The 52,883-nt window shown below is 43.9% G+C and carries 50 protein-coding genes, 1 rRNA gene and 1 riboswitch; of the genes, 33 read left to right on the forward strand and 18 right to left on the reverse strand.

The genetic code is table 11. The features are described from left to right. Window positions 1-37 precede the first annotated feature (37 nt). Together AB6D80_RS10175 and AB6D80_RS10180 are read right to left on the reverse strand one after the other, a co-directional pair. On the reverse strand, window positions 38-754 hold the full coding sequence (locus AB6D80_RS10175; protein WP_372188431.1) for a DUF6933 domain-containing protein: 717 nt from the start codon (window positions 752-754) through the stop codon (window positions 38-40). Window positions 755-1,095: 341 nt separating this feature from the next. Continuing rightward, complete coding sequence (locus AB6D80_RS10180) at window positions 1,096-2,271, reverse strand: PD-(D/E)XK nuclease family protein (protein WP_102463399.1); 1,176 nt, start codon at window positions 2,269-2,271, stop codon at window positions 1,096-1,098. A 97-nt stretch (window positions 2,272-2,368) separates the two neighbouring features. Between AB6D80_RS10180 and AB6D80_RS10185 the strand changes: the two genes are divergently transcribed. The 4 genes from AB6D80_RS10185 (at window position 2,369) to AB6D80_RS10200 (ending at window position 5,019) form a co-directional block, all read left to right on the forward strand. After that, on the forward strand, window positions 2,369-3,604 hold the full coding sequence (locus tag AB6D80_RS10185) for a tyrosine-type recombinase/integrase (RefSeq protein ID WP_371708601.1): 1,236 nt from the start codon (window positions 2,369-2,371) through the stop codon (window positions 3,602-3,604). An 82-nt stretch (window positions 3,605-3,686) separates the two neighbouring features. Next, entirely contained in the window at window positions 3,687-4,070 is a 384-nt protein-coding gene (locus AB6D80_RS10190; RefSeq protein ID WP_371708600.1) for a hypothetical protein, read from the forward strand. Between the two features lie 12 nt (window positions 4,071-4,082). Beyond that, entirely contained in the window at window positions 4,083-4,439 is a 357-nt protein-coding gene (locus AB6D80_RS10195) for a hypothetical protein (RefSeq protein WP_372031827.1), read from the forward strand. Between the two features lie 139 nt (window positions 4,440-4,578). Beyond that, entirely contained in the window at window positions 4,579-5,019 is a 441-nt protein-coding gene (locus AB6D80_RS10200; RefSeq protein WP_371708598.1) for a DUF2787 family protein, read from the forward strand. A gap of 604 nt (window positions 5,020-5,623) precedes the next feature. Here AB6D80_RS10200 and AB6D80_RS10205 read toward each other — a convergent pair. After that, complete coding sequence (locus tag AB6D80_RS10205; RefSeq protein WP_371708597.1) at window positions 5,624-6,262, reverse strand: WYL domain-containing protein; 639 nt, start codon at window positions 6,260-6,262, stop codon at window positions 5,624-5,626. A gap of 3 nt (window positions 6,263-6,265) precedes the next feature. Continuing rightward, complete coding sequence (locus AB6D80_RS10210) at window positions 6,266-6,514, reverse strand: DeoR family transcriptional regulator (protein WP_371708596.1); 249 nt, start codon at window positions 6,512-6,514, stop codon at window positions 6,266-6,268. Between the two features lie 258 nt (window positions 6,515-6,772). On the opposite strand from AB6D80_RS10210, the gene AB6D80_RS10215 reads away from it, so the two are divergent. From AB6D80_RS10215 to AB6D80_RS10235, 5 genes are all read left to right on the forward strand, one after another. After that, window positions 6,773-7,039: a hypothetical protein gene (locus tag AB6D80_RS10215; RefSeq protein ID WP_371708595.1), complete on the forward strand. Its 267-nt coding sequence runs from the start codon at window positions 6,773-6,775 to the stop codon at window positions 7,037-7,039. A gap of 298 nt (window positions 7,040-7,337) precedes the next feature. Then, complete coding sequence (locus AB6D80_RS10220; RefSeq protein WP_371708603.1) at window positions 7,338-7,532, forward strand: hypothetical protein; 195 nt, start codon at window positions 7,338-7,340, stop codon at window positions 7,530-7,532. Window positions 7,533-8,160: 628 nt separating this feature from the next. Continuing rightward, a complete protein-coding gene (locus tag AB6D80_RS10225) occupies window positions 8,161-8,622 on the forward strand; it encodes a hypothetical protein (protein WP_371708594.1) in 462 nt (153 codons plus the stop codon). Window positions 8,623-8,641: 19 nt separating this feature from the next. Then, the gene (locus AB6D80_RS10230; protein ID WP_017099699.1) at window positions 8,642-8,914 is read left to right on the forward strand and encodes a hypothetical protein; all 273 of its coding nucleotides are present in this window, start codon (window positions 8,642-8,644) and stop codon (window positions 8,912-8,914) included. A gap of 195 nt (window positions 8,915-9,109) precedes the next feature. Beyond that, window positions 9,110-12,004, forward strand: coding sequence for a DNA polymerase (locus AB6D80_RS10235; protein ID WP_372031830.1), 2,895 nt, complete (start codon window positions 9,110-9,112; stop codon window positions 12,002-12,004). A gap of 238 nt (window positions 12,005-12,242) precedes the next feature. Here the strand turns inward: AB6D80_RS10235 and AB6D80_RS10240 are convergent, their stop codons facing one another. Further along, window positions 12,243-13,253 carry a hypothetical protein gene (locus AB6D80_RS10240; RefSeq protein WP_371995785.1) on the reverse strand — a complete coding sequence of 337 codons (1,011 nt, stop codon included), beginning with the start codon at window positions 13,251-13,253 and terminating at the stop codon, window positions 12,243-12,245. Window positions 13,254-13,918: 665 nt separating this feature from the next. On the opposite strand from AB6D80_RS10240, the gene AB6D80_RS10245 reads away from it, so the two are divergent. The 11 genes from AB6D80_RS10245 (at window position 13,919) to thiH (ending at window position 24,556) form a co-directional block, all read left to right on the forward strand. Beyond that, on the forward strand, window positions 13,919-14,410 hold the full coding sequence (locus AB6D80_RS10245; RefSeq protein ID WP_327785172.1) for a type II toxin-antitoxin system antitoxin SocA domain-containing protein: 492 nt from the start codon (window positions 13,919-13,921) through the stop codon (window positions 14,408-14,410). A gap of 62 nt (window positions 14,411-14,472) precedes the next feature. Next, window positions 14,473-15,051, forward strand: a complete 579-nt coding sequence (locus AB6D80_RS10250; protein WP_327785171.1) for a hypothetical protein — start codon at window positions 14,473-14,475, stop codon at window positions 15,049-15,051. Window positions 15,052-15,329: 278 nt separating this feature from the next. After that, the gene (locus AB6D80_RS10255; protein ID WP_371707672.1) at window positions 15,330-15,494 is read left to right on the forward strand and encodes a hypothetical protein; all 165 of its coding nucleotides are present in this window, start codon (window positions 15,330-15,332) and stop codon (window positions 15,492-15,494) included. Between the two features lie 783 nt (window positions 15,495-16,277). Next, window positions 16,278-17,660: a multicopper oxidase family protein gene (locus tag AB6D80_RS10260; protein ID WP_371695932.1), complete on the forward strand. Its 1,383-nt coding sequence runs from the start codon at window positions 16,278-16,280 to the stop codon at window positions 17,658-17,660. A 100-nt stretch (window positions 17,661-17,760) separates the two neighbouring features. Then, the gene (gene crcB, locus AB6D80_RS10265; protein WP_004736665.1) at window positions 17,761-18,144 is read left to right on the forward strand and encodes a fluoride efflux transporter CrcB; all 384 of its coding nucleotides are present in this window, start codon (window positions 17,761-17,763) and stop codon (window positions 18,142-18,144) included. Between the two features lie 62 nt (window positions 18,145-18,206). Continuing rightward, window positions 18,207-18,305, forward strand: a riboswitch (TPP riboswitch). A 129-nt stretch (window positions 18,306-18,434) separates the two neighbouring features. Next, the gene (gene thiC / locus AB6D80_RS10270) at window positions 18,435-20,384 is read left to right on the forward strand and encodes a phosphomethylpyrimidine synthase ThiC (RefSeq protein WP_017103336.1); all 1,950 of its coding nucleotides are present in this window, start codon (window positions 18,435-18,437) and stop codon (window positions 20,382-20,384) included. After that, window positions 20,384-21,676 (forward strand): thiamine phosphate synthase, encoded by a 1,293-nt coding sequence (locus AB6D80_RS10275; RefSeq protein ID WP_371695931.1) that lies wholly within the window; start codon window positions 20,384-20,386, stop codon window positions 21,674-21,676. Before thiC ends, AB6D80_RS10275 begins: the two co-directional genes overlap by 1 nt. Next, the gene (locus tag AB6D80_RS10280) at window positions 21,666-22,448 is read left to right on the forward strand and encodes a ThiF family adenylyltransferase (protein ID WP_371695930.1); all 783 of its coding nucleotides are present in this window, start codon (window positions 21,666-21,668) and stop codon (window positions 22,446-22,448) included. The genes AB6D80_RS10275 and AB6D80_RS10280 overlap by 11 nt, the downstream gene beginning before the upstream one ends. Then, on the forward strand, window positions 22,445-22,654 hold the full coding sequence (gene thiS / locus AB6D80_RS10285) for a sulfur carrier protein ThiS (protein ID WP_010440653.1): 210 nt from the start codon (window positions 22,445-22,447) through the stop codon (window positions 22,652-22,654). Before AB6D80_RS10280 ends, thiS begins: the two co-directional genes overlap by 4 nt. A 2-nt stretch (window positions 22,655-22,656) precedes the next feature. Beyond that, window positions 22,657-23,421: a thiazole synthase gene (locus tag AB6D80_RS10290; RefSeq protein ID WP_102249483.1), complete on the forward strand. Its 765-nt coding sequence runs from the start codon at window positions 22,657-22,659 to the stop codon at window positions 23,419-23,421. A gap of 7 nt (window positions 23,422-23,428) precedes the next feature. Beyond that, window positions 23,429-24,556 carry a 2-iminoacetate synthase ThiH gene (thiH, locus tag AB6D80_RS10295; RefSeq protein ID WP_371695929.1) on the forward strand — a complete coding sequence of 376 codons (1,128 nt, stop codon included), beginning with the start codon at window positions 23,429-23,431 and terminating at the stop codon, window positions 24,554-24,556. 151 nt (window positions 24,557-24,707) lie between these two features. Here the strand turns inward: thiH and AB6D80_RS10300 are convergent, their stop codons facing one another. After that, window positions 24,708-26,498, reverse strand: a complete 1,791-nt coding sequence (locus AB6D80_RS10300) for an aminopeptidase P family protein (RefSeq protein WP_371695928.1) — start codon at window positions 26,496-26,498, stop codon at window positions 24,708-24,710. Window positions 26,499-26,620: 122 nt separating this feature from the next. After that, window positions 26,621-27,562 carry a LysR family transcriptional regulator gene (locus AB6D80_RS10305; RefSeq protein ID WP_012605070.1) on the reverse strand — a complete coding sequence of 314 codons (942 nt, stop codon included), beginning with the start codon at window positions 27,560-27,562 and terminating at the stop codon, window positions 26,621-26,623. A 101-nt stretch (window positions 27,563-27,663) separates the two neighbouring features. Here AB6D80_RS10305 and AB6D80_RS10310 point away from each other — a divergent pair, with 101 nt between their 5' ends. Together AB6D80_RS10310 and AB6D80_RS10315 are read left to right on the forward strand one after the other, a co-directional pair. Continuing rightward, window positions 27,664-28,863, forward strand: a complete 1,200-nt coding sequence (locus AB6D80_RS10310) for a multidrug effflux MFS transporter (protein WP_371695927.1) — start codon at window positions 27,664-27,666, stop codon at window positions 28,861-28,863. Window positions 28,864-28,965: 102 nt separating this feature from the next. Beyond that, window positions 28,966-29,247 carry a hypothetical protein gene (locus AB6D80_RS10315; protein WP_004736654.1) on the forward strand — a complete coding sequence of 94 codons (282 nt, stop codon included), beginning with the start codon at window positions 28,966-28,968 and terminating at the stop codon, window positions 29,245-29,247. 86 nt (window positions 29,248-29,333) lie between these two features. Here AB6D80_RS10315 and AB6D80_RS10320 read toward each other — a convergent pair whose 3' ends face one another. From AB6D80_RS10320 to AB6D80_RS10335, 4 genes are all read right to left on the reverse strand, one after another. Continuing rightward, window positions 29,334-29,792, reverse strand: a complete 459-nt coding sequence (locus tag AB6D80_RS10320) for a DoxX family protein (RefSeq protein WP_108118447.1) — start codon at window positions 29,790-29,792, stop codon at window positions 29,334-29,336. 1 nt (window position 29,793) lies between these two features. Beyond that, the gene (locus tag AB6D80_RS10325) at window positions 29,794-30,561 is read right to left on the reverse strand and encodes a DNA-binding domain-containing protein (RefSeq protein ID WP_371995784.1); all 768 of its coding nucleotides are present in this window, start codon (window positions 30,559-30,561) and stop codon (window positions 29,794-29,796) included. Next, window positions 30,558-31,418 (reverse strand): DUF692 domain-containing protein, encoded by an 861-nt coding sequence (locus AB6D80_RS10330; protein ID WP_372188438.1) that lies wholly within the window; start codon window positions 31,416-31,418, stop codon window positions 30,558-30,560. The genes AB6D80_RS10325 and AB6D80_RS10330 overlap by 4 nt, the downstream gene beginning before the upstream one ends. A 64-nt stretch (window positions 31,419-31,482) precedes the next feature. Further along, window positions 31,483-31,743: a DUF2282 domain-containing protein gene (locus tag AB6D80_RS10335; RefSeq protein WP_004736650.1), complete on the reverse strand. Its 261-nt coding sequence runs from the start codon at window positions 31,741-31,743 to the stop codon at window positions 31,483-31,485. A gap of 264 nt (window positions 31,744-32,007) precedes the next feature. Between AB6D80_RS10335 and uvrD the strand changes: the two genes are divergently transcribed. Then, the gene (gene uvrD, locus AB6D80_RS10340) at window positions 32,008-34,182 is read left to right on the forward strand and encodes a DNA helicase II (RefSeq protein ID WP_371708170.1); all 2,175 of its coding nucleotides are present in this window, start codon (window positions 32,008-32,010) and stop codon (window positions 34,180-34,182) included. A 170-nt stretch (window positions 34,183-34,352) separates the two neighbouring features. On the opposite strand, the gene tpx is transcribed toward uvrD, so the two are convergent. From tpx to rarD, 5 genes are all read right to left on the reverse strand, one after another. Beyond that, complete coding sequence (gene tpx / locus AB6D80_RS10345; protein ID WP_050635162.1) at window positions 34,353-34,850, reverse strand: thiol peroxidase; 498 nt, start codon at window positions 34,848-34,850, stop codon at window positions 34,353-34,355. 784 nt (window positions 34,851-35,634) lie between these two features. After that, a complete protein-coding gene (gene ggt, locus AB6D80_RS10350; protein ID WP_371708173.1) occupies window positions 35,635-37,392 on the reverse strand; it encodes a gamma-glutamyltransferase in 1,758 nt (585 codons plus the stop codon). A 91-nt stretch (window positions 37,393-37,483) separates the two neighbouring features. Beyond that, the gene (locus AB6D80_RS10355) at window positions 37,484-38,146 is read right to left on the reverse strand and encodes a LysE family translocator (protein ID WP_004736644.1); all 663 of its coding nucleotides are present in this window, start codon (window positions 38,144-38,146) and stop codon (window positions 37,484-37,486) included. A 99-nt stretch (window positions 38,147-38,245) separates the two neighbouring features. Further along, entirely contained in the window at window positions 38,246-39,040 is a 795-nt protein-coding gene (locus AB6D80_RS10360) for an AraC family transcriptional regulator (protein WP_017081539.1), read from the reverse strand. An 86-nt stretch (window positions 39,041-39,126) separates the two neighbouring features. Continuing rightward, a complete protein-coding gene (rarD, locus tag AB6D80_RS10365; RefSeq protein WP_017103322.1) occupies window positions 39,127-40,035 on the reverse strand; it encodes an EamA family transporter RarD in 909 nt (302 codons plus the stop codon). A gap of 180 nt (window positions 40,036-40,215) precedes the next feature. On the opposite strand from rarD, the gene recQ reads away from it, so the two are divergent. The 3 genes from recQ to AB6D80_RS10380 all read left to right on the forward strand — a co-directional run bounded on the left by recQ (window position 40,216) and on the right by AB6D80_RS10380 (window position 43,388). Then, window positions 40,216-42,054 carry an ATP-dependent DNA helicase RecQ gene (recQ, locus tag AB6D80_RS10370; protein ID WP_009848191.1) on the forward strand — a complete coding sequence of 613 codons (1,839 nt, stop codon included), beginning with the start codon at window positions 40,216-40,218 and terminating at the stop codon, window positions 42,052-42,054. An 80-nt stretch (window positions 42,055-42,134) separates the two neighbouring features. Continuing rightward, window positions 42,135-42,446, forward strand: a complete 312-nt coding sequence (locus tag AB6D80_RS10375) for a DUF3630 family protein (protein WP_009848192.1) — start codon at window positions 42,135-42,137, stop codon at window positions 42,444-42,446. Window positions 42,447-42,716: 270 nt separating this feature from the next. Further along, on the forward strand, window positions 42,717-43,388 hold the full coding sequence (locus tag AB6D80_RS10380) for a 7-cyano-7-deazaguanine/7-aminomethyl-7-deazaguanine transporter (RefSeq protein WP_371708175.1): 672 nt from the start codon (window positions 42,717-42,719) through the stop codon (window positions 43,386-43,388). Between the two features lie 100 nt (window positions 43,389-43,488). On the opposite strand, the gene gppA is transcribed toward AB6D80_RS10380, so the two are convergent. Both gppA and rhlB read right to left on the reverse strand, forming a co-directional pair. Next, complete coding sequence (gene gppA / locus AB6D80_RS10385) at window positions 43,489-44,982, reverse strand: guanosine-5'-triphosphate,3'-diphosphate diphosphatase (protein ID WP_371708176.1); 1,494 nt, start codon at window positions 44,980-44,982, stop codon at window positions 43,489-43,491. A gap of 6 nt (window positions 44,983-44,988) precedes the next feature. Next, window positions 44,989-46,299: an ATP-dependent RNA helicase RhlB gene (rhlB, locus tag AB6D80_RS10390; RefSeq protein ID WP_009848195.1), complete on the reverse strand. Its 1,311-nt coding sequence runs from the start codon at window positions 46,297-46,299 to the stop codon at window positions 44,989-44,991. 111 nt (window positions 46,300-46,410) lie between these two features. Between rhlB and trxA the strand changes: the two genes are divergently transcribed. The 7 genes from trxA to AB6D80_RS10425 form a co-directional block, all read left to right on the forward strand. After that, complete coding sequence (gene trxA, locus AB6D80_RS10395; protein WP_009848196.1) at window positions 46,411-46,737, forward strand: thioredoxin TrxA; 327 nt, start codon at window positions 46,411-46,413, stop codon at window positions 46,735-46,737. 199 nt (window positions 46,738-46,936) lie between these two features. After that, entirely contained in the window at window positions 46,937-48,196 is a 1,260-nt protein-coding gene (rho, locus tag AB6D80_RS10400) for a transcription termination factor Rho (protein ID WP_009848197.1), read from the forward strand. 110 nt (window positions 48,197-48,306) lie between these two features. Continuing rightward, the gene (locus AB6D80_RS10405; RefSeq protein ID WP_102249493.1) at window positions 48,307-49,302 is read left to right on the forward strand and encodes a hypothetical protein; all 996 of its coding nucleotides are present in this window, start codon (window positions 48,307-48,309) and stop codon (window positions 49,300-49,302) included. 98 nt (window positions 49,303-49,400) lie between these two features. After that, window positions 49,401-51,242, forward strand: a complete 1,842-nt coding sequence (gene ubiD, locus AB6D80_RS10410) for a 4-hydroxy-3-polyprenylbenzoate decarboxylase (protein WP_017103319.1) — start codon at window positions 49,401-49,403, stop codon at window positions 51,240-51,242. Further along, a complete protein-coding gene (locus AB6D80_RS10415; protein ID WP_102249494.1) occupies window positions 51,239-51,508 on the forward strand; it encodes a 2Fe-2S iron-sulfur cluster-binding protein in 270 nt (89 codons plus the stop codon). The genes ubiD and AB6D80_RS10415 overlap by 4 nt, the downstream gene beginning before the upstream one ends. 20 nt (window positions 51,509-51,528) lie before the next feature. Further along, window positions 51,529-52,242, forward strand: a complete 714-nt coding sequence (fre, locus tag AB6D80_RS10420; protein ID WP_280613138.1) for an NAD(P)H-flavin reductase — start codon at window positions 51,529-51,531, stop codon at window positions 52,240-52,242. Window positions 52,243-52,806: 564 nt separating this feature from the next. After that, window positions 52,807-52,883, forward strand: a 16S ribosomal RNA gene (locus AB6D80_RS10425); the annotation flags it as partial.

The raw sequence follows: 52,883 nt of genomic DNA on the forward strand, positions 1-52,883 counted from the left end.
TTTATCGCCCAAACTGGTTAAATTTTAACAGTGACAACTACCCTGCCAGATAGGGGGTGGTGAGATCTCCCGACATAGATTGCTTAAGTTGTCGTATACGCTCAGAGATACTTCTAACTTGCTTTTCATCGTATTCACAGTAGTTTCGTAACCAATGAAACAACATCTGGTTCGCAGGATAGATCATGTCCTTAAGCCCTTTATATTGCTTAGGCATGCTATTCATATCCGCATCAAAGCACATAACTTGTTCAGTATCAGGCAAGCATCCGGAGTTCTCAGCTGTATCCTTAAAGAACCAAGTTATTTCGTTGAGATGTGACTGTAAACTTCTGTCCGAACGAGTAAAGAAGCGGTACTCGTTATTCAACCTTAAGAATTTCTTCAACATCGGGTCAAAAGTATCATCATTCATGATCATTAGATCTTCGCCAAAATACTGTACTAAGTTGGCTATACGTTCAATAAAGTCAGTGATAAATCGTTGGTGCTCACCTTTCTTCAGGTCTACGAAGGTCATTACATAGCGAGTATCCTTCTCTATAGCAAAGATAATAGGTTTACGCTGGACTCTGATCACATGTACTAACCATTCGCTGATTTCTTTGGGCGTATTGCCGTCGTTATCTTTTAGATGGTAGATATCATCTGATATCAATTTACAGGGAGTAGGATCGATTGGTGATATCTTTTCTCCTTTTCGAGTTACGGTGAAGAAATCACTAGCAGCTTTAGTACAGTTGAAAATCAGCATGGTATGTTTTTTCTAGTTGTTTAAGTTGTATCAGGTTAAAGGCTGTTTCAGTAAAAGCCAACCTGTAGATAGTACGTAAACGACCATGGAGTTATGATTTTCGTCATTAGTATATGCTGTAACCTTTGACTGTACTGATATCCAACGATAAATCTCAGTCCTTGTTATAGCAATGTAGGAGTGTTGCCGATGTTTGTTTATTGATGTTGTGGTGATGATTAGAAGTGAGATCACAACGCTAAGCCAATCGAGAATGACCGCAATATACTATTGCTAAAGACAGTATCTGAGATTTATCCCTAAGTCCTTCGATATTAACCGTCACAGTTGCTTGCTCTGAACTATGGGTGTTGGCTTAAAGTCTCTGTAATTTCTTTCAGTATATTAATGATAAAGTCAGCATAGTTTTGCCTGTTAGAATCTAATAATAGATAGCTGAGATCTTCAGATGTCAGGTTCTTAAAGTTGATTTGAGGCTCCGCGAAGATACCGATTGGCATTGAACCCCATTGGTATGAGTTTGTGAACTTTCCAGTTTTCTTCATGATATCTATGTACTCATGAGAATCAGAACCGTTTTCACAATATAAGCCGAAGTAAATACGATGATTTTGTTCTACGTAAATATATGTATCTTGGTAATCTTTTAGTTTCGCACTGACAGCAAGGTACTTAGAGTTCTTTCTGTTTTCGACATACCTATTGATTAAGCCTCTTGGGTTCTCCTGCATTGTGACAGTATCTTGATGTAATTCACCAAACTCACGTTTCACACCATCTGCAATTTTGTTCCATATATCGACTTGAATATCTGTTAGTACTTCCTGATACGCACTGAGAAGGTCAGGGACTCTAGCTAAGTTATTGTCAGTACGCAGCAATGTTTTCAATTCATCCATGTGATCTTTACTCTCAATTTTGTTGGTGATCTTACTTATGATGTCTAGATATTGAATACACGCTTCACGTAAAGGTGCGTCTCTGGCTGAAACTTCTGTACAACGGGCAATCCATTCGTAGATATGATTCTCATAACTAGCGAGAATGATATCTTCTTTAACTTTCTTAGGAAGATCTGCTGTGCTTTGCTCGCTAGGTTCATAGCCTGTTCGAGTTAAGTAGATGAGCTTGATATTCTTATATCCCTCATCTTTCATTTTTTGATAGTAGTTTGATAACTGCTTCTTTTGGTCGGAAGCGTAGATCTTGTTTTCAATTACAATTGCGGTGTCTCTACTGCGTATCAAGATGTCTATATTTTTGTATTCAATATCGACGGTAATACTTTGTCCCTGTTCGATATTTAATATGTCTTTAAAGTGTTGTAGAAATAGTTTAAGGAAGGTGTTGTGATGACTGTGGCTTCCATTAGGGTTAAGCATATCGGCTAGAAATCTTGAATGTAACCTGACTTCATCAGACTCTGAACGTAAAACCCTGAAAAGGTTGTATTCAGGTTTTTTAGTGTATTTTTCATGTAATAAGTGGACGTATTTGAAAAAGTGGTTATTCATCATATTGAAAGTTCTTCAGCTTAGGTCGTTTTTAACCGTAAAGTTAAATTGAGAAAACTTATATTAATTCATATGGTTATGATAATTATGTGAGTTGACCATGAAAAAACAGTTTTATTTTACAACCGCTACTATAAAGGCATTGAAGGGTAATTCAGCTGAGTCGAAAAGTAGTGATATTGAGTATTCGGATACTGGTGTAATTGGTTTAAAGGTGCTCGTTGGACGTACTGGAAATCGACGCTTCCACCTACGTTATGTATCACCAGTGAGCCGGAAGAAATCAAGCATCACCATTGCCAGGTGGCCAGATTTATCGGTAGAAGAAGCAAGAGCTAAAGCGCGTAAGCTCAAAGTACAAATCGCTGATGGTATTGATCCAAAGATTGAACGAGATTCTCGCTCTGCTGTTGTGATGCCTGATGTTTTCACCTTCTTCCACGAGACCTATTTGCCGTGGGCAAAGACGCGTAAAAAGTCATGGAGAGACGATGAAACACGCTTCTTGCGGTGTAAACCTATCTACAAATATCAGATGGATAGGCTTTCTACACACGCAATTATGAAGCTTCAATCCCACCTCGCCACTGAGACTTACAAAGGTAAACCTTACTCCGTAGCGACCAACAACAGGGTAATTGCGCTCGTTAAGGGATTTTGTTCTCTATCAGCTAAGGTTTTTGATCTGCCTAATCACGCTACGAAAGTTAGTTTGTTACCTGAAACGGGAGCAAGGGAGCGATTCTTAAATATTGAAGAGACGGCTTTACTGATAAAGGTTGCACGGACTTATTACTGTAAGGTGAAGGGTAATCTAATCGCCATGCTTTGGTTGAGTGGTTGTCGAATTTCTGAGTTACTTGAGAGGACTTGGACTGATGTGTCGTTTGAAGATCGTACGCTGTTTATTAAGACGACGAAGAACAAAAAGTCACATCAGATTTATCTTTCGGATTTGATGCTAGAACTACTTTCTGAACTTCGGGACTTAAAGCAGCCCGGCAATCCATATATATTCCCCAGTAGTCGAGAAGGGACGCATATCTCACCCCCTCGTAAAGCTTTGAAGTTGATATTGGATCGTGCTGGTATTAATCCTGGAGGCGTTGTATTTCACACTGCAAGACATTCAGCTTGCTCCAACCTTCTGAACCATAGTGGACTAGATGCCACATCCGTACAGCGTTTCCTTAACCACAGCGATATTTCAAGTACCTTACATTACAGGCATTTTGATCGAACAGCACTAGAACGTGGAGCTAATGCTTTGTCTGATATGGTTGAGAGAGCTAGTAAAAATCTAGCTCTACCCGAACCTAAGCCATCTGAAAATTAATATTAAATGAAATAGATAGCCCCTGAATAGTTAGTTCTATTCAGGGGCTTTTTTGTATCTGGAATTTAGATGGAGAGATTCAATGAAAGTCGTGAAAAGCCTTATTGATGCTGAACAGTTGGAGTTGCCCTTACCGATTAAAGAGCAATTGATGTATCAGCTATTGCTTCCTTGGTCTGGTGATCGTGATGAGGCTGAGAAATTTTGGGAGGAAGTTTCCACCTGCCTGATCTTGATTGAGCGAGGTGATACCGACCAAGACTTAGCTGACGTTAATGAAGATACCGAGGTCATTCTGTCATATGCGATAGAAAACCCTGAGTTTGTCATTTTGCTACCAGATGAGACTGAATCCTATGTCTTTGCATGCTGTGTCCATGCTGACGATGGGAGTGGCAGTTTTGTTATGGGTTCCACGAGTAACGCTACCCAAGCGATTAAAACGTTAATTGAACTGGCTGAATAAGGAGAAATTTGTATGAGCCAAAAGGTTGAAAAGGATAACGATGTTGATTTGTTCACCATTGTTAAAGAAGGTCAGAGTCCAAAGCTCAGTCCTAAATCTGAGAGCTTTCTAGAGTACCAGATTGCCTATAAAGAAGTTGATCAGGAATTCTATATACGTGTTTCTAAAAACTCGTCGTCAGGGTTGTTCTCGAACAGCTGGGTGCGTCTTGAAGCTATCTTTACACTGCTCGATGATCAAGTAGGTAAAACCCTCAAGTCGACAGCGTTGAAGCCAATAATAACAGGTGGAAGTAGTAATTCGTGTGGATTCTTAGCGGCTATCCTGCGAACTATCTCGATCCTCGATCCTCGATCCTGTACCCGATAATGTGTTCTTACATCAGGTGTCTGGACGCTATGAAGTGGTGAAGACTGAGCTTCGAGCACTAGCCTCTAACCCTGACTAATCTTTCATACCTAGCCTCGTCCTGAGGCGGTTTACTTAATTATTACAACGAGAATTTATTATGAACTTAACTCTTCAATTTGATGTTGAGCGATTTTTGCTACCGATTAGCATAGACCTTCCAAATGCTTTAAACCGTATTTGTAACGAGTCGGGAAAGGTGTCGTCCTCAACTCAAGCTGTAACCGTCAACTTTCGAGAGCGTGCTTACTGTCCTGAAAATGGAGGATACCACCCTGTCGAGGTTCGTATCACTAGGCTTAATGACCAATGGGTTTTCGATTACATCACTGACTTTAGTTACTGTGGATTGATGCCTGAACTTGAGAAAGAAATCGACTTTGATTTTGGTCATAGTGTGGCTTACATCCGATACATGGGTGAAGTTCCAATTATCGAATCCAGTGTCGCTGAGTTCTATTCGATGTGGGAGAGTAATTTTCTGTCGTATTTATCGATGGACTGCTTCGATGAAATTAAGGTAATGGCGGAAGAGGCATAGCGCTTATTAGTGGTGTGATGAACAGGAACTTGACCGGAGCGAGTAAAGGAAAAATGCTCTGTGGTTTTGTCCTGTTCATCAATTCATGCAGATGAATGTGTGATGTGGTATTAGCTCTTAATTGATAAACCTAACACAAGGATTGTACATCCGTTGTACCGTGTTGGAACGTTTATGTACTGATGGAAACTCCCATTGCGTCGGTGGCAATGGGAGGGAATTTGGTGGTGCTAATTTGAAAAGTGTTATCTAGCGGATAATGATTTGGTGAGATCTTATCGGAGCCTCAGCTATAAAATTACTGATAAATATGTTATTAATAGTACCCAGCCCGGTGGCAGGTTATTATTCTGTTTAGTTACGTTTGGCGAAAAACAGCATCGTTTTGAGTCTTCCCTTAGCTGGTATCGGTTCGAAGTTTGGTAAAACACCCCAGTTCCTATATCTAACATCGAAAGCTTAAAAAAGCGTTGCATAGTGGTTTCTTTATGGCATGGAGCGACTACAACAGAGAACAGAAACAACATTATGTCTTGGTGGTTGCATTTCATCTCAACGAACCATCAACAAACCCAACGACGTACTTCAATTCGCTCAGTGTCTTCTACTTGGTTGAGTCCAGATACGCTTGGAGCTCTTGCTTCAACAAGTAACGTATCCAATCAGGTGAGAGCACCTCTGCATGAGGTAGCCACGTTTTAAGTTGGCGTATTAACTCTGGAATGTTCTTGGTTTGGTGACTAATGAACACATCCCCCGAATCTAGTTCTTTCAACACTCTGAACTTATCGGCATTACCTTCATTTAAGAATGCTTCTACCCCCTTAACGCTCATCTGTATAACCACTTCAACGGGATTGAGTCGTTCATCTTCATATCCACAACCTGTCAGCTTCTGCTCAACGCTAGAGTCAGGAGAGTATTTATCCTCGTAACGCTCTAACTCACGAATCTTAGCCACTCTGAGAGACTCTAGGCGGTTTCTCTGTGTACCAGCTACGTACCAGTAGCCGGAGTCATTCACTAATCTGTAGCTGTGGAACTCCTCGTAGGTTTTCCCTTCATGGCTAAAGCTAATCACGTTTCGTCGCTGTATCGATTCGATAAGTTTCTCGAACACCGAAGCACATTCACTAATGTCCTCTACTTGTGGGTTCTTGAAGAGAAAGGGCGGTGTGGTTTTGTTGTTCAATACACCATTACTTAGATAGTGCTTACCCGAAAACAAAGTATCGAACCCCATGTTTTACAGCAGGAGAGATAGCTCGTTATTGGTCTGTCTGCCCAAGAACTTAGGGTCTAACGAGTAACAAGCACCGTCACGTTGTATCGGTAAGTAGTTTAACCGTTCATTGAAGTCACGATTTAACGTCCTTCTTGCAACTCCAAATTCACGACTTAAATCTTCTAGATGCAATTTCTCACCCGTATTCAAACGGGTAAGGATGATGCCAAGTCGTTTCGCTAGTTTGTCATGCTCTTTCATTCTACGCATTGTAGATAGGTCGCTCGTCAGGTGGTGTCGTGGTCGGAAAGAACCTGATTATTTCTAGCGAATTTTCATAAGGTTACTGATATTGCTATAGCTTTCATTAGTTATCTCAAGGTATGCCTTACAAGGCATTCATCAATCATTTCAATATTTCTACACCTGAGCGACACACCCTGTCGTTCACCCTCTTTAAACTAATCATCAATCACGTTAACGCCGTCTCTTATAAGCGGCGTCATTACGTATTTAAGGAAAACAAAAATGAAAACATCAATCATCCTGCTATGTCTAACTTCACTATTCGCATCTTCAGTATTTGCAGGTGGGACGTTCGGCGGTAATCCGGGCGATATATCTAAAATGAAAGAACTGCTAGAGCCACAATGGAATGGTAAAGCAGGTATTCAGAACACATCATCTTACGGTGTCATCGTGCAATGGAAAGCGGATGTCTGCGGAACCATGAACGGTCATGTCACTGATACGGCGAAATGCGGCCCTGATACCCCGAAAGGTAAAGCACAATAAGTTTTGTTGCGGAGCTTGGCTCTCGATATCTCAGTTTCGAAATTGGAACTCTCTAGGTTGAGATATCAATGAGCTCCGCAACACCCAATAAAGCCAACAAGAAGGAGCCTTTACATGGCGATTAAATCAATAACAACATTAGTTACAACCTGTCCTGCATGTGGTGAGCTTGCATATGATGATGGTAGCTGTCAGGTGTTTGGTCACTCTCACTAAAGCTGTATTGGTAAAAATCTAAGGGGTCATGTTCTTCATTGAGCATGGCCTTTTTTCATATCTATAGGAAAGGAGAATCATGATGAAAGCGTATGATCGAATCATGCCTCAACAACGATGGTTTAAGCCTAGCGTTTCAACTGGATTGAAGGGAGCACATTACGGGACGTCACTCGGAGCTAGGTTTGGTCCTCAAGGCGTTGTCCTCGGTGGGGCTTTGGGTTTTGTCGGTGGAGCTTTAATCGGTGGTGTTTTGGATGAGCTAGACGTTCTTTAATGATTGAAGAAGTGGGGGTATCTCTGCTTCTTTTTTCTTACGTTGATGATTCAGAGTTCGTATTGACGACGGCTTCGATAGGTCGAGTTTAGCTGACATTAGAGATAAATTTCACAACCAGTGTTAGCAATGTAGAAGTGTTGCTGATGTTCGTTTCTTTAACTAGTCACGATGATTCACTTTTTCATTGTTGTGCTCATTCTGTTCTAAATTCAGCACTGTCCCATTGCACTAAAAACAATGTTTGAAATTTAGTGTAGTAGGGTTGGGTTTTGTTGCTTCTAAGTAGTACAGCTTTACTTTGTTCAGACATATCCAGTCTATAAGAAGAGATTTGTTGGTCAACATTTGTTCGATCAAACAAGAAAGAAAAAATTATTTTAACAAGTGGCATCTTGATTATTCATTCAGAAAGACTTCGTATGTTTTTTGTTCGAAGAAGTTTTACGCCAAGAAGAGGGCGCAAACCGTCGTGATTAAAATTTGCTTATTCACTTTCTTGGTTTTTTTAGTCATCGTTGATGTTTTTGGTTGTTTTAAATCAAATGGTTATATCTTGTTGTGGTGTTGATTATATATTTTTGAAGGGTATGCTAAACGTTCTTTAAACACCCGAGAGGACTACAAAATGGCTCGTAAGACACAGAAAAAAGGTTTCATCCAGACACTAGATGGCAACACACTAGCTATGAAACTAATTGCCTCAATTATTCGATTAGAAGACTTAATTATTTTTCTCGAAGGTAAAGGACGACAAGTTTCCTACGCAAAGCTTTCAGATAAAGAGGGTAGAACTGTTGCCGATGCTGATGCTTGTACTGATGAGGTGATCAACTCAGATAGCTTTATCAACCTAGGCAAAGGTAATCACGTTCGTTGTTCTACTATCGAGGCGGTCGAGACCTGTAATGGTCGAGATCATAAAGGCATTCTGATTCGTGGTGAGGGTGATGCGATATTGAGCTTCCTGCCTATCTCCCAATTAGAAGCCCGTGAGAAGGTCGCTGACGCGTTACATGGTGCGCTGGTTTCTTATGAAGCTGGTAAGTTTGTACAACCTGATCTAACTAAAATCCTATTCACTCACTAATCGTACGAAGGTAAATGATATGAACACTCTAAAACTGAAAGACTTAATCGAAATGATCAAAAAATGTGGTCAAGATTGTCCGCAGGGTAACCGCAGAACAATGGGAGGACTACTCGCTCACTGTATCGAGAGTTGCGAAGATGAACATGGAACAATGCAGCAATCTGCTTATTTAATGAAGTATGTGCGTACCTGTATGAATAACAACGTTGAAAAGAAAGGTGTCGATAGCATTGGCTATTTGCAACTAATCAAGTTTGTTAAGTCATGGGCTCGCACAGCGAAGTTTTAGTAAGAATAATATCGCTGTAATACGGTCTAGCAAACCACTGCCTTCGTGCGCACCATTCTATACCAGCCTTTTCTAAACTAGTCTCATCTCCGAGCGCCTCTTTATTACCAATCTTTCTATATCCGGTAACCGACGAAGTGTGTCCGGTCATGGATGTACTTCGTCTTTTTTATTTTAACGAATGGATAAATAAAGATGAAAACGTTAGAAACAGCCCCAAAAACAACATATCAATTGATGCGCGAAACTGAGCACGAATTAGAAGACTTCCTGCAGTCCACATTCTTCGATACCAAATCATTGCTTTTGGATGATCAAGTTAGCAAGTTCGAAGCTGAGCTGCGAGGACGTGAGGAAGCTAAAAAGGAAATAGATAAACGTATTAATCGATACTTAGAGGGGATTAAATCTGCTCCATGGGCGGCAATGCGTGGTAAGGGTAAAGCTATCCATATATCGATAGACTCTGAGTGGGTCTTTAACCATGAGACGGGTAAGAACGATATTCTTTGCTACTCCTACAGTGTTCGCATTGGTGATAAGTCGTTTAGCGGCGTGAAACATACCGACATGGCGAAACTGATTAAGCAATGTCGTGATCAAGGTCTGTCGAAAGAAGATGAAATGGATAAGCGTAATCAGCTTACCAAGAAAGGTTACAAGATCGGCTTTGACAAATTCATCCAAGAATTACTGATAAAAGCTAAAGCACGTGGTTTCATCGAAGAATGGCCTGAGCAGACTTTTATCTATGCTCATTTTCTTCGTGCCGATATTGCTTCTTTCGAGGAGTTTTGGAACATCGGTAAAAATAACAAGAACCATAAAAACTCGCTAACAGTCGTTCAAGGTACAGTAACCTCTGGTCGCGGTGCTTACGGTATCGCTCTGGACTCCATCGGGCGCAGTAAATACAAAATAGAAAACACCAAGTTCTACTCTTCATCGAACAACGCTTTTGAAACTAAGCTTCGCTTCATCGATACAACTTTGTTGAGTAGCAAGGCATCACTTGAGGAGCTAGGATTGCAGTGCGGTTTCCCCAAAATGACGCTACCAGACAACATGATAGAGCGAATGGATGACCTGTATTGTAAGGATACTAGTCTGTTTAATCGGTATGCGGTTCGCGATGCGGATATTGCCTTGGAATATGGTTTACGGATGCAGAAGTTCGCATTGGTTGACCTTCGTGAAGATATTGGTCTGGAGCTGAATAGCTTGCCTTCGACATTAGGCAATCTTGGTGTGTCGTTGTTCCGACATACGTGTGGTAGTACAGCCGCAATGCATGACTTTTTAGGATATGAGACTCGTAAAAAGCAGTATTATCATGCAAAAAGTAATGCTATTCGCAACACATACGATATATCGAAAACGGTTAGTCGAGAGTACACCGATAACCTTGCAGTTTCAGCCTTGTTTGGTGGTTGTAATTTCGGAGCTTACTTTGGGGTATCTGAAAAAGGTGACTATTTTGATTATGATTTGAGTGGTGCGTACACGACCAGCTTAGTAAATTCCAAAAAAGCCGATTACCCTAATACCTTCGAATCTAAGAATATTGAAGACTATCTAGGTGATACCATGGGCTTTGCGTATGTTCGCTTTAAACACCCAGACGGTATCCGATTTCCTGTCATGCCTTGTCGAACCGATCTTCGTGGCATCTATTATCCGATGGAAGGGGAAACTTATGTAACGTCGCCAGAGCTTCAACTTGCACATGATATTGGGTGTGAAATTGAGATTTTGCATGGAATGGTAATCCCTTGGGTTGAAGGTTCTACATCTATGTATAAGGACTTCACTACTATCATTCGTAAGCAACGTTCCAAGTACAAGAAAGAAGGGAATGAGCTGTACAGCGGGCTATGGAAGTTGGTAGGTAACTCACTTTATGGAAAAACTTTACAAGGTTGTAACAATTCTAAAGGGTTCGATCTTGCTACAGGATTGAGTAAGAACATCCCATATTCACCTGTAACCAATGCACATTACGGAGCCTATTGTACGTCTTATGTTCGCGCTACGATGCTTGAGGTTATAGGCAAGCTTTGTGAGCGTTACGGAGATGACATTAAAATAATCTCAGCCACAACAGACGGCTGGCTTTGCAATGCTACAGAAGAGCAATTAGAGCAATGCCTAGATGGTCCACTAGCACAACGATTCCAGAAAATCTGTACCGAAGTCAGTGGCGAAGACATGATGCAACTAAAGCACCATGCTAAACAGATTATCTCTATGAAGACTCGTGGACAATTGACTGCTGAATTGGGTGATACAAAACCGGTATGTGCTAAAGCAGGGATAAAAGCACCGAAAGGCGTAGATGAAAATGAGTGGATGGTCGAGTTGTTCTTAGATCGTTATCCCGGTCAGAAGGTTGCACGTAAACACTTAGCATCAGCACGTGACCAATGGCTAAAAGAGCTCGACCTTATTTCTATCAATACTGAACAGACACTTAACCTCGAATATGACTTCAAGCGTCGTCCTGTAAATCCTCGTATGGTGGAAGTTCGCCACCCTAAAAGCGGTGAAATGGTAGAGCATTTATCGTTCGATACGGTTCCATGGAATACCGTTGATGAAGGTTTAGATGCTCGTACTTACTTCGACGAGTGGCGTGTAAACAACTGCCTAAAAACGATGGAAGATTGGGACAATTGGATGGACTTCTATAAGGTTCGTAGTTATCTCAAGGGAACTGGTGTTAAATACCTAGAAGATGGCTCAGAGGGCATTTTCAATGTACAGATGTTACGAGCTATCACTCAGGGTAAATGGGGTCTGCCAGAGGCTCCAAAACGCGCTCCACGAGGTCATTACGATAAGATGGTCGCTATGTTTGAAGCTGACGGTATTGAAGGTATCACTAAACAAGATTTAGCGAATTCGAAGGGACGTAAGCTACTGGAATCTAAACTACCTGTAACGCCACGTATGCTGCCACTCCTATCATGGTTAGTGCGTAAGTACCTAATGGTCGATATGACATTGATTTTCCATCCTGACGAGGTTGAGGAAGCAGTATTGATGCTGGAAGACTACAACCGAGAACATACTGAAAAACTAGTAGCGTAGTATCACAGAACACTTACAAAGCCAGATTCCGAAAGGGGTCTGGCTTTCTATTTCAGAACTAGTGGTAGCAGTGAGTGGAACGATTGCTGTCATTCTCTGGTGATATTTCGATGCTTTAGCCGTTTTGATTAGACTAGTGATACCGTTGTAATAACGACAGCAATATACATTGCTAAAGACTTAGTCTGAAATTTAGCTATAAGCTTATGTTTTTGATTAATAATATTAGATATTACATTTATGATCTGATATTGAAAATCTTAAGTAGTTCGTTTTTTATCGCCCTCATTTGATGCGCTGAAAGAGTATTTGGTTTATCGATAAAGTGGTAACCAGTTGACCAAGAACCACTTTCCTCTGCATGCAGAGTTTCGTAATGTTTGTAGATATCGCTTGAATAAGCTTCAAAAACATAGACACCAAATTTGGTCAGATCGTTAATGTCTTTTAAGCATTCCTCTTGATGTTCGCGATCCTTTCTTAATCCTTTGAACGATAAATCCAAATCGGCTTTCGATAACCATTGGTCAAGGCTGTAGTAATAGAAGTCAAAGTTGAAGTCTTGAGATATGCCAACGAGTAAACAAGCAACCAACGTTTTTTGATTCCCTTCTAACTTGTTTAAGAAACGAATGATGTTTCGAAGCGATGTATTAACATGATGTGTTGGGTTAGTTGGAGTTATGATCAGATCTATCTCGTACTTGCATATGTTTAAGTGCTCTTGATTTTTCTCTAGGTCGAAGAAGATAAAATCGTAATTCTTCTTTATTTGGCCTATAGACACATCTGCGTAAGGTCTGTTGTCCCAATCAATATCTTCAATAGCTAAGATCTTTGGGAAGGCTGTATTGGTAGCGATGAACCGCTTCTCTGCAAGTACAAGTTGTCCTGTTCGGTCGGTAACTATTAATACTTCATAGCCTTCTTGCGTAAGTAGTAGTGCCATATCTCTAGTTAATGTTGAACGCCCAATCCCACCAGGCCCACCTGCAAAACTGATGGTTTTTCCTAGTCGATAGGTATTCCCAAAGGCTGGTGGAAACGACAAGCCTGTTTTTAGACAGAATAACTCTAAAGTGGCATCTGGAATTCTAATATAGGTTGATGATGATTCTGACTCTTCGAATTTCTGCCATTGTCGCAATGATAGATGAACACTTGCTGCTGCTTGCTTCTGAGTTATCCCTACTTTTTGTCTTAATGCTTTGACTTGCTCTGGTGTGATTTGAATTGTCTTTCTAGCCATTTTTACGTCTTTTTGTTCGTAATTATGTATCTATTGTGAATCATAGTGCGCGTATTGACCACTATCCTGTAGAAAATGACGTCTGCCATTTTGGGAACAAACACTGAAAATAGAGCTCGGAGATTTAGTTTGTGTTTTGGAGTTGAAGATGTATAAGAAGTTATTGAAAAGGTTAATGGGTAAGATTGTTAGTAGGTTGGTGTGGGAAGTAATCAGTGAAGTGTTTTTCAGTTAGTTCGTGATGCTTGACAAATACAATCCTAATCATACTGAAAAACTGTTGTTTACTATATTGCAATACTTTCAAAGCCATGTTCTGTAAGGGTTCTGACTTTATACTTTAGAACTAGTGATAGCAATGTAGTGGAGCGGTTGGTGTTTAGGAGATAATTTACTCCTCTGAATACAGAAAACCACTGTAAGCACGTGACATGTAAGGGGGGAACTTCAATAGTAAGCGTGTTGTAAATGATGCGTAGAAACTTAAGTTAATCAATATAAACTTAAACTTTGAATAGTTTCTAATGTCTTAACCATAGTTGGTTGATTTTTGTCAAGTTCACATTATAATTAGGCGCCTCGAAAAATTGACACAGGCGTCAATTCGGGCGAATATGAAACTGTAAGGATGCTTACATTTCAGCCACTAAGGCTAAGGGGGTCGTATGTCATACAGTCCAATTACAGTTGCAAAGTTATTTACGTTATTTGCTAATGCAGATGGCGGAAAAATGCTTACACATATGCAATTACAAAAATTGACTTACATTGCCCACGGTTACAAGCTAGCTACCACCCAAGGGCAGCAGCCACTGATTTCTGATGATGTGAACGCTTGGAAGTTTGGTCCCGTTATCCCTAGCTTGTATCAAGAGCTAAAAAGCTACGGCAATGGAAAAGTTATCCCGTTGTTTTTCACTAGTAATGATTTACCTATATCTCCAAACGATCAGGCTTTAATTAAAGCTATCTATGATGCGTATGGTAATAAGGATGGTGTGGAATTGTCTGATTTAACGCATAGGCAAGGTACACCGTGGGATCAAGTTTGGCATGGTGCTAATGGGCGACATTATCACGGTGCAGTTATCCCTGACTCTCTTATTTGCCAGTATTACACGGAGTTTCTTAGATGCGGTCAAGCAGCCGGTTTGTAAAAGAGAATAGAATACAGGTATAATCCCTTCTTATCGTTATGGTTAAGAAGGGATTTTTCATTTTGGCTAAGAGTAAATTCTTTTCAACGTTATTTGGTGATGATACCAAGAGCGAGCCTAATCCCATAGATCCTAGCGTGAACTTTACTTCATCGGTTCTTTCCTCATCATTAGATGCTCTTATTTCAAGTGCAGCAGCTGCTGAAACTAAATCTAAGAAAAAAGCTGATAAGGCTGAAAAGGAGCAACATCAACCAGAAACTGTTTTGGCAGAGGAAGAGCAGAAGGCCTTTGAGAATGTAGTTATTGGTGATGAGGCAATGCGACAGGCTGAAACAGCGTGTAAGCGTGAAGAGGCTAACCACTTAAAGGCTAGAAGAGAATCCGTTGAGACAGACAATCAAATAAAAAAATGGATTGCTGAGAAGACTTTCAATTTTATGGCTTATTGGTGTAGTTTTGTTGCTCTGATGGTTTGGATGTACTTTGGCACTAAGCAAGGGCAGGTAGAAAAAGAAGTAATAATTGCTTTACTTGGAACAACTACTATCAGTGTTGTTGGACTGGTTGGTTTTATTGTTAAAGGGCTTTTCGGGGTGAAAGAGGAGAAAGCCCCAGTGAAGAGTGAAAAGCCTAAATAATAGTTAATATGGGTTTGTTTCTTCACCCTTGTATCTCAGGTATTGCTGACACTTTCATCGGTAATGTGTCTTAGATAGGATCAATTCAATCAGTTATGCGATACCTATCACTATATGCAACTTGGATTTTGGTCATTATTTGGCTTCCATAACTTCATCAAGCTCGGAAGAGAATAAAGGTGTCTGTATATAGCGTCAGTTACGATTTAAATTCACCCGGTCAGAAATATGAAAAGCTACACGCCACACTAAAGAACTTTGCAAAGTGGTACCATCTCATGGACTCAACGTGGCTAATTTCAACAAATTCCAATGCCGTCGATATTCGAGACAAGCTAAGTGCACATCTTGATACTACAGATAAGCTTATTGTTTCAAAGGTCGATGAGTACTCAGGATGGTTAACTGATGATGAATGGAAGTGGCTAGCTGAAAATACCTAATTTTTGTATTTATCGGGTTAACTTTGCATCTTGTGTAAGTAAAGATTAATGAATTTGTGGTGACGTTAAATTTTATCTATTAGCTTGCGAAGTTCCCATATGACACATGCCAACATAGTCAGGTCAGTCGTTTGATTATGTCTTTAATGCAGCGAAATTACGTGTTCCAAATCCGCGTGTTGGGAGTTCGAATCTCTCCACCCCTGCCATATTTAAGGCTCTAGCAGAAATGCTAGAGCCTTTTTGTTTTATGAATCTTATAATACACCATTAGCAGAGCAGCGGATTCCCCGACTTACCAAAACAGCGCGTGTTGGGAGTCTAAACCTCTACTCCTGCCATATTTGAAGCCTCAGCAGAAATGCTGGGGATTTTTTATACCTGTTACTTTTTACACCAGTCCGACCGAGTATTTTGAATGCCGGCTCAGTCCATGCTGCCAAATTTAAGGCTCCAGACTACGCGTCCCAGCAGAAATGTTGTAGCTTCTACTTATTAATGGTTTCACTTAATTCTTCTAGTTTGGATATGTTGATATTCGAACCTTCACGCTTCCGTAGTAGTTCGAAGATCTAGTCGAACAGGAAGGTCTTTTGGTTTTCTATATGTGGGATATTTAAGCTGTCACTTCTTGCCTTGGATGATATTTGACCATAGAAGGGTAAGTGCTTACTTATCCCTGCCTCTTTTATAAACAATCAACAGCACAATCCCCACTTCTTTATGAGAATTATTCTCAATATTTTGTTACATTTTGGTCGTTATTACTAAAAGGCAACAAATATGGATATCTCCCGTCGTAAGTTTATTCAATCATCTCTCGCTATATCAGCACTCACTGTTCTACCCGCTTGCTCAATTAACCGGTCAGTTGATGAGCAAGGTAAGTATGTTTATGACTTAACTGCTGAACCTTCAACAGCTGAGTTAGTCGCGGGATTTGATACCAATGTCTTAGCCTTTGATGGGCAGATCCCAGCTCCGACGATTCGATGTCGACAGGGTGAAAAGGTCACAATTCGTTTTACGAATAAGCTATCAGAGCCGACGACTATCCATTGGCATGGCTTAAGAATCCCTATCGAAATGGACGGTGTTCCCTTCTTAAGTCAGCCACCGATTATGCCAGGTGAAACATTCATTTATGAGTTTACGCCGCCAGATGCTGGCACATTTTGGTATCACCCACATATGAATAGCGTTAAACAACTTGGTATGGGTTTAGTTGGCCTAATTATCGTAGAAGAAAGCACTCCCGTGCTGTTTGACGAAGAACACGCATTGATGCTTAAACATTGGCATATCGACAAGCAGGGTCAATGGAAAGACTTAATGATTCCTCGACTCAGTGCTCGTATGGGCACTCCTGGTGAGTGGAGTAGTGTTAATGGAGTTCATGAACCCGTATATCAGTTGAAGCAGTATGCCGCGACTAGACTGCGTATTGCTAATGTCGATAATACGATCACTTATCCTATTGCTATCGAAGGGGCTGAGGCTTGGGTGATTGCCATCGATGGTAACCCTGTGAAAACGCCTTACAAACTGACTCAACATAAAATTGGTCCAGGGATGCGTGTTGATATCGGACTGATCGCTCCTAAAGCTGGTGAGCGAGTTAACGTTCTCCAAATGAAGGGGCGTTTCCCTCTTTCTTTGTGTGAACTTGAAGTCGTAGATTCAGCATTTTCTCAAGAGCGAGTGTTACCATTATTACCATTGAATCCAGTACCTAACCTAGATCTTGCTAATGCTGAAGAGATCGATTTCGTGTTCGAGTGGGAGGGTGCGGTTTCACCTGTATCTGAAGATGGTAAATCGATGCCTAAATTTTGGCTTACTAATAAACGAGCGTGGGAGGGGATGAGCAAAGACAATATCCCTGAGCCGTTGGCGACTTTAGAGCTAGGTAAGACTTACATATTCGATCTTAAGAACGTCACTCAATATCATCACCCGATTCATATTCATGGTCATACATTCACTGTATTGGAACTTGATGGTAAAAAAATTGAAGAACCTTTCCATACCGATACTGTGTTACTTGGAAAGAATGGTCGAGCTAAAGCTGCATTTGTTGCCGACAACCCAGGACGTTGGATGTATCACTGTCATGTTATAGAACACATGAAAACGGGTTTAATGGGATATATCGAAGTTAAGTGACACCTGTAACGTTTAATATTTGCGCATGCATTCTTAGTTTCTACCCTCGCTTTTATCGGCGTTAAAGCTAGAATATAGGGATTATTGTTTGGGAGGATTCATGGGTCAGTTATCTATTTTAGGTTTTATTGCCATTGGTGGCGCATTTGGTGCTTGTTCGCGCTATTTGATTTCAGAGTTATGTGTGGTGATGCTAGGGCGTGGTTTTCCTTATGGTACGCTAACTGTTAACGTGATTGGCTCTTTAATTATGGGCTTACTCATCGCAGCGTTTGAGAATGAGATGGTTGCGACAGAACCATGGAGACAAATTATCGGTCTTGGTTTCCTTGGAGCACTGACTACATTTTCTACATTTTCGATGGATAACGTGCTTCTTATGCAGCAGGGTGCTTTCTTTAAGATGGGACTCAATGTGTTACTCAACGTGGTTCTCAGCATCTCAGCAGCATGGATCGGCTTCCAACTTTTGATAAAGTCTTAAAACTTTCTTACGATTTGTTAACAACTCGGCTTGGTTTATCCAAGCCGTTTTTATATACTCGATCGAACTTGTCGGAGTGCCATATGGCTGAGACCGTTAACTCGGGATCCGTTGAACCTGATCAGGCTAATACCTGCGAAGGGAACAAGAGTAGATATCTAACTAGAATCCCTCTAGAGATCTATCTCCAGATCACAACTGTATTTCTTACCGTGATCCCTCTTGTAGCATCTAATCCGTCAAGCATTTTTATCCCTATAAATAATGGCTAAAAGCCAAGGAAAAATGCTATGTCGAGTCGTAAACAAGCAAGACTGGAAGCGAAGAATTTCATCGATTCTTTATCCGTACAACCTTATCCAAATTCAAAAAAAGCTTATATCCAAGGATCTCGAGAAGATATTCAAGTCCCTGTACGAGAAATATCACTCGCTGATAGCCTTGTCGGTGGTAGCAAAAAAGAGCCTGTATTCGAACCTAATGTACCCATTCAAGTTTACGATACCTCAGGTGTTTATACTGACCCGACACATCAAATAGACCTGTATAGTGGCCTTCCTAAGTTGCGTGAGCAATGGATTGATGAGCGTGGTGATACGGAACTGTTAGACGATGTAAGCTCTGTTTACACTAAAGAACGTTTAGAAGATGAAACTCTAGACGACCTTCGTTACGGCAACCTACCTAGAATTCGTCGCGCGACTGGCGATCAATGTGTTACTCAGCTGCACTATGCTCGTCAGGGGATTATCACTCCTGAGATGGAGTACATTGCTATACGTGAGAACATGGGACGTCAGAAGTTTGCTGATGAGCAGCTTAACCACCAACATCCTGGCCATAACTTTGGCGCAAACCTGCCGAAAGAAATTACTCCTGAGTTCGTGCGTAAAGAGGTTGCTGAAGGTCGAGCTATTATCCCTTCAAACATCAACCACCCAGAATCAGAACCGATGATTATTGGTCGTAACTTCTTAGTGAAGGTGAACGCTAATATCGGTAACTCTTCAGTAAGCTCTTCGATTGAAGAAGAAGTTGAGAAGTTAGTATGGTCAACTCGCTGGGGTGGCGATACCGTAATGGACCTTTCTACCGGCCGTAATATTCACGAGACTCGCGAATGGATCTTACGTAACAGCCCTGTACCAATCGGTACGGTTCCTATGTATCAAGCTCTTGAAAAAGTGAATGGCGTTGCGGAAGACCTTAACTGGGAAGTGATGCGCGATACTTTGATTGAACAAGCAGAGCAGGGTGTTGATTACTTCACTATCCACGCAGGTTTGTTGCTTCGCTACGTTCCGATGACGGCCAAACGAGTGACCGGCATTGTTTCTCGTGGTGGTTCTATTATCGCGAAATGGTGTCTTGCACATCACCAAGAGAGCTTCCTATATACACACTTCCGCGAGATCTGTGAGATCTGTGCGAAGTATGATGTGGCCCTGTCATTAGGTGATGGCTTGCGTCCAGGCTCTATTGCAGATGCCAATGATGAGGCTCAATTCTCGGAGTTACGTACTCTAGGTGAGTTGACTAAAGTCGCTTGGGAATACGACGTTCAGGTGATCATTGAAGGCCCAGGTCATGTGCCAATGCACCTAATCAAAGAGAATATGGATGAGCAGTTAGAACACTGCCATGAAGCGCCTTTCTATACGTTAGGTCCACTGACGACAGATATTGCTCCTGGTTACGACCATATTACCTCTGGTATTGGCGCGGCCATGATTGGTTGGTACGGCTGTGCGATGCTCTGTTATGTAACCCCTAAAGAGCATCTCGGCTTACCAAACAAAGAAGATGTGAAGACCGGCCTGATTACTTACAAGCTAGCTGCACACGCTGCTGACCTTGCGAAAGGGCACCCAGGCGCACAAATCCGAGATAATGCATTATCTAAAGCACGTTTTGAATTCCGTTGGGAAGACCAATTTAATCTAGCTTTAGACCCTGAAACAGCACGTTCTTTCCATGATGAAACTCTGCCACAAGAATCCGGTAAGGTTGCTCACTTCTGCTCAATGTGTGGACCTAAATTCTGCTCGATGAAGATCTCTCAGGAAGTCCGAGAGTATGCGAAAGACACCGAACAAGTGGCCGCGGATCAGGCTATCGAGATTAAGATGCTAGATAATCCGCTGGAAGGGATGCGTCAGAAATCACAAGAGTTCCGTGATACTGGCTCTGAACTTTACCACCCTGCAGTAGGTGCAAAAGAAGCTCAATTAGAGGAATAATGACAGTGAAGATACTCATCCCATCTCAAAATATTGAGTTAACGGGAGAGGTGCAGAACTGTCTATTGGTTGCTAAGCGACAAGGCTTGGCAACCGATGCAGTTGAGTTGGGTGTAAGCCCAACTCAATACTTCTCTATCGTTGACACTCAGCAGGCGTTATCTATTGGCTTTGCTCATGATGTTGATTCATTGGCGGAGTGTCAGCTAGCGAAACTGAACCACGTTGTTGATTACAGTAGTTCAGTCGCGCTAACTGACGTTTGTGATGCCTTTATACAAACTCCGAATACCATCTATGTCGGTGTCTCAGATGATTCAACTGTACTGGATATCTGGTCACACCGGGATGCTAATCGTGCTATCAAGAGTGAAACTACAGCTCATCAGGAGTTAGATAATCGCGGCCACTTTGCTTGGTTACTTACTTTGTTGGCTCTGGAATTCCCATTAGAGGACTCATTAGTTTTAGCTCGCGCATCGTCTAATGTTTCACGTGGAACATGGCCAGCACATTACCAAAACTTTCCAATTCCAGTTTTGGAAAATGAGCGACTGGATATTAGTGTTGGTTGGGCGCACCAAGGAACATCACTTTCGTTCCCTGAATTGAGCAAGAGTAGCCTAGGGCTATATCCTGTGGTTGATGATGTTGAGTGGATCGAAAGGTTGCTCAAGCTCGGAATCAACACTGTTCAACTACGTATTAAAAACCCTCAGCAAGTAGACTTAGAACAACAAGTTGCGCGATCAATCGAGCTTGGTCGAGAGCATAACGCTCAGGTTTTTATCAATGATTATTGGCAGCTTGCACTCAAGTATGACGCGTTTGGTGTTCATTTGGGGCAAGAGGATATTGAAGAATCAAACCTCTCACAGTTGAGCCAAGCAGGTATTAAGATCGGTCTCTCGACTCATGGCTATTACGAGTTGCTACGCATTGTTCAAATCAACCCTAGCTATATTGCGCTGGGACACATCTTCCCAACAACAACTAAACAGATGCCATCGAAACCTCAGGGTTTAATTCGTTTATCTCTGTATCAACAGCTGATTGATACTATCCCATACACAGAACAACTCATCGGTTATCCGACGGTTGCTATTGGCGGTATTGATCAATCGACAGCTGAGCAGGTGTGGGAGTGTGGGGTATCGAGCTTGGCGGTGGTACGTGCGATTACATTGGCGGAAGACCCACATAAAGTGATCGAATTTTTCGAAAAACTGATGGCACCTAAATCTCCAACTCTTAAGGAAGAGGTTATGCAGGAGCCTAGCTATGCTGAGTGACTTTGAATTCATTCGTTATCAACGACAAATTGCGTTACCTGAAGTGGGTGAGCAAGGGCAACGCAACCTACTAAATAGTCATGTGTTGATCATCGGTTGTGGTGGCTTAGGTAATGCTGCGGCTCTTTACCTGGCTGCTTCTGGTGTTGGAAAGATCGTGCTGGTCGATGATGATTGTGTCGATTCATCGAACCTGCAACGACAGGTCGCGTTCAGGGAAAATCAGTTAGGTTCGCCTAAGGTTGAAGCGTTGAAGCAACAATTGAGTGAGCTCAATGGTCGCAGCCAAGTAAGAACCATCAATCAAAGAATGAGTGAAAGTCAGCTTGAGCTTGAAGTGATGCTAGCTGACTTAGTGTTGGATTGTACTGACAACTTCGAGTCACGCCAGCAGGTTAACCAAGCATGTTTCAGCGCGAAGACCCCTTTGATTTCTGGTTCTGCAATTGGCTGGAAAGGCCAGTTTATTGTATTTGATTATCAGAATCAGAAAGGGTGCTATCACTGCTTGTTCCCGTTCAGACATCATCCACAAACGACTCGTTGTAGCGATAGCGGCATCATAGGCCCAGTTGTTGGCACCATAGGTAACCTTCAAGCTTTGGCTGCTATTCAACGTCTAACTCGTGGTGAGTTTCAGGTCGCAACACACCAACTCAAACTGTTCGATGGCCAGACGATGAATTGGCAAAACCTTATGGTCACTCAAGATAATGAATGTCCTGTGTGCAGTGCGTCTGTAGTTAAGCATTTAGAAGAAGAAATCCAATGAGCCATATAACGATCTCGATAAACGAACAATCAGAACAAGTAGCACACTCGTCGTCTCTAGCGGACATTATCCAAGTTCTAGCATTACCTGATCTAGGTTGTGTGTTTGCAATCAATAATGCGGTTGTCCCGCGTAGCCAGTGGCAACAAACAGTCGTTAATGAAGGCGACGCTATATCTCTTTTCCAAGCCATTGCAGGAGGCTAACCATGTTAACTATCGCTGATAAGACGTTTCAATCTCGACTCTTCACTGGAACGGGTAAGTTCGCCAATAAGCAATTGATGGCGAGTGCTATCGAGGCTTCAGGTTCGCAATTGGCAACTATGGCGCTTAAGAGAGTTGATATTCGCTCTGAGCAAGACGACATTTTACAACCAATCATTGATGCTGGCGTGAACTTGCTACCGAATACCTCTGGGGCGAAGAGTGCAAAAGATGCCGTCTTTGCTGCGCATTTGGCTCGTGAAGCGCTAGGCACAAACTGGCTTAAACTGGAAATTCACCCAGATCCAAAGTACTTGATGCCAGACCCAATTGAGACGCTTAAAGCCGCTGAGCAACTGGTTAAAGATGGTTTTGTTGTGTTGCCTTACTGCCATGCCGATCCAGTTTTGTGTAAGCGCTTGGAAGAGGTGGGTTGCGCTGCGGTTATGCCGTTAGGTGCGCCTATTGGTTCAAACAAAGGTATCGCTTCGGCAGACTTCTTAGAGATCATTATCGACCAAGCGAATGTCCCTGTGATTGTGGATGCAGGCATAGGCGCGCCATCGCATGCTGCTCGTGCAATGGAAATGGGCGCAGACGCTGTGTTAGTGAATACGGCTATAGCTGCATCTCAACAGCCTGTTGAGATGGCGATTGCTTTTAAGCTGGCGGTTGAGGCGGGTCGAATGGCTTACCTTGCTGGACTTGCAGGAAAAGTATCTCACGCGGTTGCTTCGAGCCCGTTAACTTCATTCCTAGACGAGTAGTATTGCTATGACGTTTGTTGATCAATTTAAACAGCTCAACTGGGATGACATTGGTATGTCTATCTTCAGTAAAACGGCAGCGGATGTTGAACGTGCTCTGAGTAAACCCAAACGCGACTTAGAAGACTTTAAGGCTTTGATCTCTCCGGCGGCAGAACCTTACTTAGAGCAGATGGCACAGCAATCGTTGGCGCAAACTCGTAAGCGATTTGGCAATACGATGTCGCTTTATATTCCTTTGTACCTATCTAACCTGTGCGCTAACGCATGTACGTATTGTGGTTTTTCAATGGAGAACCGCATTAAGCGTCGAACACTTACTTTGGATGAAATTGATGCCGAAAGTGCGGCCATCAAAAAGATGAAATTCGATAGTGTATTGTTGGTCACCGGTGAGCATGAAACTAAGGTCGGGATGAATTACTTTCGACAGGTGTTGCCGAATATCAAAAAGCAATTCAACTACCTTGCGATGGAAGTGCAGCCGCTTGACCAACAAGATTACGCAGAACTTAAAACGCTCGGTTTAGATGCGGTGATGGTTTATCAAGAGACCTATCAACCAAGGACCTACGCTGAGCATCATCTACGTGGTAATAAAATGGATTTTGAATATCGTCTTGAAACCCCTGATCGCTTGGCAAAGGCGGGGATCGATAAGATAGGTATTGGTGCCTTGATTGGTTTGGAAGATTGGCGAACCGACTGCTTCTTTGTTGCTGTTCACTTAGATTACCTAGAGCGTACTTATTGGCAGACTCGCTACTCAATTTCGTTCCCACGCCTTCGCCCGTGCGAGGGTGGAGATTCTAGTGGAGGCTTGCAGCCTAAGTCGATCATGAACGATAAACAGTTGGTTCAGCTTATCTGCGCATATCGTCTCTTGAATCCTGAGGTCGAGCTATCCCTTTCTACTCGCGAATCGGCAACCTTTCGCGATAATGTGTTGCCATTGGGGATCACGAGTATGTCTGCGGCTTCTAAAACCCAACCTGGTGGTTATGCTTCGGGTGAAGAAGAGCTTGAGCAGTTTGAGATCAGTGATGAGAGAAGTGCTGCTGATGTCGAGTCGATGATTCGTCAGCGTGGTTTCGACCCAGTATGGCGAGACTGGCACAGTGCCTATTCTGGTTAATCAACATATTGGTTGATGTTCCACGTGAAACATCGATGTAATGATACAGGCAAATAAAAACGGCTACCCAAGGGTAGCCGTTTTGCTATTTGCTATTTAACTTATTAACCTCGCAAGCTCGTGTTGGTTCAGTTAATAGCTTAGCGAAGCATTAAGCGTGAGCCAATGGAGTTGTCGATTGGCGTAACCATTCCAATGTATCACCTTCAACTAATGGGCTAACGTCGTTCCATACCTTCTGATGGTAGTCGTTCAGCCACGCCAGTTCAGGTCGTGTTAGCAAATCAACATTGATGTTGCGCTTATCGATAGGGCAACGAGTTAGCGACTCAAACGTTAGTACTGAAAAATCACCTTGAGTTGGAAGCTCAACTACCAATTCTAGGTTCTCGATACGGATACCAAACTCATCAGCACGGTAGTAACCCGGCTCGTTTGATAACACCATGCCTTCAACAAGAGGTACGTCGATAAGCTTCTTAGAGATGCTTTGTGGGCCTTCATGAACACTTAGGAAGTGACCAACACCGTGACCAGTACCATGATCGTAATCGAAGCCTTCTGCCCATAAGTGCTGACGCGCTAGGATATCAAGTTGGAAACCACGAGTACCTTGTGGGAAACGCGCACGTGCAATGCCAATGTGGCCTTTAAGCGCTAATGTGAACTGCTGGATCATTTCGTCGCTTGGCTGACCAATCGCGATAGTACGAGTGATGTCCGTTGTGCCATCTAAATACTGACCGCCTGAATCGACTAGGTATAGAGTATTCATCTCTAACTGACCTGGTTCAGGTTGATTCTCATGGTTGTAGTGACACATTGCAGCGTTGCCACCTGCTGCTGAAATTGTGTCAAAACTTAAGTCCATCAGCGTTAGGTCTTGCTCGCGGAATGATTGTACTTTGTCTGCTAGTACAGCTTCGTTGTGCAGGTTACCTTGCGCGACTTCTGCATCAATCCAAGACAGGAATTTCGCCATCGCCACGCCATCTCGAATGTGACACGCTTTCATACCTGCAATCTCAGTTGCGTTTTTAGCAGCTTTTGGCATTAGGCATGGGTCTGCTGCTTCAATGATGTGAGCGCCAGCGTTTTGTAGAACAAGCGTGTACCAAGCATTGCTCGTGCCTGAATCGACAGATACATTGTTACCTTCTAGAGACTGAAGGCGTGCTTCAAGCTCTGATGGGTGAGAAACTCGAATACCATTACCAACGTGTGCTTCAAAGCCTGCTGGGATGCGTGCTGGGTCTAGGAAGAAATCGACGCTTTCATCGGCGTGGATGATGGCATTAGATAACACGACAGGTAGGCGAGATACGTCCAAGCCACGAATGTTAAGCAACCAACAGATTGAGTCTAGCTCGGTAAGGATAGCGGCGTCCGCACCTTTTGCTTTTAGTAAACCAGCAATCTCCGCACGTTTGCTTTCACTTGATTGGCCAACTGCGTCTGTTGCCATTAGGCGAACATCAGACACTACAGGTTCAGGGCGATCAGACCAAAGTTCATCAATTGGATTAGAAGAGAGTGTCGTTAACTCAACTTTCTCTTCTAGTTTTACTTGTGCACCTTTCAACCAAGCGGCGGTGTGCATGCGTGGGTCGAATGCAACCTTGCTGCCTTGTGGCAATGAATTGATGATCCAATCTAAAGCCGGTTCTTCAATAAGGTGGCGATACTCAAATAACTCTGCTGGTACTTGCTTACGAACCTGAACGGTGTAGCGACCATCAACAAAAATAGCAGCAGTTTCACGAGTGATAACAGCGGCACCTGCAGAGCCAGTGAAACCTGTTAACCAGTGAAGTCGCTCGTTATGAGCGGGAACGTATTCACCTAGATATTCGTCTTCATGTGGAATGATAACGGCATCTAGGTTGCTTGTTTCAAGCCAAGCTCGAACCGCAGCAACGCGTTCAGCAGTGATATTGTGCATCTGTTTTTATCCTTATTGTTAGGGCCCTTGTTAACACTCACAGTCGATATACATGCGAGGGGACTTATTAGGTCAATAAGCTAGCGCTTTTGTTCGTTTGCTGCAAACGCTGTACGCCATTTTTATCTAAGGTGCAGAGTTTTTTCTTTGATGATATCTCGCAACCAAGTTAAGGCTGGGTCATTTTCTCTGTCACGGTGCCAAAACAGAGTGTATGCCATCGGTGGGAATTCCATTGGTAAAGGGACAACCACTAAGTCGAGTTGCTTGGCGACGAGGTAAGTAAAGTGGCTTGGTGCGGTAAACACAAAGTCGGTGTAAGTACACAGACTTGCGGCGCTATTGAAGTCTGGAACAGAAATAGCGATATCACGTTGATGGCCAAGATCAGCCAGTTTGTAGTCGAGCAGCCAGCGGTCGTTACCATCACACCTTACTTGTACATGACGCTGCGCAAGGTAGGTTTCCAGATCCCATTTACCACTCAGAGCAGGGTGGTTGCGTCTTAGTACACACATCTGTGCATCGCGGTAGATCTCTTGTTCGCAAATGTCGTCTGGCGGCAGCATAGTTAAACGCGCATCGTTGATGTCGATGTCTTTGCCAGTGAGTCCGATATCTAGTTCGCCAAGTTGCAGCTTCTTAAAGGTTTGTTCTGTCCACGCGTGGGTGTTGATATTGACCTTAGGTGCTTGTCGAAATATCGCCGGTAAGAAATGAGGAAGAATCAGTGGGTACACACTTTCAACGGCAGCAATGTGAAAGCTATGGTCACTGTTGTTGGGAATGAATGTCTCAGGCTGGGTAAGTACATCAAGTTGGTTGATCAACGTTTCTAACCGAGGCTTGAGGAACACAGCTTTCGGTGTTGGTCGTAGGCCATGAGCACTTCGCGTAAAAAGGGGGTCATTAAATTGTTCACGAAGCTTGGCTAGCGACTTACTTACCGCTGATTGGCTCAAGCATAATCGGTGTGCGGTGCGAGTGACACTCAGCTCTTCCATCAGCACCTGTAAGCAAACCAATAGATTGAGGTCGAGGCGTGATAGTTTCTCGATATTCATGTGAGTTTCCTATTTGGAATAATGCTAATGAGTATATGCCATTTTTGTTCATATCTTTAGTTGGTTATTATGCACCTAAATTAACTCATTCGGAGAATCTTGTGCCTTCTAACGCGCTTCCAACCCCTAGTAAACTGCAGGTTGCTTTATTGGCAATGCTGGTTCTATTTAGCCCTCTGGCTATAGATATTTATCTTCCAGCTCTGCCACAAATTTCAACAGCGTTTCACGTGGAACACGCACTAGCACAAGATACGATTACTTGGTTTTTATTCGCCATGGGTGTCGGGCAATTATTTGCAGGCCCTTTGGCTGATAAGCTAGGACGTCGAACCGTTGCATTGGGAGGTGTTAGTATCTATGCATTGAGTGCTTGCTTGGCGTGGGCAGCTCAATCGATTGATATGATGCTAATAGCTCGGCTGCTACAAGGCTTAGGAGCTTGTGCGACTTCTGTAGCAGCCTTTGCGACGGTTCGCGATCTATTTGGCCCTGAGAAGAGTGGCCGTATGATCAGTTACCTTAATGGTGCCATTTGCTTTATTCCTGCATTAGCACCGATTCTTGGTGCGTGGTTGACTCAACAGTTTGGCTGGCGCTCGAACTTCAGCTTCATGGCTGTGTTCGCTGTCGTGGTTGGCACCATTTTGTTTTTCCAAATGAAAGAGTCTAATCCAGCGACAGAAAAGGTCGCGGTGTTCAAACTTGAGCGTTACTGGTCGGTATTGAAAACACCATCATTCATCTTCCATGCGACATTGTGCTTGATGGCAATGGCAGTAATCCTGGCTTACGTTACCTCTGCACCTGTTGTGCTGATGGAAAACCTAGGCCTGACCATGAATGAGTTTACGTTCTGGTTTGGTATCAACGCGGTTATCAACATCACAGCTGCATTCACTGCGCCGAAGTTTATGGACCGTTTTGGTACTTACAAAGCATTGGTTGTCGGTATTTCAACGCTTGGCTTAGCGGGTGTGGTTATGTTGCTTCTTGCTGAGCATGCTAGCGCGATCGCATTCATGCTACCGATTTTCCTATCTTCAGTTGGCTTCGCTTGGATTCTTGGTGCCGCAGCCGGTAAGGCACTTGAACCTTTCGGTGACCGTGCGGGTACCGCAGCTGCATTGCTTGGTTTGTTCCAAATGAGTGGCTCAGGTTTACTGGTTGGTACCATGCAGCGCCTTGATTTAACATCACAAGTGATGATTGCGCTACAAATGTTCCTGATTGTTCCAGCATTGTTAGTGCTTGCGAGCAAAGCAGGTAAGTCGTGGCACACGACGTTTGCTAAGGCATAAGTCTCAAGGGTGACAAAATATACAAATGGCGGTTTGCGAAACGTTAAAACATGGTATATTTGTCACTCATTGAAACGTTAGTCCCCAACGGAAAATACTGTAATGTCATTAACAACCTACGAAATGGCGCGCATCTTAGAACAAATGGAAGATGCACCTGAAAAGGTCATGTTTGGTAAATTGCTTAAAGAGCTAGGAAACCAAAGTGAAGAGCGTATTCGCAGTGCGGCAAAACAAGTTCCAATCGATACTTTGCGAGACATCATTTACCAATTTCAGCGTGTGGTAGAGTCTCGTAAGGGTGAGCAGGTTCAGCTACTAGCAAAAGAGCTAGCCGAGCAAGGAATCTCTGCTGAAGAGCTACAAGCTTTTCTAAACAAGTAGTTTATTCCAGATAAAAAGAAACCACTCAATTGAGTGGTTTTTTGCGTTTTGGACCTATGTAAATTTAGAGACCATGGAAAAGAGGTTTAGCTTTTGAATTGCGCTTTTAAGATTCTATCAAGTGAGAATGGCCCGGCGCCCCACACGACAACGATAAGAATCATCAACCCCCACAACTGATGATCATAGAAGCCTTGCGCCCATAATACTGGGTAAGACACGACTGCAATGATATTGAACACGAACAGCACCGCTGCCATAGGTCGTGTTAATAAACCAAGCGCTAAGAATACCGGCAGAATCAATTCAGCTGCGGTGCCCATGTAGGCGGCTAACTCCCAAGGTAGCAGCGGCACTTGGTATTCCAACTCAAACAAGTAAAGGGTGCTATCCCAAGTCGCTATCTTGGTGAGGCCAGAATTAAAGAATACCCACGCCACCCATAGGCGACAAAATAGCAGTAGCACCGGAACAAAGAGTGCTTGTGATTTCTCAATCAAACTGTCGTATTGAGCCATCATGTTTGTGACTGTGTTGTTATCCATATTATGTCTCCAATTCGGCATTGATTGAAAAGCCTGAGATGACGTTAAGCGCCATGACAGTATTCAGATGTTGTAGTAATGAAGGGTTTATCGCTACGAGCGTTTGGCTTGATTGAAATTCGCGAAGTAGTTGATGGCATTCTTCACTCAAGTGATGACTCTCAATCTGAGAATTCTCCGCTCGAATTAACACCCCAAATTCAGGTTGGTTGATGTCTAACCCATCGAGTTGTTGCTGATAGATAGCGTGTTCAAGCGCGATAATCGTATAGTTAGAATTAATGAGCGTTATTGAATCTTTGAGATGAAAGACTAAAGCGCCTTGTTGCTCTGGTGGCACATCAGCTAAACCAGCAAGAGGACGTTGGCCGGCTTTTGATTCTGAAACGTACCTCATCAAGCTGTCTTTTTGCCATTCATACAAAGCCACTTCACAGAGGTAAGGTGCAGCCTCAATAACGGCAGGAAAGGCTTGTATGGTTTGTTCAAAGTGTTCACCGTAACCACTGACATCACCAGAGGTTGATGGATAACTTAAGACATGTTGACGAGCCATTTGTTGGAAGCACTCTTCACCAACCAGCATTTCAGTGAGTGGGTAGGTTGCAGCGAGTACCTCACTCAAGCTAATCACAAAGTTATTGCGATAAATCTGGATGCGCTGTTCATCAGTAAAATGGTCGCTCACTATGTCGCAATGCTCACCATTGTTTTGGTAGCGTAGGGCGTTAGCAAACTCCAACTGAACATCTGCTAGGGAGTGGCTCATGATGCGCGACTCCTTTGGTTGAACTTGTCGTATTGATACAAGATGTCACTGGCTTTGGTTGCTTCAGACAATAAAACTTGTGGCTCTGGGATATCTAGATCCCACTCAATCAAGGTATGGCGCGAACCGTGTTGCTGTATCCATTGGGTGTAAAGTTGCCACACTTCATCGCAGACTGGCTTACTATGGGTGTCTATCCAGATCTCACCTTGTTCGAGTTTCTTCTTAGTGAAACCTGCCAAGTGAATCTCTTCAACTTTGTCTACCGGTATTCCACTTAGATACTCTTCACAGCTGAAGCCATGATTGAAAGATGAGACAAAAATATTATTGAAATCGAGTAACAGTCGGCAATCAGTGCGCTTTTGTACCTCGGCTAAAAATTCCCACTCTGGGATGGTTGAATGCTTGAAGGCAAGGTAGCTCGATGGGTTCTCAATCAGCATAGGGCGTTGCAGGCTGTCTTGTACCTCGATGACATTGCGACAAAAGACCTCTAGCGCTTCTTCGGTATAAGGCAGCGGTAACAAGTCATTGAAGTAATGACCACCAGTCTGACTCCAGCTGAGATGATCAGAAACTAAGAAGGGTTCGATATCATCAATGAGCTCTTTTAATTGCACAAGATGATGTTGATTGATGCGCTCAACAGAACCTAATGACAACCCAACGCCGTGACAACTGATGTTGTGTGCGTGACGAATATCTCTGAGTTGTTGGCGTTGCGGTGATTGAGCTAAGAAGTAGTTCTCGCTGTGAACTTCTAACCAACTTACTAAGGCTGGATTTTGGCTAAAGAAGTCCAAGTGCGGTGTTCTAAGGCCAACCCCTGCGTTGGGGTGAAGAGTTTGAGTCACAACGATTCTCCTAACAAGAAGTGGAGGTGAGCTGAGTGTCAGCTCACCATACTAAGCAGCTCAATTATGATGATTGAGTGTTACCACCTGATAATTTGCCACATAGCCCTTTAGGAACGACCACGAATGCATCGGATTGGTTGTCTTCTTTTGCTGTACCCGCACATGAGCTTGTTTTAGTTGCACAATCATTTTGGCCAGCTTTTGCCACACCGTAGCATTTTTCTTTTGCCGCTGCTTCAGCAGGTGCTGATGTAAGAACGGCACCGCCGAACGCTAGTACACTTGTGATTGCAGCTGTAACAGCAAGATTAGAATTTTTCATAGTCATTCCCTCTAGGACTTAATAGTATTTTTATATCGCAGGTTAATGAATTGTTAACTTGCTTACTAAAAAGGATAGGAACAACCAGGAAATAATTTCACGGCATTATAAGAAATATCAATATTAATGATGAGTTATATTTTAAGTAACTGATTTTATGATGTTAATTTTTGATTATTTTTTCTTCTTATTATCCTAAACGCAGCCTAGTGTTTAGGTTATAATCGACTTTTATGTATAAATACCCAGTAGTGAGCATGTCCAATGATAGATCCTTCGCTTTTACTCGATGGCCTAAACGATAAACAACGTGAGGCGGTCGCGGCACCTTTAGAAAACCTACTTATTCTGGCAGGTGCAGGCAGTGGTAAAACGCGAGTGTTGGTGCATCGCATCGCTTGGCTGCAAAGTGTAGAGCAAGCATCGCCGTTCTCTATTATGTCGGTTACCTTCACCAACAAAGCGGCAGCAGAAATGCGTGGTCGTATTGAAGAGTTGATGATGGGTAGTTCGTCAGGCATGTGGAACGGCACCTTCCACGGTATTTGTCACCGCATCCTTCGTGCTCACTACCTAGATGCAAAACTGCCAGAAGATTTCCAGATCATAGATTCTGATGATCAGATTCGTTTGCTGCGTCGCTTAATCAAGGCGCAAAATCTTGATGAAAAGCAGTGGCCTGCCAAGCAAGCATCTTGGTGGATCAATGGCAAGAAAGACGAGGGATTACGCCCAAGTCACATTGACGCCTACCATGATCCAATAACTCAAACGTGGTTAAAGATCTATTCTGCTTACCAAGATGCATGTGACCGTGCTGGCTTGGTCGACTTTGCGGAAATCTTGCTGAGATCGCATGAGCTATTACGCGATAAGAAACATATCCGAGAGCACTACCAAGCACGCTTTAAGCATATCCTTGTCGACGAATTCCAAGATACCAACAACATCCAATACGCTTGGCTGCGCATGATGGCTGGCCCAGATTGTCGCGTGATGATCGTGGGTGATGATGACCAATCTATCTATGGCTGGCGCGGCGCGAAAATCGAAAATATTCAGAAGTTCTTGGATGAATTCCCAGGAGCTTCAACGGTTCGACTTGAACAAAACTACCGTTCAACCAAAACCATTCTGCAGGCGTCGAACGAGCTTATCTCGAACAACACCGAACGTATGGGTAAAGAGCTGTGGACCGATGGTAACGATGGCGAGCCAATCTCTGTGTACTCAGCTTATAACGAGTTAGATGAAGCACGTTTCACGGTTAGCAAAATCAAAGAGTGGCAAGAGAAAGGCGGTGCGTTAGAAGATACGGCAATGCTATATCGTAATAACGCCCAATCGCGTGTTCTTGAAGAAGCTTTGATCCAAGGTGGTCTCCCTTACCGAATCTACGGTGGCATGCGATTCTTCGAGCGTCAGGAAATCAGAGATGCTTTGAGTTACCTGCGCTTAATGAGTAACCGCAGCAATGATGCGGCATTCGAACGTGTCGTCAATACGCCGACTCGTGGCTTGGGTGATAAAACGTTAGAAACAATTCGTCTTGCAGCGCGTGATCGTGGTGCAACCATGTGGGAAGCCAGTGTTGCTCTGATAGAAGAGCAAGTACTACCCGGTCGTGCTGCGGGTGCATTGAGCCGCTTTATTGAGCTTATCAATGCACTTGAAGATGACACCATAGAACTGAGACTTCATGAGCAAACCGACCACGTGATCAAATCGTCGGGCTTGTTTGCGATGTACGAGCAAGAGAAAGGCGAAAAGTCGAAGGCTCGTATTGAGAACTTGGAAGAATTGGTAACGGCAACGCGTCAGTTTGAAAAACCAGAAGAAGCGGATGAAATGAGCATGCTAACGGCATTCTTGACTCATGCGGCTTTGGAAGCGGGTGAAGGTCAGGCTGATGAATTTGATGATGCGGTTCAGCTCATGACTCTGCACAGTGCCAAAGGCCTAGAGTTCCCAATGGTATTCATGGTTGGCGTTGAAGAAGGTATGTTTCCAAGCCAGATGTCGGCAGAAGAAGCGGGGCGTTTAGAAGAAGAACGTCGTCTGTGTTACGTCGGCATGACCCGTGCGATGGAGAAGCTCTACATCACTTACGCCGAGATGCGTCGTTTGTACGGTCAAGACAAGTATCACAAGCCATCTCGCTTTATTCGTGAGCTACCAGAGACCTGTCTAGATGAAGTGCGTATGAAGGCGCAAGTGAGTCGTCCTGCTAGCAGTGGCCGCTTTAGCCAAACCGCCGTGAAAGAGAACTTTAACGAAACAGGATTTAGTTTGGGTTCTCGCGTTAAGCACCCTAAGTTTGGTGAAGGCACTATCATCAACTTCGAGGGAAGTGGCCCGCAGAGCCGAGTTCAAGTCGCGTTTAACGGTGAAGGCATAAAGTGGTTAGTAACGGCTTATGCTCGTTTAGAACAGTTGTAATCTGCTACTTCAGCATGTAGAAAACAGTTCGATATCTGAAACTATTCAGCATTGAAAAGTAATCCGTATAAAAAACAGAAAGAGCAGCCAATGGCTGCTCTTTTTATTGCTTTGTACCGACCTAAATTAAGTTAATACAAGCTGAAGACATTGCTGTCTCAAAGTGAGACTTACAGTGCTGCAAGTGCCGCTTCGTAGTTTGGCTCTTCAGTGATCTCTGCAACCAACTCGCTGTGTGTCACCACACCTTTTTCATCAACAACGACAACGGCACGTGTTGTTAGGCCTGATAGTGGGCCTTCAGCGATCGCTACGCCGTAGTCTGATGCGAATGCAGGAGAACGGAAAGTTGAAGCGTGTTGAACGCCTTCAATGCCTTCTAGTTCACAGAAGCGGCCCGCAGCAAACGGTAGGTCAGCAGAAATACAAACAACAACCGTGTTCTCAAGTTCTGCTGCTTTTGCGTTGAACGTACGTACGCTCGTTGCACAAGTTGCTGTGTCGATACTTGGGAAGATGTTTAGAACCACTTTCTTGCCTTCAAGAGAAGCAAGAGTCAGTTCAGAAAGGTCGCCTGCAGTCAGTGCAAAGCTTGGTGCTTGTTCGCCAGTTTGTGGGAATGTGCCTGTTAGTGGTACAGCAGCGCCTTTGAAGGTAACGTGTGACATGAATTTGTCCTTAGTTTAATTATGGTTATGAAACTAGTTGAGCCTAGTGAGACTTACGTTACTCGGAAGTGGTTAAGAAGTGAATGCTTTAAATGTCAGAATTGTAATTAAAGGTCTTTGATTTATTTGTTTGAGAGAGGAATAAGTGAAACGACAGATAAAGAAAAACCCCGAGAGCTTGCGCTCATCGGGGTCTATAGTCTTACTCGCAGCAATCCGGCTACTAAGTGTGCTCCATGCATCAAATCCATGATAGTGTGCTGTTATCCTTCAGCGTATTCCTTTCGTCGCCTTCCTAGCGGTGTCCTTGATCTTATCCTGATCTGCCAACAATCCTCGTTAGCGCGCGTCACTTGTTCCTTGAGCGGTGTCCTTTACATCATCCTGATGTTCAGTCCTTTCCTCGTCCAGAGGTGTCCATTGTCTTTCCTTAGTAGCAACCATCCTAGTTACTATTGCGTCCATTCAATGTCCATTTCGCTATCCATGCCGATTATTCATCCTGAGTAATCGAATCTTCATCCTGAAGATAACCAAGTCCTTGGCGTTTCCTGTTCCGTGTCAGCATCCTTCCGACACCATTCATATTACCGATTCCTTATTTATCAGCAATGGTGCATAAGCGAATTTCTATATAATTATTTGAATGATAAATGTACGTATCGTTTTATTTCAATTGGTTACGATATCTAGGTGACTAATTTCGTCATCAAATATCGATATTTACTCACTGCCTTGTGAGAGATCTCGCACAAGGCAGCGAGTAAAAAGGGAGGATTATTCCCTACTGACCAATGGCTGCACCTTCACGACGAGGGTCTGCAGCGCCTTCTAAACCATCTTTTGTGATGCGAATCGCGTGTAAACCAGAGTTAAGATCGCGAACGTTGACCTCAAATCCCATCTTTTCTAGCTCAGGTTTGAAGTTTTCCGCTGATGTTCCTTTTTCCAAATCTAAGGTACCGAAGCGGTTTAGGAAGTGTGGTTGATTGATGGCTTGCTGAATATCCATGTCCCATTGGGTATGAGCAATGATCGCTTGTGCCACATAACCTATGATACGGCTGCCTCCCGGAGAGCCAATCGCTATGTAAGGTTTATCGTCTTGCATGATGATGGTCGGTGCCATTGAAGAGCGCGGACGCTTACCCGGTTCAAGTCGGTTGGCGATAGGCTTACCATCGTTATGGGTCTTGAATGAGAAATCTGTCAGTTCGTTGTTGAGTAGGAAACCTCTCACCATCAAACGTGAGCCAAAGGCATTCTCAATGGTGGTGGTCATCGAAACGACATTGCCATCGCTATCAACAATATTGAAGTGGCTGGTGGACGGCAATTCAATAGAAACATCTTGGCTTTGCAGCATTGCATGATCCCACGGTGGCGTGCCCGATGGTGCGCTTTCTAATGCCTTGCCTGCGGTAATTAACTGAGCACGTTCCTGCAAATAGTCAGTATTGACTAACCCTTGGGTTGGCATTGGCACGTAATCTTGATCGGCCATATACATACTACGGTCTGCAAAGGCTAGGCGAGAAGCGTCTGCTAACACTTGCCAAGATTTCGCGTCGTTTGGCCCCCATGATTTGAGGTCAAATTGCTCAGTCATTGCAAGGATTTGTCCGACCGTTAACGCACCAGAGCTTGGTGGCCCCATTCCGCAAATATCGTAGCTTTCATAAGCAGAACAAACCGGTTCGCGTTGTTTAATTGAATAAGCGTCGAAGTCTTTCTGTGCTAATACGCCCGGGTTACCTTTCGCGGTTTGCACGGTATTGATGATGTCGGTAGAGATCTCACCTTGGTAAAAGGCCTTAGCACCGTTCTTAGAAATAGCGTTTAACGTTGCCGCGTATTCTGGGTTCTTAAGTTGAGTACCCGCTGTTTTCGGGCTGCCATCGGCATTGAAGAAGTAGGCTTTAGTTGTCGCAAATCGGCTTAGTCGCTCTTGGTCATTTTCAATCAAGGTAGCTAAACGTGGACTAATAGTGAAACCTTCTTCAGCTAGCTGAGCGATAGGTTTAATCAGTGATGCCCACTCTAATTTTCCGTACTTCTGGTGAGTGTCCCACAGCAATTGCACCGTGCCCGGTGTCGCAACTGAGCGACCACCAACCACTGCATCGTAAAACTTAAGCGGTTGTCCGTTTTCGTCTTGGAATAGACGTGGTGTGGCATCAAGTGGTGCAGTTTCACGACCATCGTAGGTTTTGAGTTGCTTGTCCTTGCCATCAAAATAAACAAGGAACGCACCACCACCAATACCTGATGACTGAGGTTCTACTAAGCCAAGCATAAGCTGCACGGCAACCATGGCATCAATGGCGTTACCACCACGAGCAAGCACATCAGCACCAGCTTGTGTCGCTAATGGGTTGGCCGCAGTGACCATCCAGTCATTGGCTTTGACGAGTTGTTTGGTTTCTAAACCACTACTTTGTTCGGGTGCGACGGAATCGGCAGCTTGATTTGCCCAACTGACGTGAGAGGCAAAAAGTAGGGTAAAAGTGGCGAGGGTTGTTAGTTTTGTTTTCCACTGCATGATCTTCTCCTTTTAATATGCAGAGCTAGATTGGCAGTGGAAAGATGAGATAGCCAGAGTGTTGTTAACGAATTGTAATATTGATTCGAATTTAAGCGATTAAACCGGATAGCGACTGCCAAAGAATACTCACGCCAATAAGGCTGAATACCACTCCACATAAGCCATCGATGTATACCGTTGCTTCGCTGAGTTTCTTTTGCAATGCTTTAGTCGAAAGCATCCAAGCCAGTAGTGAGAACCAAAACAGAGACAGACCAAATAGGATGATAAGCGCAAAGCCTTTACCTGACAGAGACATGTCGGCAGGCACTAGGCTCGACATCAAGCTGATAAAGAACACCAAAGCCTTTGGGTTGAGAATATTGGTCGCAAACCCTTTCGAAAATGCCTGACGCTTATTGGTCAGAATCAGATCGTTGGAATTGACGGTATCGGCATCATCATCGTGGTTCTGAATGATTTGCCAGGTTGCTTTAAGTGCTCCGTAACCTAAGTACAGTAAGTAGCTACCGCCGGCTAGTTGGATAATGGCAAATAATGTGGGTTGTTGGTGGACTAGGTAACTGATTCCCGTCAGGCTCAGCAATGAGTGCAGCAAGATCCCGCAAGATAAACCAAGCGCAATGTACAAGCCTGTCTGGCGTCCGTGACGCGTCGCATTTTGCACGACTAACGCAAAATCAGGGCCGGGGCTCATCAAAGCGATGAAGTGGATAGAGGCTAGGGTGATCAGTATGGTGACTTCGTTCATCGTCAGTTCTCAATAACGTTGCCGCTATTATTAAATAAGTAATCGTATTGAGCGTAGCTTACCGTGATTTGAAATCGAGCAATTGTAAATTATCAACACTTAGTTGATTTGTGAGGGTGGTACACCGAACGTGGTTTTGAAAGCCTTAGAGAAGTGTGCTTGGTCATAGAAGCCTACTTGGTGCGCGACCTTGGTACCACATATCCCAGACTTAATCAGACGCATGCTTTGTTCCATACGTAAACGGCTCAGCCATGCATAAGGCGTAATGCCCATTCTGTTTTTAAAATGGCGTTGGAATTGAGTCGTGGTTAAACCACACAACTCAGACAATTGTTCTAATCGCACTGGTTGATCCAAGTTCGCCATCAAGTAGTCTTTTAGCGTATCAATCGATTGATTACCCAGTTTGATGTCACTCTTCGATCCAAATTTCGCATAACGATCGACAATCGTCGAGAACCCTTCGAAAGGTAAGCAATCTTGAGCGAGCTGGCTGATGTTTTGATGGATTAATAGGCCGTGTAAGTTGCGCAATTGTGAAAATGCAGCTTGATCGGAGAGGATCAACTCAGAAAAGCCTAATGTGTGACCATTTTGCTTGGGATCGGCAAGATCTTGAAACCATTGGGGAGAAACCGCAAACACACTGACTTGATAACCCGAATCGAGCTTGGAGTGCCCATCATGCAGTTCATCGGGTGGCATGATAACAACTTGGCCAGCACCAACATTATGGCTCGTCCCTTTATAGACGAATTTCTGCTGTCCTTGGGTAATTAAGCCAATGTGAAAGTCCAAATGATAGTGGCGCTGAAAGGCAAACTCTTGGTACTGAGCTTGGATCAGGCTGATATCTTCTGTTGGGGTAGAGTAGTAGTGGACTTTATCCATGGTACAAAAAAGCTTGGTCAAATAGTCATCAATTCAACCAAGCTTATCTTCGTATTAAGGGATTGTCTTGTAAAAAACGATCAGTGTTACTGCTTAGCGCGTTTGTTCTTCTTGTTGTTACGTAGGCCATCAAAGCTGAAAATTACCAGAGCGCCCCAAATAAAGGCGAAGGTAATCGCTTTATCTGAAGTAAAGGCTTCACCGTAAATCAGAACTGCGAGCAAGAACATTAAGCTGGGGCCGATGTACTGGAAGAAGCCGAGTGTCGATAGCTTCAAGCGGGTTGCTGCGCCAGTAAAACAAAGCAATGGAACCGTGGTGATCACACCTGCTGCAACCAATAATAGATTGAGCTGCATTGGGTTCATCGAGAAATCTGACGTTGCGCTGTCTGCGATAAACAATAAGTACGTTGCAGCGATAGGCAGCATCACCAGCGTCTCTATGAATAAGCCAGTTTGAGCTTCCAAGCTAACCTTTTTACGTAACAAGCCATAGAAACCAAAACTGAAGGCTAGGGCAATGGCAACGATCGGCACGGAGCCAAACGCGATCAATTGAATTATCACGCCAATCGCAGCAAGACTAACGGCAAACCATTGAAGTTTGCGTAAGCGTTCGCCAAGGAAGAACATCCCGAGTAACACGTTAATCAGCGGGTTGATGTAATAGCCTAAGCTGGCATCGAGCATGTGATTGGAATTCACCGCCCAAATAAAAATAAGCCAGTTGGCGCCCACTAAAATCGAAGTAGCGACTAAATAAAGCATTTTGGGCTTGGAGGTGAGGGTGTCTCGAACCTTACGCCAGCCACGACTCATGTGCAGTAGAAAAGCGAGTAGGAAAAAAGACCATACTACACGGTGGCTAAGAATCTCAAATGGGGATACTTCACTTAAAGATTTGAAATATATGGGAGCGATTCCCCACATGGTGTAAGCGGCAACGGCAAGCAAAATTCCCTGTCGCGTACGTTGTTGGTCGTCTTGTGTCATGTAACTTTCTCTAGCACTGAGTGCTTATTAATAAGATTTATAAAGAGAGTTGGTCAGTATAGGAGCGTTAACCCTTTTCACCTAACAATTTGCGGTTTAATTCGCCAGCGTTCCCCTCTACAATGTGCGCCTTGCTTGCCAATGCTGCACGCTGACTTTATACCTTGATTAGGAACCACAATGACCGCCACTCTGATTGCTGAGCAAACACCAACTCCCGCGAATGATGCGCAAGATATCTTACAAGATGTCTTTGGTTATCAAAGCTTTCGTGATGGTCAGCAAGAGGTCATAGACCTAGCCGTTGAAGGCAAAGACAGCTTGGTGATTATGCCAACCGGTGGTGGTAAGTCTCTGTGTTACCAGATCCCGGCTTTAGTGCGTGATGGGCTGACTTTGGTTATCTCACCGCTCATTTCATTGATGAAAGACCAAGTTGACCAATTGAAAGCCAATGGCGTGGCGGCTGAGTGCATAAACTCATCGATGCCACGCGATCAACTGTTGAGCGTGTTCAACCGCATGAACTCAGGCCAATTGAAGATGGTTTATGCTTCGCCAGAGCGTGTGTTGATGCGTGACTTCATCGAGCGCTTGCAAGGCTTGCCGCTTTCGATGATTGCGGTGGATGAGGCGCACTGTATCTCTCAATGGGGACACGATTTCCGTCCTGAATATGCTTTGCTAGGTCAGCTTAAACAGTATTTCCCGCATGTGCCTTATATGGCGCTGACGGCAACCGCTGACGATGCGACGCGCAAAGATATTATCTCGCGTTTGCAACTGGTGGAGCCGCACACGTACTTAGGCAGCTTCGACCGCCCTAACATTCGCTACAATCTCGTTGAGAAGCACAAACCCGTGTCTCAGGTGGTTCGCTACCTAGAAACGCAGAAAGGCAATTGCGGCATCATCTATTGTGGTAGCCGTAAGAAAGTGGAAATGGTGACCGAGAAGCTGTGCAATAACGGTATTCGCGCTGCGGGTTATCATGCAGGCATGGACACCGACGAACGCGCTTACGTTCAAGAAGCTTTCCAACGTGATGATATTCAGATCGTTGTGGCGACTGTGGCCTTCGGTATGGGCATCAATAAACCCAACGTACGCTTTGTGGTGCACTTTGATATCCCACGCAACATCGAATCTTACTATCAAGAGACAGGCCGTGCAGGTCGCGATGGCTTGCCTGCTGAAGCGATGATGTTGTTTGACCCTGCTGATATGGGTTGGTTGCGTCGTATGCTGGATGAGAAAGAAGAAGGCCCGCAAAAACAAGTTGAGATGCACAAGCTGAACGCGATGAGCGCCTTTGCCGAAGCGCAAACCTGTCGTCGTCAGGTTCTGTTGAACTACTTTGGCGAATATCGCGAGAAGCAATGTGGCAACTGCGATATCTGCTTAGATCCACCAAAACACTTTGATGCGACCCAAGAGGCGCAGAAGGCGTTGTCTTGTGTGTACCGCGTTAATCAGTCATTTGGTATGGGCTATGTGGTCGAAGTGATGCGCGGTATGCAGAACATCCGTGTACGCGATAATGGTCACGACAAGCTGTCTACCTACGGTATTGGCCGCGACCATAGTCATGATTACTGGATCAGTATCTTCCGTCAGCTGATTCACAAAGGTTTGTTGTTCCAAAACATCACTCGTAACTCGACATTACAGTTAACAGAAGAAGCCCGCCCGTTACTGCGTGGTGAGATGTCTTTGGAGTTGGCTGTACCTCGTTTAGATACGGCGGTGCGTAATGCTAAGTCCGATAAGTTAAGCAGCAAGAACTACGATAAGAAGTTGTTTGCCAAACTGCGCAAGCTGCGTAAGTCCATTGCAGATGAAGATGGTTTGCCACCTTATGTGGTATTCAGTGATGCGACGTTGATTGATATGGCCGAAATCCTACCCACATCTTATGGCGAGATGCTGGCAGTCAATGGCGTTGGTCAACGCAAACTCGACAAGTACGCTGATCCATTCTTAGATTTGATTCAAGAACACATCACCACACACGGTTAATTGGCTGATTGCTAGTTTTCAAAAGTGTTTAGCTTATAAAAACGATTAGTTCATAGAAAAAGAATAAGGTTGATAGGGACATGACAACACCAACAGAATTTGGCTTAAGAGAGTATTTGGCTGAGGAAGGGCGTTTATTGATTACGTCTCCAAGTTTTGATTTTGATTCTTATGAAGTGCTAGGTGAAAAGCTGGTGGCGTTACTGTCAGCTTCTGTTGTTGAAAAGCAATGGGATGCCGATATGCACTCTTGGTTGATTGATTTTGAAGATTGTCGAATGTTTTTAAAGTCTGAGCATTACAGTGAATCAATTTGGTTTGAGTCGTTAAACGCTGAAGAAAGCCGAGAAGAGTTCGATTATCTCGCGACGCTTTTCAAGCGCGGTTTCTAACTTTTTGCATGGCTTCTGAAACGTAGCTTCTAACCTGGCTTTTAAAACTTGGCTTCTAACGCCATTCATCAATAAAAGTGAGGATAAACGTTTGCGTTTGTTCTCACCGTTGCAGCCAATATTGATTAATGTATAATCGCCCGCCGCTCAATAGAGCAAATTATAGAAACATTTTTAATTCACATTATTGGTAAGAGCTTTCTTAGTTTATTCGAAGAAATGACTCGATTTGGGTTCCCTCACCCCCAAACCAAACTAAAAAGGTACAGCATGAGTAACTTTACCCCTGCGCAACAGCGCAAAGCCCTAGCACTATTAGTTTTGTTCCATTTGATCATTATTGCATCAAGCAACTATTTGGTTCAGCTACCTTTTACCGTCTTCGGTATGCACACCACTTGGGGGGCTTTCACTTTCCCGTTTATCTTTCTAGCGACAGACCTGACCGTACGTATTTTTGGCGCGCAGCTTGCTCGTAAAATCATTTTCTTAGTGATGTTACCAGCGCTGGCCGTTTCTTATTTATTGTCTGTGGTGTTCTTTGAAGGTTCATTCCAAGGCTTTAGCCAACTAGGCGAGTTCAACTTGTTTGTTGCACGCATCGCAGCGGCAAGCTTCATGGCTTATTTGCTTGGTCAGATCTTGGATGTGCATGTGTTCAACCGCTTACGCCAAATGAAGCAATGGTGGATTGCGCCAACGTGTTCAACGTTATTCGGTAATGCCATTGATACCATCGCGTTCTTTGCGATTGCTTTCTACCAAAGCCCAGATCCATTCATGGCTGAGCACTGGACTGAAATTGCGTTGGTTGATTACGGATTCAAACTTATCATCAGCTTAGGCTTGTTCGTGCCTATGTACGGTGTGCTTCTAAATTACGTAGTTAAGAAGCTAACCGCTGTGAACCCTGACTTTAAAGCGACAGGTGTTAACGCTTAAGTTTAGATTTGTAACGCAAAGCATTAATGCAGCGATAAGAAAAAGCCCAAGTTAGTAGACTAACTTGGGCTTTTTTAATTTCTAGCGTCAGATACTAATATCAGAGGCATTCAATATTCAATGGCCAGCCAATATCGGTTTGTCGATTGGATTCGATTTCTAGCTCTGCGGCTGTGAGAGGGTTGTCTTGCAGCCATTGTTTAGAAAGCGTTAAAGTCAGATTGTTGTCATCCGTCGTCAGCTTGAACTCAGGCTCTAGCGCTGGATTACGACGGTGAGTCAACAAAATAGCTAAACGCAGAATTCGTAAAATACGCTTGCTGCTGGTGCCTGAGATTGCATGTTGCTCTGGCAATGAAGTTAACTGTTCGCGGTAGCGGCGTGTTAACTCACCCAAGCAGTGCTTTTGCGCTCGAGTAAAGCCAGGTAGGTCTAAGTTCTGCAGTAGGTAAGCACTGTGCTCGCCGCCTTTTTTGAAATCGATTGTTAAACCAATCTCATGAAGCTTCGCCGCTGTTTGTAATAGCACACCTGCTTGAGGTTCAGAAACCCACGTTTCGGCGCCCGCTTGCTCTAATAGAGTCTGTGCGACTACAGCAACTTGTTCACTGTAGCTTACGTCCATTTGGTAGCGTGATTGCACGCTCTTAATGGTACGAGCGCGAATATCTTCTTGGCGAAACTCATCAACCATCTCGTAGGCGAGACCTTCACGGAGTGCGCCGCCAGCGAGTGTCATTGAATCAATTTCAAGCAGCTCAAAAATCGCGATAAGAATAGAAAGACCACTTGGGAACACTAGTGCGCGCTCAAGGGTTAAGCCTTCAATCTCAAGCTCTTCTAAGCGCTCTGTAATCATCGCTTGTTTCTGTAGACGCTTGAGTTTGGCATGAGTAATGACTTCATCCATGCCTTGCGCCAACATGATTTCTTGCAGTGCTTGAACGGTACCACTGGCACCAACACACACATCCCACCCGATATCAGTGTAGCTATCTAGGATAGGAGCCAACGTAGACTTGGCCGCTTCAATGGCATTGTTGAAGTTGGTTGCGGTTAATTGGCGATCTTTAAAGTGGCGTTCAAGCCAAGTAACACAACCCATCTTCAGGCTGGTTAAGGCTTTGGCTGAGAAACCTTCACCGATGATCATCTCGGTACTTGCACCACCAATATCAACCACTAGTCGGCGGCCGCTGCCACCAGAAGTGTGTGCTACGCCTTTATAGATAGTCGCAGCTTCTTCTTCACCAGAGATAACATTGATGTCGTAACCAAGGATCTGGTTCGCTTTCTCGAGAAATATATCCACATTGATAGCGGTACGTAGTGTCGCTGTACCAACAATGCGGATATTTTCTTTCGGAATATCTTGCAGTCGCTCTGCAAAGAGACTCAAACAGTCCCAACCGCGCTGCATGGCTTCAGAACTAAGCGCATTATTTTCATCTAAGCCTGCAGCTAAACGAACTTTGCGCTTAATTTTAGCCATGGTTTGTACGCTGCCATCGATATGACGCACAACGAGCATATGAAAACTGTTCGACCCTAGGTCGATTGCAGCATAAAGCGGTGGTGACACTGTTTGGCTCATAAGCGACTAAGCTTCCTTGTTATGGCGCGGTTGGCGTGGGCGACGGTTCTGGTTTGGTTTACGGTTACCGTTGCGTGGGCCATTGTTGTTTGAGCGGCGTTGTTGCGGGTTACGTGTACGTAAGCGCATCGGTGCTGGCAGATCTTCCAGTAGTGCAGAAGCATCGTAGTCAGACATTGGGATAGCGTGTTCAATGTATTCTTCGATTGGTGGCAAGTTGATTGCGTAATCTTCACAAGCAAAGCTGATCGAGTGACCGCTTTCACCTGCACGACCTGTACGGCCGATACGGTGAACGTAATCTTCACAATCGTCAGGTAGGTCAAAATTGAATACGTGTGTTACTTGAGGGATGTGTAGGCCACGTGCTGCAACATCCGTTGCGACAAGCAGGTCAACATCACCTTTAGTGAATTGCTCAAGAATCTTTTCACGTTTCTTCTGAGGAACATCACCCGTTAGCAAACCAACACGGTGACCATCGGCAGCCAAGTGGCCCCAAACTGATTCACATTTGTGCTTAGTGTTAGCGAAGATGATTGCGCGATCTGGCCACTCTTCTTCGATTAACGTTTGTAGAAGAGCCATTTTGTGTTCGTTAGAAGGGTAGAAAAGCTCTTCTTGAATACGGTGACCAGTCTTACGTTCAGGTTCAACAACAACATGCTCTGGGTTGTGCATGTGTTCGAATGCAAGTTCTTGTACGCGGTAAGACAGTGTCGCAGAGAACAGCATGTTCAGGCGATCTTTAGGTTCTGGCATACGACGGAACAAGAAGCGGATGTCTTTGATGAAACCAAGATCGAACATGCGATCAGCTTCGTCAAGAACAACGGCTTGAATGTGGTTAAGGTTAAATACCTTTTGTTTGTAGAAATCGATGATACGACCAGTCGTACCAATTAAGATATCTGCGCCTTCTTCGATCTTACCTAGCTGCTTGTCGTAGCTCTCGCCACCGTAAGCTAATGCTGCCTTGATACCTGTGCTTGCAACCAGAGAGTCAGCATCGTTGTAGATCTGAATCGCGAGTTCACGCGTTGGTGCCATAATAATCGCACGTGGCTGGTTAGGCTTACGGCCTTCATGCTCAGGTGTTTTTAGCAGGTGATTAAAAGTAGCAGTAAGAAACGCAAGCGTTTTACCAGTACCCGTTTGGGCCTGGCCTGCAATGTCTTGGCCGGTGAGCAGTACCGGGAGCGCCAAGGCTTGGATAGGGGTACAATAGTCGAACCCTTTTTTCTCCAATCCTTCAATGACTTGCGGAAGTAAATCCAAGTCGGCGAACTTTTGCTCTGTGATATGCGTCTTTTTCATTGCTATAGAATATCAGCTTAAGCTTGCAATACGAAAGTAAATACATTCCAATAGGGCATCTATTTACTGGTTATCATCCAACCAGTTCTAAAAAATACATTGGAGTGGAAGATGAGTGATAAGATTTTGCAGCTAACTGATGACGGTTTTGATAACGATGTAATCAACGCTGCAGGCCCTGTTCTTGTTGATTTTTGGGCAGAATGGTGTGGTCCATGTAAAATGATTGCGCCGATTCTTGATGAAATCGCAAACGAGTACGAAGGTCAGCTCACAATCGGTAAATTAAATATCGACCAAAATGCTGGAACTCCACCAAAATTTGGTATTCGTGGCATTCCAACGCTGCTTCTTTTCAAAGATGGCGGCGTAGCAGCAACTAAAGTTGGTGCATTGTCTAAAACTCAACTTAAAGAGTTCCTAGACGCTAACCTTTAATTAGGTGAGCCTTTGAAAAGAAACCGCGCAGTTAACAAATGCGTGGTTTTGTTTTTTCTAAGCTATGGACTAGTCTTAGTTTTAGTGCTAATTTATCGCACGTTAATTGAACAAATTCTCTTCTTGGTCGAGCCTGTGACCAAATCCTTCTTAACTTAAGAAAACAGACCCTATTTTGACTAAACAAACTTCCACCACTATGAATCTTACTGAACTGAAGAACAGACCTGTGTCTGAACTTGTTAAACTTAGCGAAAGCCTAGGTCTTGAAAATCAAGCTCGCTTAAGAAAACAAGACATTATCTTCTCCATCCTTAAAGCACACGCAAAAAGTGGTGAGGACATCTTTGGTGATGGTGTTCTAGAAATTCTTCAAGACGGTTTTGGCTTCCTACGTAGCGCAGACAGCTCATACCTTGCTGGTCCTGATGATATTTATGTATCACCGAGCCAGATTCGTCGTTTTAACCTTCGTACAGGTGACTCTATTGGCGGTAAAATCCGTCCACCTAAAGATGGCGAACGTTACTTTGCTCTGCTTAAAGTAAATACGGTTAACTACGATAAACCAGATAACGCTCGTAACAAGATTCTTTTCGAAAACCTTACTCCTCTTCACGCCAACGAACGTATGGTGATGGAAGCGGGTAATGGTGCAACTGAAGATATCACAGCTCGTATTCTTGACCTTGCTTCTCCAATCGGCAAAGGTCAGCGTGGTCTGATTGTTGCTCCGCCAAAAGCGGGTAAGACAATGCTTCTGCAAAATATTGCTCAAAGCATTGCCCGTAACCATCCTGAGTGTGAACTAATGGTTCTACTTATCGATGAGCGCCCAGAAGAAGTAACAGAAATGCAGCGCCTAGTTAAAGGCGAAGTAATCGCATCGACGTTTGATGAACCAGCATCTCGCCACGTACAAGTAGCAGAAATGGTAATCGAGAAGGCGAAGCGTCTTGTTGAACACAAGAAAGACGTGGTTATCCTACTGGATTCAATTACTCGTCTAGCTCGTGCTTACAACACTGTGATTCCTTCATCAGGTAAAGTTCTTACTGGTGGTGTTGATGCGAATGCTCTACATCGTCCAAAGCGTTTCTTCGGTGCGGCACGTAACGTAGAAGAAGGAGGTAGCTTAACTATCATCGCAACAGCACTGGTTGATACTGGTTCTAAGATGGATGAAGTTATCTACGAAGAATTCAAAGGTACAGGTAACATGGAACTGCACCTTAACCGTAAGATTGCTGAAAAACGCGTATTCCCAGCGATTGATTTCAACCGATCTGGTACTCGTCGTGAAGAGCTTCTTACCAAGAACGATGAACTACAGAAGATGTGGATTCTGCGTAAGATTGTTCACCCAATGGGCGAAATCGATGCGATGGAATTCCTTATCGACAAGCTAGCAATGACTAAAACGAACGATGAGTTCTTTGACGCTATGCGTCGTCAGTAGTATTGATTAGCTTATAGTTATTAAAAAGCGCTGCCTTCGGGTGGCGCTTTTTATTTGCATTTTGTAGCGACAGCTTGCAGAATGGGCAAAAGTGTTACGAGGAAGTTAAAATGCAACATGGACTGTTGTCATCATTACTCCTGTCTACTTCACTGTTACTTTCACCGGTTGGTATGAGTTATGCCACCGAGATGTCTCCACTTACAGTAGAGTCTTGGCTTGAGAATGATCAAGTAAAACTGAAAACTGCTGAATTACTCGAGCTTGTCGTGCGTGACGAAGTCAATTCGCTACGCTTTTCGCTTGAGCGTCTGACATTTCCCCAGCAAGAGGTGGCTCGTTACCGGCTCTTGAAGAAGATCGAACAGCAAGAGATCGTTCTCACCCCTAAGATGTCTATTTTCATAGAACAGCAACTCGCTATCACGCCGACCTACCAAGTATTAGAGCGTGGGGATGGCTACGAGTTTACGGTACCTGCTTTTAATTACCCTTCGATTGCTAATCGACTGATCAAGCAATGGCACCAAGACCAGAAGACACTGGTGTTTGTACTGGATGCAGAAAAGCGGGAACTTAACCTTAATGAGTGGTTGTCAGGGCCTGAGCATCAAGTTCAAACGCGAGAAGCACTATTAATTCGAGAGCTAGACAGTTTGTCTCCTGAAGCGGTTGACTATCTGACTAAGCAACTCACCGCATCTTCTATTGTTAGCTGGTTACCCTCTACCGAGGTGGTAGTTCGATTAGCGCAAGTGAGCGAAGACCCTGAGGTCTATAAGATTCTATGGCGAATGAAGGCCGATTATCATAGCCAAGCAGAGTTAGAGCGACTTGCTAAAACTAAACAAACGTTCGCGTTGGAACAGGTAATGGCAGCGACTAAGAATCCTCGTTTGAAAGATGAAGCGATTACTTTGCTTACCAAGGTGAACCCGCTATCAGAAGAGGTGAAGCAGTTCCTTGTCTCTAGGATGGCGATTGCCGATGAAGCGCCATTAGTCGCCCGTGAATTAGCCAAACAAGGTCACACGCTCTGGTTGCAAGATCTTGTGAATGATAACCCTCAGGTGAAGAGCTCTTTGATCGAGCAAGCATTACCGTAAAGTGGATTTTGCCTCTCAATAACCACACTAAAAAGGGGGATCTCAGCGTCACCCTTTTTGATATACTGAGCGCAGAATAATCAGCATGTAGAAGCCCTATGAGTTTTAAAGATTTACGTGATTTTGTCGACCATCTTGAAAGCATTGGTCAGTTGAAACGCATTTCTCACCCTGTCGACCCAGACTATGAAATGACCGAGATTAGCGACCGTACTCTACGTGCTGGTGGCCCGGCTCTTTTATTTGAAAATCCCGTAGGCTATGACATGCCTGTTTTGACCAATCTATTCGGTACACCTGATCGGGTAGCCATTGGTATGGGGCGTCAAGAGGTCAAAGAGTTACGCGAAGTAGGTAAGTTGCTTGCTTACTTAAAAGAACCCGAGCCACCAAAAGGCTTTAAAGACGCTATCGATAAGCTGCCTGTGTTTAAGCAGGTCTTAAATATGCCAGCTAAGCGTCTTCGTAAGGCGGCCTGTCAACAAATCGTATGGCAGGGTGATGACGTCGACCTAGATAAAATTCCGGTGATGAGCTGTTGGGCGGACGATGTCGCGCCGTTGCTAACGTGGGGTTTAACGGTTACTCGTGGTCCAAACAAGAAACGCCAAAACTTAGGTATCTATCGTCAACAGAAGATCGGCAAGAATAAAATCATCATGCGTTGGTTGGCCCACCGTGGTGGAGCGCTTGATCTACGTGATTGGATGGAAACCAACCCAGGCAAGCCATTCCCTGTATCGGTAGCGTTTGGTGCCGATCCTGCCACCATTCTTGGTGCCGTTACGCCAGTTCCAGATACCTTATCGGAATACGCGTTTGCCGGCTTGTTACGTGGCAGTAAAACTGAGGTCGTTAAATCAATCAGTAACGACCTAGAAGTGCCAGCGAGTGCTGAAATCGTAATGGAAGGTTATATCGACCCGAATGAGTTCGCAGACGAAGGACCATACGGAGACCATACTGGTTACTACAACGAGAAAGAAAAGCATCATGTGTTTACTATTACTCATGTAACCATGCGCGAGAATCCGATCTATCACAGTACCTATACTGGCCGTCCACCTGATGAGCCTGCAGTATTAGGTGTTGCGTTAAATGAAGTGTTTGTTCCTATTCTTCAAAAGCAATTCCCAGAGATAGAAGACTTCTACTTGCCACCTGAAGGTTGTTCTTACCGAATGGCAGTAGTGACCATGAAGAAGCAATACCCAGGTCACGCTAAGCGAGTGATGATGGGTGTATGGTCTTTCCTACGCCAATTCATGTACACCAAATTTGTTTTGGTATGCGATGAGGATGTTAACGCACGTGATTGGTCTCAAGTGACCGCTGCTATGTGTGAACATATGGATCCGTCTCGTGATAGCCTGATGATAGAGAACACACCTATCGATTCACTAGACTTCGCATCGCCAGTGGTAGGTTTAGGCTCAAAAATGGGTTTAGACATTACTAAGAAGTGGGATGCGGAGCTGGCACTATCGCCTAATGCTAAACCTTTACCTATAGACAGTCAGCATATTGAAGGTTGCCTAGCTGAGCTAGCCGAAACCTTCCCTGAAATTATTGATATTCATTTGCAGAATGACAATGCGTGCATGGTCGTTGTGTCTATCGATAAGCAAGCTGCAGGTAACGGTAAGAAAATCATTGAAGCGGTTTGGTCTCAGTTTGATGAGAACAAGTTTGTCATCGTATGTGATAGTGACGTTAACGTCAGTGACTGGAATGACATTATCTGGGCGGTGACCACAAGAATGGATCCGGCAAGAGATACGTTCTTCCTGAAAAACCAAACTGGACACTCAAAAATGGGTCTAGATGCGACGAACAAGTTTGAAGGTGAATGCCTGCGTGAGTGGGGTGTTCCAATCACTAAGAACCCAGACGTCGTTAAAAAGATTGATAGCATTTGGGAACAACTAGGAATCTCATGAGCTTCCAAGTAATCTTATACCCAGAAAATATCAGTTTTACCGTAGAAAAAGGGCAAACGGTTTTGGATGCTGCGCTCAACAGCAATATCAATTTTCCAAACCGCTGCCAAGTTGGTGCATGCGCTATGTGTATGTGCAAAAAATTAGAAGGCAAAGTGAGTTACCACCTTGAACCCATGCTCACAGAGAAAGAGCAGTTACAAGGTTGGATTTTTGCTTGCCAAGCATTTGCAGAAAGTAATTTAGTTCTAACCTTTGCCGATTAAGGGTTAGTGAGAGGAAGAACATGACTATTAAATGTAAAGTGAAATCTATCGAGCCTTTGGCTTGTAACACTTACCAAATCCTACTTCACCCAGAAATACCGGTAGCTTTTAAAGCGGGCCAATACTTGATGGTTGAAATGGGTGAAAAAGACAAGCGTCCATTTTCGATTGCAAGCAGCCCTTGTCGTCATGAAGGCGAGCTTGAGTTACACATTGGTGCAGCTGAGCACAATGCTTACGCTTCAGAAGTTGTTGAGGCAATGAAGAAAGCGCAAGCGGAAGATGGCGACATAGCTATTGATGCTCCGCACGGTGATGCGTGGGTTAAAGAAGAAAGCGATCGTCCTCTGTTACTAATTGCTGGTGGTACTGGCTTCAGCTACGTGCGCTCTATTCTCGATCACTGCATCGCGCAGAACAGTAAAAAAGAGATTCATCTATACTGGGGCGCAAAAGATGAGTGCCAGCTGTACGCGAAAGAAGAGCTTGTCGACATTGCAGCAAAACACAGCAATGTGCATTTTGTACCAGTAGTAGAAGAAGCACCTGAAGTTTGGCACGGTCAAACGGGTAACGTACTTGAAGCAATCACGCAAAGTTTCGAATCATTAGCTGATTTTGATATCTACATTGCGGGCCGTTTCGAAATGGCAGGTGCTGCAAGAGACTTGTTTACTCAGAATAAAGAAGCAAAGCGTGACCATATGTACGCAGATGCTTACGCGTTTATCTAAGATTTCTTTCAGATTTAGAGCAAAAAGAGAGCAGAAATGCTCTCTTTTTTCCGTTTAGGTGAACTATTAAGCACTTAAGCTTTGTTTATTCATTTTTCATGAAAAAGTAGTTGCTAAGCTGAGAGGGTTCCCTATAATGCGACACCACTGAGACGGCAGGCGCCACAAGGCTTCAGCAAGAATCAGTCAGACGGAAAGCGACAAAAATTAATTTTCAAAAAGTGTTTGACACTGAATGTTAATTCGCTAGAATGGCCGTCCACTTTGAGAGGCTCCTTACTTAAAAGGAACGCTCAACAAGTGAAGCTCTTTAACAATTTAAACCTATCAATCTGTGTGGGCACTCGTTGATGAATATCAATACGTCATTCTTAGGAATGGCAGTTACTTCGGTAACACAATGATTTCAATGAACTGAGTGACCAATACGTTTAACTACTTGTAGTTATTCGGCACAGTCAATTCATTATCATTCTGTTGGAATGGTAATAGCTTTAGAATTACATGTTCATTTTCGAATGAATATTAGTTTTGAAGTCAGTATTCGTTGAGTCACAAAATCTTAAATTGAAGAGTTTGATCATGGCTCAGATTGAACGCTGGCGGCAGGCCTAACACATGCAAGTCGAGCGGAAACGACA

Source organism: Vibrio sp. 10N.247.310.17, from assembly GCF_041466605.1.
Taxonomy (GTDB): Bacteria; Pseudomonadota; Gammaproteobacteria; order Enterobacterales; family Vibrionaceae; genus Vibrio; species Vibrio tasmaniensis_A.

Excerpts from the sequence above, each read along its gene's own strand:
- AB6D80_RS10225 (WP_371708594.1), top strand. The coding sequence starts at position 8,161 with ATGGCTCGTAAGACACAGAAAAAAGGTTTCATCCAGACACTAGATGGC.
- rarD (WP_017103322.1), bottom strand. The coding sequence starts at position 40,035 with ATGACACAAGACGACCAACAACGTACGCGACAGGGAATTTTGCTTGCC.
- AB6D80_RS10235 (WP_372031830.1), top strand. The coding sequence starts at position 9,110 with ATGAAAACGTTAGAAACAGCCCCAAAAACAACATATCAATTGATGCGC.
- gppA (WP_371708176.1), bottom strand. The coding sequence starts at position 44,982 with ATGAGCCAAACAGTGTCACCACCGCTTTATGCTGCAATCGACCTAGGG.
- ggt (WP_371708173.1), bottom strand. The coding sequence starts at position 37,392 with ATGCAGTGGAAAACAAAACTAACAACCCTCGCCACTTTTACCCTACTT.
- uvrD (WP_371708170.1), top strand. The coding sequence starts at position 32,008 with ATGATAGATCCTTCGCTTTTACTCGATGGCCTAAACGATAAACAACGT.
- AB6D80_RS10210 (WP_371708596.1), bottom strand. The coding sequence starts at position 6,514 with ATGCGTAGAATGAAAGAGCATGACAAACTAGCGAAACGACTTGGCATC.
- AB6D80_RS10220 (WP_371708603.1), top strand. The coding sequence starts at position 7,338 with ATGAAAGCGTATGATCGAATCATGCCTCAACAACGATGGTTTAAGCCT.
- AB6D80_RS10360 (WP_017081539.1), bottom strand. The coding sequence starts at position 39,040 with ATGGATAAAGTCCACTACTACTCTACCCCAACAGAAGATATCAGCCTG.
- AB6D80_RS10300 (WP_371695928.1), bottom strand. The coding sequence starts at position 26,498 with ATGCACAATATCACTGCTGAACGCGTTGCTGCGGTTCGAGCTTGGCTT.
- tpx (WP_050635162.1), bottom strand. The coding sequence starts at position 34,850 with ATGTCACACGTTACCTTCAAAGGCGCTGCTGTACCACTAACAGGCACA.
- AB6D80_RS10280 (WP_371695930.1), top strand. The coding sequence starts at position 21,666 with ATGCTGAGTGACTTTGAATTCATTCGTTATCAACGACAAATTGCGTTA.
- AB6D80_RS10355 (WP_004736644.1), bottom strand. The coding sequence starts at position 38,146 with ATGAACGAAGTCACCATACTGATCACCCTAGCCTCTATCCACTTCATC.
- AB6D80_RS10315 (WP_004736654.1), top strand. The coding sequence starts at position 28,966 with ATGTCATTAACAACCTACGAAATGGCGCGCATCTTAGAACAAATGGAA.
- AB6D80_RS10245 (WP_327785172.1), top strand. The coding sequence starts at position 13,919 with ATGTCATACAGTCCAATTACAGTTGCAAAGTTATTTACGTTATTTGCT.
- AB6D80_RS10415 (WP_102249494.1), top strand. The coding sequence starts at position 51,239 with ATGAGCTTCCAAGTAATCTTATACCCAGAAAATATCAGTTTTACCGTA.
- AB6D80_RS10195 (WP_372031827.1), top strand. The coding sequence starts at position 4,083 with ATGAGCCAAAAGGTTGAAAAGGATAACGATGTTGATTTGTTCACCATT.
- thiC (WP_017103336.1), top strand. The coding sequence starts at position 18,435 with ATGTCGAGTCGTAAACAAGCAAGACTGGAAGCGAAGAATTTCATCGAT.
- AB6D80_RS10335 (WP_004736650.1), bottom strand. The coding sequence starts at position 31,743 with ATGAAAAATTCTAATCTTGCTGTTACAGCTGCAATCACAAGTGTACTA.
- AB6D80_RS10320 (WP_108118447.1), bottom strand. The coding sequence starts at position 29,792 with ATGGATAACAACACAGTCACAAACATGATGGCTCAATACGACAGTTTG.
- thiH (WP_371695929.1), top strand. The coding sequence starts at position 23,429 with ATGACGTTTGTTGATCAATTTAAACAGCTCAACTGGGATGACATTGGT.
- AB6D80_RS10405 (WP_102249493.1), top strand. The coding sequence starts at position 48,307 with ATGCAACATGGACTGTTGTCATCATTACTCCTGTCTACTTCACTGTTA.
- AB6D80_RS10255 (WP_371707672.1), top strand. The coding sequence starts at position 15,330 with ATGGACTCAACGTGGCTAATTTCAACAAATTCCAATGCCGTCGATATT.
- AB6D80_RS10260 (WP_371695932.1), top strand. The coding sequence starts at position 16,278 with ATGGATATCTCCCGTCGTAAGTTTATTCAATCATCTCTCGCTATATCA.
- ubiD (WP_017103319.1), top strand. The coding sequence starts at position 49,401 with ATGAGTTTTAAAGATTTACGTGATTTTGTCGACCATCTTGAAAGCATT.
- AB6D80_RS10290 (WP_102249483.1), top strand. The coding sequence starts at position 22,657 with ATGTTAACTATCGCTGATAAGACGTTTCAATCTCGACTCTTCACTGGA.
- AB6D80_RS10180 (WP_102463399.1), bottom strand. The coding sequence starts at position 2,271 with ATGATGAATAACCACTTTTTCAAATACGTCCACTTATTACATGAAAAA.
- thiS (WP_010440653.1), top strand. The coding sequence starts at position 22,445 with ATGAGCCATATAACGATCTCGATAAACGAACAATCAGAACAAGTAGCA.
- AB6D80_RS10230 (WP_017099699.1), top strand. The coding sequence starts at position 8,642 with ATGAACACTCTAAAACTGAAAGACTTAATCGAAATGATCAAAAAATGT.
- AB6D80_RS10275 (WP_371695931.1), top strand. The coding sequence starts at position 20,384 with ATGACAGTGAAGATACTCATCCCATCTCAAAATATTGAGTTAACGGGA.
- rhlB (WP_009848195.1), bottom strand. The coding sequence starts at position 46,299 with ATGAAAAAGACGCATATCACAGAGCAAAAGTTCGCCGACTTGGATTTA.
- AB6D80_RS10305 (WP_012605070.1), bottom strand. The coding sequence starts at position 27,562 with ATGAATATCGAGAAACTATCACGCCTCGACCTCAATCTATTGGTTTGC.
- AB6D80_RS10325 (WP_371995784.1), bottom strand. The coding sequence starts at position 30,561 with ATGAGCCACTCCCTAGCAGATGTTCAGTTGGAGTTTGCTAACGCCCTA.
- AB6D80_RS10175 (WP_372188431.1), bottom strand. The coding sequence starts at position 754 with ATGCTGATTTTCAACTGTACTAAAGCTGCTAGTGATTTCTTCACCGTA.
- AB6D80_RS10185 (WP_371708601.1), top strand. The coding sequence starts at position 2,369 with ATGAAAAAACAGTTTTATTTTACAACCGCTACTATAAAGGCATTGAAG.
- AB6D80_RS10215 (WP_371708595.1), top strand. The coding sequence starts at position 6,773 with ATGAAAACATCAATCATCCTGCTATGTCTAACTTCACTATTCGCATCT.
- rho (WP_009848197.1), top strand. The coding sequence starts at position 46,937 with ATGAATCTTACTGAACTGAAGAACAGACCTGTGTCTGAACTTGTTAAA.
- trxA (WP_009848196.1), top strand. The coding sequence starts at position 46,411 with ATGAGTGATAAGATTTTGCAGCTAACTGATGACGGTTTTGATAACGAT.
- recQ (WP_009848191.1), top strand. The coding sequence starts at position 40,216 with ATGACCGCCACTCTGATTGCTGAGCAAACACCAACTCCCGCGAATGAT.
- AB6D80_RS10190 (WP_371708600.1), top strand. The coding sequence starts at position 3,687 with ATGAAAGTCGTGAAAAGCCTTATTGATGCTGAACAGTTGGAGTTGCCC.
- AB6D80_RS10240 (WP_371995785.1), bottom strand. The coding sequence starts at position 13,253 with ATGGCTAGAAAGACAATTCAAATCACACCAGAGCAAGTCAAAGCATTA.
- fre (WP_280613138.1), top strand. The coding sequence starts at position 51,529 with ATGACTATTAAATGTAAAGTGAAATCTATCGAGCCTTTGGCTTGTAAC.
- AB6D80_RS10380 (WP_371708175.1), top strand. The coding sequence starts at position 42,717 with ATGAGTAACTTTACCCCTGCGCAACAGCGCAAAGCCCTAGCACTATTA.
- AB6D80_RS10200 (WP_371708598.1), top strand. The coding sequence starts at position 4,579 with ATGAACTTAACTCTTCAATTTGATGTTGAGCGATTTTTGCTACCGATT.
- crcB (WP_004736665.1), top strand. The coding sequence starts at position 17,761 with ATGGGTCAGTTATCTATTTTAGGTTTTATTGCCATTGGTGGCGCATTT.
- AB6D80_RS10205 (WP_371708597.1), bottom strand. The coding sequence starts at position 6,262 with ATGGGGTTCGATACTTTGTTTTCGGGTAAGCACTATCTAAGTAATGGT.
- AB6D80_RS10375 (WP_009848192.1), top strand. The coding sequence starts at position 42,135 with ATGACAACACCAACAGAATTTGGCTTAAGAGAGTATTTGGCTGAGGAA.